Source organism: Janthinobacterium kochi, from assembly GCF_051380715.1.
In the GTDB taxonomy this organism is placed as follows: domain Bacteria; phylum Pseudomonadota; class Gammaproteobacteria; order Burkholderiales; family Burkholderiaceae_D; genus Janthinobacterium.
This window is the reverse complement of record NZ_JBNYXO010000003.1, coordinates 575,441-632,514: the sequence shown is the minus strand read 5'-3', so window position 1 is coordinate 632,514 and position 57,074 is coordinate 575,441. Positions and strand designations below refer to the sequence as shown.

50 protein-coding genes and 3 tRNA genes (2 of these 53 running past the window's edge) are annotated in these 57,074 nt (G+C 61.5%); 23 read left to right on the top strand and 30 right to left on the bottom strand.

Annotation, left to right across the window (positions count from 1 at the left end):
• Positions 1–999 carry the 3' portion of an NAD(P)H-hydrate dehydratase gene (locus ACQ4WL_RS10365; protein WP_436509625.1) on the top strand. 540 nt of this gene lie to the left of the window's left edge, so the window shows 999 of its 1,539 coding nt (coding positions 541–1,539); its start codon lies beyond the left edge, outside the window; its stop codon occupies positions 997–999.
• A 120-nt stretch (positions 1,000–1,119) separates the two neighbouring features.
• Here the strand turns inward: ACQ4WL_RS10365 and ACQ4WL_RS10360 are convergent, their stop codons facing one another.
• A complete protein-coding gene (locus ACQ4WL_RS10360) occupies positions 1,120–1,872 on the bottom strand; it encodes an ABC transporter ATP-binding protein (RefSeq protein ID WP_436509624.1) in 753 nt (250 codons plus the stop codon).
• Between ACQ4WL_RS10360 and ACQ4WL_RS10355 the strand changes: the two genes are divergently transcribed.
• The gene (locus ACQ4WL_RS10355) at positions 1,871–2,560 is read left to right on the top strand and encodes an arylesterase (RefSeq protein ID WP_436509623.1); all 690 of its coding nucleotides are present in this window, start codon (positions 1,871–1,873) and stop codon (positions 2,558–2,560) included. The two genes, ACQ4WL_RS10360 and ACQ4WL_RS10355, sit on opposite strands and share 2 nt — an antisense overlap.
• A 206-nt stretch (positions 2,561–2,766) precedes the next feature.
• Here the strand turns inward: ACQ4WL_RS10355 and ACQ4WL_RS10350 are convergent, their stop codons facing one another.
• The 11 genes from ACQ4WL_RS10350 to ACQ4WL_RS10300 all read right to left on the bottom strand — a co-directional run bounded on the left by ACQ4WL_RS10350 (position 2,767) and on the right by ACQ4WL_RS10300 (position 17,313).
• The gene (locus tag ACQ4WL_RS10350) at positions 2,767–4,689 is read right to left on the bottom strand and encodes a SurA N-terminal domain-containing protein (protein WP_436509622.1); all 1,923 of its coding nucleotides are present in this window, start codon (positions 4,687–4,689) and stop codon (positions 2,767–2,769) included.
• Between the two features lie 422 nt (positions 4,690–5,111).
• A tRNA-Asp gene (locus ACQ4WL_RS10345) sits at positions 5,112–5,188 on the bottom strand.
• Between the two features lie 17 nt (positions 5,189–5,205).
• Positions 5,206–5,282: transfer RNA gene (locus tag ACQ4WL_RS10340), tRNA-Asp, on the bottom strand.
• Between the two features lie 125 nt (positions 5,283–5,407).
• Positions 5,408–5,680, bottom strand: a complete 273-nt coding sequence (locus tag ACQ4WL_RS10335; protein WP_010398442.1) for an HU family DNA-binding protein — start codon at positions 5,678–5,680, stop codon at positions 5,408–5,410.
• Positions 5,681–5,884: 204 nt separating this feature from the next.
• Entirely contained in the window at positions 5,885–8,296 is a 2,412-nt protein-coding gene (lon, locus tag ACQ4WL_RS10330) for an endopeptidase La (RefSeq protein WP_436509621.1), read from the bottom strand.
• Between the two features lie 274 nt (positions 8,297–8,570).
• Positions 8,571–9,839, bottom strand: coding sequence for an ATP-dependent Clp protease ATP-binding subunit ClpX (clpX, locus tag ACQ4WL_RS10325; RefSeq protein ID WP_010398446.1), 1,269 nt, complete (start codon positions 9,837–9,839; stop codon positions 8,571–8,573).
• A gap of 198 nt (positions 9,840–10,037) precedes the next feature.
• Complete coding sequence (gene clpP / locus ACQ4WL_RS10320) at positions 10,038–10,655, bottom strand: ATP-dependent Clp endopeptidase proteolytic subunit ClpP (protein ID WP_373629889.1); 618 nt, start codon at positions 10,653–10,655, stop codon at positions 10,038–10,040.
• An 84-nt stretch (positions 10,656–10,739) separates the two neighbouring features.
• Positions 10,740–12,080: a trigger factor gene (gene tig, locus ACQ4WL_RS10315; protein WP_436509620.1), complete on the bottom strand. Its 1,341-nt coding sequence runs from the start codon at positions 12,078–12,080 to the stop codon at positions 10,740–10,742.
• Positions 12,081–12,805: 725 nt separating this feature from the next.
• Positions 12,806–12,888: transfer RNA gene (locus ACQ4WL_RS10310), tRNA-Leu, on the bottom strand.
• A 175-nt stretch (positions 12,889–13,063) separates the two neighbouring features.
• Complete coding sequence (locus ACQ4WL_RS10305; protein ID WP_436509619.1) at positions 13,064–16,162, bottom strand: efflux RND transporter permease subunit; 3,099 nt, start codon at positions 16,160–16,162, stop codon at positions 13,064–13,066.
• Positions 16,159–17,313 (bottom strand): efflux RND transporter periplasmic adaptor subunit, encoded by a 1,155-nt coding sequence (locus ACQ4WL_RS10300; RefSeq protein WP_436509618.1) that lies wholly within the window; start codon positions 17,311–17,313, stop codon positions 16,159–16,161. The genes ACQ4WL_RS10305 and ACQ4WL_RS10300 overlap by 4 nt, the downstream gene beginning before the upstream one ends.
• A gap of 292 nt (positions 17,314–17,605) precedes the next feature.
• On the opposite strand from ACQ4WL_RS10300, the gene hpnC reads away from it, so the two are divergent.
• The 6 genes from hpnC (at position 17,606) to ACQ4WL_RS10270 (ending at position 22,644) form a co-directional block, all read left to right on the top strand.
• On the top strand, positions 17,606–18,487 hold the full coding sequence (gene hpnC, locus ACQ4WL_RS10295; protein ID WP_436509617.1) for a squalene synthase HpnC: 882 nt from the start codon (positions 17,606–17,608) through the stop codon (positions 18,485–18,487).
• 46 nt (positions 18,488–18,533) lie between these two features.
• Positions 18,534–19,367, top strand: coding sequence for a presqualene diphosphate synthase HpnD (hpnD, locus tag ACQ4WL_RS10290; RefSeq protein WP_436509616.1), 834 nt, complete (start codon positions 18,534–18,536; stop codon positions 19,365–19,367).
• Positions 19,360–20,736: a hydroxysqualene dehydroxylase HpnE gene (gene hpnE / locus ACQ4WL_RS10285; RefSeq protein WP_436509615.1), complete on the top strand. Its 1,377-nt coding sequence runs from the start codon at positions 19,360–19,362 to the stop codon at positions 20,734–20,736. Before hpnD ends, hpnE begins: the two co-directional genes overlap by 8 nt.
• Positions 20,737–20,860: 124 nt before the next feature.
• Positions 20,861–21,016 (top strand): hypothetical protein, encoded by a 156-nt coding sequence (locus tag ACQ4WL_RS10280; RefSeq protein WP_436509614.1) that lies wholly within the window; start codon positions 20,861–20,863, stop codon positions 21,014–21,016.
• A 19-nt stretch (positions 21,017–21,035) separates the two neighbouring features.
• Positions 21,036–21,827, top strand: a complete 792-nt coding sequence (locus ACQ4WL_RS10275) for a DUF1700 domain-containing protein (RefSeq protein ID WP_436509613.1) — start codon at positions 21,036–21,038, stop codon at positions 21,825–21,827.
• Positions 21,828–21,837: 10 nt separating this feature from the next.
• Complete coding sequence (locus ACQ4WL_RS10270; protein ID WP_436509612.1) at positions 21,838–22,644, top strand: GIN domain-containing protein; 807 nt, start codon at positions 21,838–21,840, stop codon at positions 22,642–22,644.
• On the opposite strand, the gene ACQ4WL_RS10265 is transcribed toward ACQ4WL_RS10270, so the two are convergent.
• A complete protein-coding gene (locus ACQ4WL_RS10265; RefSeq protein WP_436509611.1) occupies positions 22,641–23,894 on the bottom strand; it encodes a TIGR03862 family flavoprotein in 1,254 nt (417 codons plus the stop codon). The genes ACQ4WL_RS10270 and ACQ4WL_RS10265 overlap by 4 nt on opposite strands.
• Before the next feature lie 165 nt (positions 23,895–24,059).
• Between ACQ4WL_RS10265 and ACQ4WL_RS10260 the strand changes: the two genes are divergently transcribed.
• Entirely contained in the window at positions 24,060–24,293 is a 234-nt protein-coding gene (locus ACQ4WL_RS10260; RefSeq protein WP_436509610.1) for a hypothetical protein, read from the top strand.
• Between the two features lie 46 nt (positions 24,294–24,339).
• Here the strand turns inward: ACQ4WL_RS10260 and moaD are convergent, their stop codons facing one another.
• The 3 genes from moaD to thrC are packed head-to-tail and all read right to left on the bottom strand — an operon-like array spanning position 24,340 to position 27,324.
• Positions 24,340–24,597 carry a molybdopterin converting factor subunit 1 gene (moaD, locus tag ACQ4WL_RS10255; RefSeq protein ID WP_436509609.1) on the bottom strand — a complete coding sequence of 86 codons (258 nt, stop codon included), beginning with the start codon at positions 24,595–24,597 and terminating at the stop codon, positions 24,340–24,342.
• A 10-nt stretch (positions 24,598–24,607) separates the two neighbouring features.
• Positions 24,608–25,804 (bottom strand): molybdopterin molybdotransferase MoeA, encoded by a 1,197-nt coding sequence (locus ACQ4WL_RS10250; protein ID WP_436509657.1) that lies wholly within the window; start codon positions 25,802–25,804, stop codon positions 24,608–24,610.
• A 38-nt stretch (positions 25,805–25,842) separates the two neighbouring features.
• Positions 25,843–27,324 carry a threonine synthase gene (gene thrC / locus ACQ4WL_RS10245; protein ID WP_436509608.1) on the bottom strand — a complete coding sequence of 494 codons (1,482 nt, stop codon included), beginning with the start codon at positions 27,322–27,324 and terminating at the stop codon, positions 25,843–25,845.
• 288 nt (positions 27,325–27,612) lie between these two features.
• Between thrC and ACQ4WL_RS10240 the strand changes: the two genes are divergently transcribed.
• Entirely contained in the window at positions 27,613–28,353 is a 741-nt protein-coding gene (locus ACQ4WL_RS10240; protein ID WP_436509607.1) for an AAA family ATPase, read from the top strand.
• 105 nt (positions 28,354–28,458) lie between these two features.
• Here ACQ4WL_RS10240 and ACQ4WL_RS10235 read toward each other — a convergent pair whose 3' ends face one another.
• The 3 genes from ACQ4WL_RS10235 to kbl are packed head-to-tail and all read right to left on the bottom strand — an operon-like array spanning position 28,459 to position 32,121.
• Positions 28,459–29,859 (bottom strand): L-serine ammonia-lyase, encoded by a 1,401-nt coding sequence (locus tag ACQ4WL_RS10235; RefSeq protein WP_436509606.1) that lies wholly within the window; start codon positions 29,857–29,859, stop codon positions 28,459–28,461.
• A gap of 52 nt (positions 29,860–29,911) precedes the next feature.
• Positions 29,912–30,877, bottom strand: a complete 966-nt coding sequence (locus tag ACQ4WL_RS10230) for an NAD-dependent epimerase/dehydratase family protein (protein WP_436509605.1) — start codon at positions 30,875–30,877, stop codon at positions 29,912–29,914.
• Positions 30,878–30,897: 20 nt separating this feature from the next.
• Positions 30,898–32,121 (bottom strand): glycine C-acetyltransferase, encoded by a 1,224-nt coding sequence (kbl, locus tag ACQ4WL_RS10225; protein WP_436509604.1) that lies wholly within the window; start codon positions 32,119–32,121, stop codon positions 30,898–30,900.
• Between the two features lie 220 nt (positions 32,122–32,341).
• Between kbl and ACQ4WL_RS10220 the strand changes: the two genes are divergently transcribed.
• The 6 genes from ACQ4WL_RS10220 (at position 32,342) to ACQ4WL_RS10195 (ending at position 38,226) form a co-directional block, all read left to right on the top strand.
• The gene (locus ACQ4WL_RS10220) at positions 32,342–32,917 is read left to right on the top strand and encodes a helix-turn-helix domain-containing protein (protein WP_230538158.1); all 576 of its coding nucleotides are present in this window, start codon (positions 32,342–32,344) and stop codon (positions 32,915–32,917) included.
• A gap of 172 nt (positions 32,918–33,089) precedes the next feature.
• Positions 33,090–34,016 carry an STM4015 family protein gene (locus ACQ4WL_RS10215; protein ID WP_436509603.1) on the top strand — a complete coding sequence of 309 codons (927 nt, stop codon included), beginning with the start codon at positions 33,090–33,092 and terminating at the stop codon, positions 34,014–34,016.
• A gap of 14 nt (positions 34,017–34,030) precedes the next feature.
• Entirely contained in the window at positions 34,031–35,119 is a 1,089-nt protein-coding gene (locus tag ACQ4WL_RS10210) for an STM4014 family protein (protein ID WP_436509602.1), read from the top strand.
• Positions 35,112–35,960, top strand: coding sequence for an STM4013/SEN3800 family hydrolase (locus ACQ4WL_RS10205; protein WP_436509601.1), 849 nt, complete (start codon positions 35,112–35,114; stop codon positions 35,958–35,960). Before ACQ4WL_RS10210 ends, ACQ4WL_RS10205 begins: the two co-directional genes overlap by 8 nt.
• A complete protein-coding gene (locus ACQ4WL_RS10200; RefSeq protein ID WP_436509600.1) occupies positions 35,957–37,336 on the top strand; it encodes an STM4012 family radical SAM protein in 1,380 nt (459 codons plus the stop codon). The genes ACQ4WL_RS10205 and ACQ4WL_RS10200 overlap by 4 nt, the downstream gene beginning before the upstream one ends.
• Complete coding sequence (locus tag ACQ4WL_RS10195; protein ID WP_436509599.1) at positions 37,330–38,226, top strand: STM4011 family radical SAM protein; 897 nt, start codon at positions 37,330–37,332, stop codon at positions 38,224–38,226. The genes ACQ4WL_RS10200 and ACQ4WL_RS10195 overlap by 7 nt, the downstream gene beginning before the upstream one ends.
• Positions 38,227–38,316: 90 nt before the next feature.
• Here ACQ4WL_RS10195 and ACQ4WL_RS10190 read toward each other — a convergent pair whose 3' ends face one another.
• Positions 38,317–40,506 carry a prolyl oligopeptidase family serine peptidase gene (locus ACQ4WL_RS10190; protein WP_436509598.1) on the bottom strand — a complete coding sequence of 730 codons (2,190 nt, stop codon included), beginning with the start codon at positions 40,504–40,506 and terminating at the stop codon, positions 38,317–38,319.
• Between the two features lie 416 nt (positions 40,507–40,922).
• Here ACQ4WL_RS10190 and ACQ4WL_RS10185 point away from each other — a divergent pair, with 416 nt between their 5' ends.
• Positions 40,923–42,710, top strand: coding sequence for a GGDEF domain-containing protein (locus ACQ4WL_RS10185; RefSeq protein ID WP_436509656.1), 1,788 nt, complete (start codon positions 40,923–40,925; stop codon positions 42,708–42,710).
• A 44-nt stretch (positions 42,711–42,754) separates the two neighbouring features.
• On the opposite strand, the gene ACQ4WL_RS10180 is transcribed toward ACQ4WL_RS10185, so the two are convergent.
• The 5 genes from ACQ4WL_RS10180 to ACQ4WL_RS10160 form a co-directional block, all read right to left on the bottom strand.
• The gene (locus ACQ4WL_RS10180) at positions 42,755–43,180 is read right to left on the bottom strand and encodes a DUF6386 family protein (RefSeq protein WP_436509597.1); all 426 of its coding nucleotides are present in this window, start codon (positions 43,178–43,180) and stop codon (positions 42,755–42,757) included.
• Between the two features lie 14 nt (positions 43,181–43,194).
• Positions 43,195–43,671, bottom strand: a complete 477-nt coding sequence (locus ACQ4WL_RS10175; RefSeq protein ID WP_436509596.1) for a DUF4262 domain-containing protein — start codon at positions 43,669–43,671, stop codon at positions 43,195–43,197.
• 120 nt (positions 43,672–43,791) lie between these two features.
• Positions 43,792–45,180: a tetratricopeptide repeat protein gene (locus ACQ4WL_RS10170; protein WP_436509595.1), complete on the bottom strand. Its 1,389-nt coding sequence runs from the start codon at positions 45,178–45,180 to the stop codon at positions 43,792–43,794.
• A gap of 207 nt (positions 45,181–45,387) precedes the next feature.
• Entirely contained in the window at positions 45,388–46,017 is a 630-nt protein-coding gene (locus tag ACQ4WL_RS10165) for a 3'-5' exonuclease (RefSeq protein ID WP_436509594.1), read from the bottom strand.
• Between the two features lie 38 nt (positions 46,018–46,055).
• The gene (locus ACQ4WL_RS10160; protein WP_436509593.1) at positions 46,056–47,306 is read right to left on the bottom strand and encodes an Hsp70 family protein; all 1,251 of its coding nucleotides are present in this window, start codon (positions 47,304–47,306) and stop codon (positions 46,056–46,058) included.
• 177 nt (positions 47,307–47,483) lie between these two features.
• Between ACQ4WL_RS10160 and ACQ4WL_RS10155 the strand changes: the two genes are divergently transcribed.
• Together ACQ4WL_RS10155 and ACQ4WL_RS10150 are read left to right on the top strand one after the other, a co-directional pair.
• The gene (locus ACQ4WL_RS10155; RefSeq protein WP_436509592.1) at positions 47,484–49,553 is read left to right on the top strand and encodes an Ig-like domain-containing protein; all 2,070 of its coding nucleotides are present in this window, start codon (positions 47,484–47,486) and stop codon (positions 49,551–49,553) included.
• A gap of 249 nt (positions 49,554–49,802) precedes the next feature.
• Positions 49,803–50,828, top strand: coding sequence for a LacI family DNA-binding transcriptional regulator (locus ACQ4WL_RS10150; RefSeq protein WP_436509591.1), 1,026 nt, complete (start codon positions 49,803–49,805; stop codon positions 50,826–50,828).
• A 53-nt stretch (positions 50,829–50,881) separates the two neighbouring features.
• On the opposite strand, the gene ACQ4WL_RS10145 is transcribed toward ACQ4WL_RS10150, so the two are convergent.
• Positions 50,882–51,301: a YidB family protein gene (locus ACQ4WL_RS10145; RefSeq protein WP_436509590.1), complete on the bottom strand. Its 420-nt coding sequence runs from the start codon at positions 51,299–51,301 to the stop codon at positions 50,882–50,884.
• A 259-nt stretch (positions 51,302–51,560) separates the two neighbouring features.
• On the opposite strand from ACQ4WL_RS10145, the gene ACQ4WL_RS10140 reads away from it, so the two are divergent.
• The 4 genes from ACQ4WL_RS10140 to ACQ4WL_RS10125 all read left to right on the top strand — a co-directional run bounded on the left by ACQ4WL_RS10140 (position 51,561) and on the right by ACQ4WL_RS10125 (position 54,271).
• Entirely contained in the window at positions 51,561–51,773 is a 213-nt protein-coding gene (locus tag ACQ4WL_RS10140; RefSeq protein ID WP_034751103.1) for a hypothetical protein, read from the top strand.
• Between the two features lie 144 nt (positions 51,774–51,917).
• Positions 51,918–52,130 (top strand): hypothetical protein, encoded by a 213-nt coding sequence (locus ACQ4WL_RS10135; RefSeq protein ID WP_436509589.1) that lies wholly within the window; start codon positions 51,918–51,920, stop codon positions 52,128–52,130.
• 73 nt (positions 52,131–52,203) lie between these two features.
• Entirely contained in the window at positions 52,204–52,677 is a 474-nt protein-coding gene (locus tag ACQ4WL_RS10130) for a DUF6328 family protein (RefSeq protein ID WP_436509588.1), read from the top strand.
• Between the two features lie 376 nt (positions 52,678–53,053).
• Positions 53,054–54,271, top strand: coding sequence for an MFS transporter (locus ACQ4WL_RS10125; protein ID WP_100872860.1), 1,218 nt, complete (start codon positions 53,054–53,056; stop codon positions 54,269–54,271).
• A gap of 50 nt (positions 54,272–54,321) precedes the next feature.
• Here the strand turns inward: ACQ4WL_RS10125 and ACQ4WL_RS10120 are convergent, their stop codons facing one another.
• The 4 genes from ACQ4WL_RS10120 to ACQ4WL_RS10105 all read right to left on the bottom strand — a co-directional run.
• Positions 54,322–55,020 (bottom strand): aspartate/glutamate racemase family protein, encoded by a 699-nt coding sequence (locus tag ACQ4WL_RS10120; RefSeq protein ID WP_436509587.1) that lies wholly within the window; start codon positions 55,018–55,020, stop codon positions 54,322–54,324.
• 68 nt (positions 55,021–55,088) lie between these two features.
• Positions 55,089–56,048, bottom strand: coding sequence for a hypothetical protein (locus ACQ4WL_RS10115; protein WP_436509586.1), 960 nt, complete (start codon positions 56,046–56,048; stop codon positions 55,089–55,091).
• 4 nt (positions 56,049–56,052) lie between these two features.
• Positions 56,053–56,559: a hypothetical protein gene (locus ACQ4WL_RS10110; RefSeq protein ID WP_436509585.1), complete on the bottom strand. Its 507-nt coding sequence runs from the start codon at positions 56,557–56,559 to the stop codon at positions 56,053–56,055.
• A 308-nt stretch (positions 56,560–56,867) separates the two neighbouring features.
• Positions 56,868–57,074 carry the 3' portion of a DUF8788 domain-containing protein gene (locus ACQ4WL_RS10105; RefSeq protein ID WP_436509584.1) on the bottom strand. Its footprint extends 192 nt past the window's final position, so the window shows 207 of its 399 coding nt (coding positions 193–399); its start codon lies beyond the right edge, outside the window — the gene reads right to left on this strand; its stop codon occupies positions 56,868–56,870.

Below are 57,074 nucleotides of genomic sequence, written 5' to 3'. Positions count from 1 at the left end.
GGCGCCATCGACGGCGTCGCCATCCGCGCCACGCATACGCTTACCTTCATCGGCGACAAGCCGGGCCTGCACACGGCGAATGGCCGCGACCATGCGGGGGAAGTGGAAGTGGCGGCGCTGGCCATCGACCCAGCTCTGCTGCCGCCAACCAAAGCCCAGCTGAGCGGCATGCACCTGTTCGCCCGCCAGTTGCAGCCGCGCCGCCAAAACACGCACAAGGGCAGCTACGGCAGCGTGGCCATCATCGGCGGCGCGCAAGGCATGGCGGGCGCACCCATCCTGGCGGCGCGCACGGCCCTGCACGCGGGCGCGGGACGCGTGTATATCGCCTTTCCCGACGCACCGCCCGCGTTTGACAGCGGCCAGCCGGAACTGATGTGCCGGCACGCCAGGGACGTGGATTTCTCGGGCCTGCATTTTGCCGCGCTGGTGGCCGGTCCGGGCCTCGGCGACGACGTTGATACGGTGGAGCTGCTGCAACGGACGTTCGAGAGCGACAGTCCGCTGCTGCTTGACGCGGACGCACTGAACCTGATGGCGGCCGAGCCGGAACTGCAATCGGCATTGGCCGTGCGCGCGGGCCCGGGCGCGACGATCTTGACGCCGCATCCGCTGGAAGCGGCGCGCCTGCTTGACATGACGGTGGCCGAGGTGCAAGCCGACCGCCTGGGCGCGGCGCGCCAACTGGCCACGCAGCTGGGCGTCATCGTGGTATTGAAAGGGTCGGGCACGGTGATCGCCGCGCCCGATGGTGGCATCGTCATCAACAACACGGGCGGCCCCGCGCTGGCGACGGCTGGCACGGGCGACGTCTTGTCCGGTCTGTGCGGCAGCCTGCTGGCGCAGGGCTGGCCGGAATGGGAAGCGGCGATTGGCGCCGTATGGCTGCACGGCGCGGCAGCCGACGCACTGGTGGCCTCGGGCGAGGGTCCCATTGGCCTGACGGCGGGGGAATTGATCCCGGCGATACGCAAGTTGATCAATGCCTTGTCGGCATAAGCGTATGGCGTTGGGGGTGTTGGATTACGCTGCGCTAATCCAACCTGCACCCCGGAGGTCGGGTAGGTCGGGTAGGTCGGATTAGCGCGCAGCGCGTAATCCGACAATCACCACCAGCAATCACACCAACCTGCCCGCCGAAATCGTAATCGTCCGCCCGCAGCGCGCCGCGATCGAACTGTCGTGCGTGACCAGCACCAGGGTTGAGCCCCGTTCACGGTTCAGCTCAAACATCAGCTGGATCACGGCCTCCCCGGTGGCGGCGTCGAGGCTGCCCGTCGGCTCGTCGGCGAACAGCAGCGGCGGTTCCGTGACGAAGGCGCGCGCCAGGGCCACGCGCTGCTGTTCGCCGCCGGACAGGTATTTCGGATAATGCTTGAGGCGGCTGCCCAGGTTGACTCTGCCCAGCATGGCTTGCGCCTTCTCTTTCGCGTCCGGGTCGCCGCGCAACTCCAGCGGCAACATGACGTTTTCCAGCGCCGTCAGGTGGGCCAGCAGCTGGAAGGACTGGAACACGAAACCGAGCTTTTCCTTGCGGAAACCGGCGCGGCCGTCTTCGTCGAGGGCGAAGATATCGGTGCCGTCGAGGATGACCTTGCCCTCGCTGGGCGTATCCAGGCCGGCCAGCAAACCCAGCAAGGTGGACTTGCCTGAACCGGAGGCGCCGACGATGGCCAGCGTCTCCGCCGTTTGCACGGTAAAATCGACTTGATGCAGGATGGTCAGCTCACCATCGGCATCGGGTACGCGCTTGGCCAGCTGGACCACTTCGATGGCCGGCTGGGCATTTTGGCTGTTGGGTGCGGTGGGCCGCTGGGCCGCTGCTTCTGACGGGAGAAAACTGGTGGAAGTCGCTTTAGGGAATTCGGGCATGCTGATCTATCTTAAAAAATTTCGTGAACAAATAAGTGTCAAGGGCAGCAGCCGCATGCGGCGGCGCACGCTGTCCCTGCTTCCTGCGGCAGCCCTGCTGCTGGTATCCGGCATGACGAACGCCTATTCTGCACCAAAAACGCTGCTGGTGCTCGGCGACAGTCTCTCGGCCGAGTATGGCCTGGCGCGGGGCACGGGTTGGGTAGCGCTGCTGGAACAGCGCCTGGCAGCGCAAAAGAACGATACGCGCATCGTCAACGCCAGCATCAGCGGCGAGACCACCAGCGGCGGCCGCGCGCGCCTGCCTGCCCTGCTGACGAAGCACCAGCCCGACGTCGTGCTGATCGAACTGGGCGCCAACGATGGTTTGCGCGGCTTGCCCGTGGCGGCCACCGAAGCGAATCTGCGCGCCATGGGGGACGCTGCCAGGAAAACGGGCGCGCAGGTGGTGCTGGTGGGCATGCGCATGCCGCCCAATTATGGCCGCGCCTATGGCGAGCAGTTTTATGGCGTGTATGGCAAGCTGGCCAAGGAATGGAAGGCGCCGCTGGTGCCCTTCATGTTCGAAGGCATCGCCGACCAGCCACAGCTGTTCCAGGCCGACCGCATGCACCCGAATGCGCAGGCGCATCCGACGATTTTAAGGAATATCTGGCCGCGGCTAGCGCCGTTACTGAACGCGAAGTAAGCCAGTTGTTGACGTTACCTCTAGGCCGAGGCAAAAATCCGGGGTCAGACCCGCCGGGGGAATACGCTCCAATGGAGCGTATTCCAATCACGAAGTGACTGACCCCAGCTTTACGCTGGGGCCTAGCAAATTGCACAACATGCACATTTTCAAGACAAAAAAATAGCCGCTACGAAGCGGCTATTTTTATGCGTGGAAACTAAATCTTACGGTGCTGGCACTGCGGCGGCTGGGGCGGTGACCGGCTTGACGATCTTCACCTTGGCCTTGGATTTCAGGTACTCGACGTAATCGAACATTTCCTGTTGTGCCAGGATACCGCTGATCTGGTCTTTCTCTTGCTGGCGGCGCGCTGCGTCCACTTGCGCCGGCTGTTGCACCTTGGCGATGCGGTAGATACCGTAGCCCAGGGCTGGCAAGTCCGCGCCCACATAGGCTGGCAGCTTGCTCGTGTCGGCTTTCATGACTTGCGCGATAGCGGCACGGTTGATGCCGTCAAGCTTGCTGCGCGAGACCCATTGCGCTGCACCGAAACCGGTTGCGTCACCCGAGGCTTTCAAGGCGGCCAGCTTGGTCTCGCCCGCTTTTTTCGCCAGCTTTTCCGCTTCTTCCAGGGTCACGCGCTGACGGATCATCGCTTCGACTTCGGCCAGCGGACGCTTGCTGGCTGGCTTGAATTCCACCACGCGGCCGGCGATCAGCACGTTTGGCGCGACAGTGACGGCTTCCGTGTTGCGCTTGTCCTTCAAGGAATCGTTCGAGAAGATGGCGGTCAGGAACTTGGCATTGTTGAACGGTGCCTTGCCCAGTGCTGGCGACGGCGTGCGCGACAGGTTGGCGACGGTTTCCACTTTCAGCTTCAGCTTGTCAGCCACCGGTTTCAGGCTGTCCGATTGCTCGTAGACCGTGTTGGTGAAGGTTTCGGCCATTTCCGAATACTTCTTGGCAGCAAATTGCTTGCGCAGATCGGCTGTGATTTCGCCGCGCACTTCATCGAGTGCCTTGACGTGCTGTGGCTTGAGCGAGGTGACGGTCAGGATGTGGAAGCCGAAATCGGAAGCGACGATATCGCTGATTTCGCCTTGCTTGAGCTTGCTTACCGCGCTCAGCAGTGGTGCTGGCAGGCCATCCTTGCCGATCACGCCCAGGTCGCCGCCCTGTTCGGCGGAGGCAGGGTCTTCCGACTTGGCCTTGGCCACGGCGGCAAAGCTGGCAGGCGTTTTGCGCACGTCAGCCAGGATGGCTTCAGCCTTGGCCTTGGCGGCTGCCTTGTCGGCGGCCGGGGCGTCTTTCTTGACGGCTACGAGAATGTGGCTGGCCTGGCGCGCTTCTTCCGTCGTGTAGGCTTTCTGGTTCTTCGCGTAGTAGCCGGTCACGTCAGCGTCGGTGACGTCGACTTGCTCGCCGGCAGCGCTGTCGTCCAACACGACGTATTCGATCTTGGCTTGTTCCGGGATCTCGAAGAACTTGCTGTTCTTATCATAGAAAGCCTTGATCATGGCGTCCGTCACTTTGACTTCCGGCACGTACTGGGCGATCGGCAACAGCAGTTCCTGCACTTCACGCTCTTCCGAGGTGATGTCGGACAGACGCTTGGAAACGGTGTTTGGAGCGAAGGCGGTGCCTTGCACGGCACCAGCCAGTTGCTGCAGGGCCATATCGCTGCGGCGGCGCGCATCGTACATCTGCGGCGTCATGCCTTGCGCGGCCAGCATGGACTTGTAGCGTTCCAGGTCGAATTTACCGTCCGGCAACGTCAAGCCTGGGATTTCCAGCACTTCCTTTTGCAGCACGGCATCGCTGATGACCAGGTGGCTACGGCCCACTTCGGCGGCCACGGCGCGCTCGGCGATCAGGTTGTCGAGGATGCTCTGGCGCGCTTCCGGCGTGTCAAACATTTTCTGGTCGAACTGCTCGCCCATCATCTGGCGGTAGCGGTCGATCTGCTGGCGTTGCGCTTCTTCATATTGCTGCTGCGTGACCACCTGGTCGCCGACCTTGGCGATGGTGTTTGCGCCGTCGCCGAAGCTTTGGTAGCCGCTGATACCGACCAGTGCAAAAGACGGGACGATGACCAGCATCAAGAGAAACTGCATCAAGCGTCGATGGGTACGAATAAATTCAAACATGGTCAGCCAATTCGGGATGAGTGGATCACTATAAAAAAAGGCGAACATGCGTTCGCCTTGATTTCTTCGGCGGAATGGACGGGACAGATGTCCACTTCCCCTTTAGATTCAACAACTTGGCGCTGGAACTAAAGCAGGATTCTGACGCCCAAGCCATTATCTCCTGATTCTACAATGCCCATAGCGCTATAGCAAGAGTAAATCAGGGCGCGCGCCCTGCCCCGGTGCCGCGCGCCGCGCAGCCATGCCGGCAAGGCGCCAGCCTCGGCATTAAACCCGGTGAAGCTTAAAGCGGATTTAAATGGCCATGCGCTTGATTCAAAACGGCATGCGGGATTTTCAAAATGGAAGCGCGTAGAGATAATCGGGCGCATAAAAGAAAAACCCGCGCTACTTATTCAGCAGCGCGGGTTTCTATATTCTGGCGGAGCGGACGGGACTCGAACCCGCGACCCCCGACGTGACAGGCCGGTATTCTAACCAACTGAACTACCACTCCTTAAGAGCGTATTTTTTTGGCGGAGCGGACGGGACTCGAACCCGCGACCTCCGACGTGACAGGCCGGCATTCTAACCAACTGAACTACCACTCCGAAAAATACACAGTACTACTTGCATTTGCATCCAGGCTTGCGATTCGAAGAACTTCAACCCTGAAATCGCGGCCCCCGAAGGCGCCGCCAAATGTTTCCGGTGATTGTCACCTCACCGAAGTCCGTTAGTTTACAGCATCCTTCAAAGCTTTACCAGCTTTAAATTTTGGTACTTTTGCAGCTTCGATCGTGATCGCTTCTTTGGTACGCGGATTGCGGCCGGTACGCTCAGCGCGTTCGCTGACCGAGAAAGTGCCAAAACCAACCAGCGTCACGCTGTCGTTGTTTTTCAAAGTTTCCGTCACGCCGCCAATAACAGCGTCGAGTGCGCGCGCAGCGGCGGCTTTGGAAATGTCAGCTTTTTCAGCAATGTGGTCGATCAATTCAGTCTTGTTCACTAGCATCCCCAATTACAAAGGTATAAAACGTTTACCGTATCGTTGCGGCACTTTTGGCACCACAGCTGTCCGGCGAAAAAAATGTGCAGGCGTATTAAACAAGCCACACTGTATATGTGTCAAGCGCTTTGGGGGCGCAATTCACGTTTCAATATAAAACAAGCGCTCTAAAAGCGCTTGTTTGGGGGAAACAGGGGTAAAACGTTAGTGTTTTACTACCTCGCCAGCCGCGTCAGGCTTGGCCGCAGCGGCCGTGACAGCCTCCACGGCAGCGACTTCCACCAACGGTTCAGGCATGCGCTCGAGGGCGATTTCCAGCACTTTATCGATCCAGCGCACCGGTACGATCTCCAGCTTGTTCTTGACGTTGTCCGGAATTTCGGCCAGGTCTTTCACATTCTGCTCTGGAATCAGGACCGTCTTGATACCGCCGCGATGGGCCGCCAGCAGCTTCTCTTTCAGGCCGCCAATCGGCAACACTTCGCCGCGCAAGGTGATTTCGCCCGTCATCGCCACATCGGCACGCACGGGGATGCCCGTGAAGACCGATACCATCGCCACCGTCATGGCTGCGCCAGCCGAAGGACCGTCCTTCGGTGTCGCGCCTTCCGGCACGTGGATGTGGATGTCGCTCTTCTCGAACACGTCCGCCTTGATGCCCAGGCGCTGTGCCCGGCTGCGCACCACCGTGCGGGCTGCCTCGATCGACTCTTTCATGACGTCACCCAGGGTACCCGTGCGGATGATGCCGCCCTTGCCCGGCATCGACACGGCTTCGATGGTCAGCAAATCGCCGCCCACTTCCGTCCATGCCAGACCGACCACCTGGCCCACCTGGTTTTCTTTCTCTGCAACACCGAAATCGTAGCGGCGCACGCCGAGGAATTTATCCAGGTTCTTCGAGTTGACGATGACTTTCTTGTCGGATTTCTTCAGCAACAGCATCTTCACCACCTTGCGGCAGATCTTCGACACTTCACGCTCGAGCGAACGCACACCGGCTTCCCGCGTGTAGTAGCGGATGATGTCGCGCAAAGCCGACTCGGCCACCGAGATTTCCTCTTCCTTCAAGCCATTGTTCTTGATCTGCTTCGGCAGCAAATAACGCTGCGCGATGCTGGTCTTTTCATCTTCCGTGTAACCGGACAGACGGATCACTTCCATGCGGTCAAGCAAGGCTGGCGGAATGTTGTACGAGTTCGACGTGGCCACGAACATGACATCGGAGAGGTCGAAATCGACTTCGATGTAATGGTCGGAGAACGTGTGGTTCTGTTCCGGATCGAGCACTTCCAGCAGGGCCGACGAAGGATCGCCACGGAAATCGGCGCCCATCTTGTCGACTTCATCGAGCAGGAACAGCGGATTGCGCACGCCGACTTTCGCCAGCGATTGCAGAATCTTGCCCGGCATCGAACCGATGTAGGTACGGCGATGGCCGCGAATCTCGGCTTCGTCGCGCACGCCGCCCAGGGCCATGCGCACGAACTTGCGGTTCGTGGCGCGGGCGATGGACTGGCCCAGCGAGGTCTTGCCGACGCCCGGAGGACCGACGAAGCACAGGATAGGCGCTTTGAGCTTGTCGACGCGCTGTTGCACTGCGAGGTATTCCAGGATGCGTTCCTTGACCTTGTCGAGGCCATAGTGGTCGCCCTCGAGCACTTTTTCCGCATTCGCCAGGTCGTTATTGACCTTGGATTTCTTTTTCCAAGGCAAGTTGACCAGGGTGTCGATGTAATTGCGCACGACGGTGGCTTCGGCCGACATCGGCGACATCAGCTTGAGCTTTTTCAACTCGTTGGTGGCCTTGTCGAGCGCTTCCTTTGGCATCTTGGCGGACGCGACTTTCTTCTCCAGCTCGTCGAGGTCGGCTCCATCTTCGCCCTCGCCCAGTTCTTTCTGGATCGCCTTGACTTGCTCGTTCAGGTAGTACTCGCGCTGCGACTTTTCCATCTGGCGCTTGACGCGACCACGGATGCGCTTTTCCACCTGCAGAATGTCGAGCTCGCCTTCGAGCTGGCCCAGCAGGTGTTCGAGGCGCTTGGCCACGCTGAAAATTTCCAGGATGACTTGTTTTTGCTCCAGCTTCAGCGGCAGATGCGCAGCCACCGTGTCGGCCAGGCGGCCGGCATCGTCGATGCCCGACAGGGATGCGAGGATTTCCGGTGGAATCTTTTTGTTCAGTTTGACGTACTGGTCGAACTGCTGCACGATCGCGCGGCGCATGGCTTCGACTTCCGACTCGTCGCCCGGCTCGGACTCGAGCGGCGTCAGGTCGGCGATGAAGTGCGTCGGCGCATCGCTGATGTGGTTGATACGGGCACGCTGCGCGCCTTCGACCAGCACCTTGACGGTGCCATCGGGCAGCTTCAGCATTTGCAGAATATTGGCGACACAGCCAATTTCATAGATATCCGAAGGGGACGGCTCGTCCTTCGCGGCTGCTTTTTGAGCGGCAAGCATGATGCTCTTGCCCTGCTCCATCGCAGCTTCCAGGGCCTTGATCGACTTTGGACGGCCAACGAACAGCGGTATCACCATATGCGGGAAAACGACGACATCCCGCAACGGCAATAACGGCAGTTGAGTTTGCTCAGTTAATTTGGAAGTTGTCATGGCGTACCTTATAGAAAGCGTGTTTACGATGTTGGCGCTCGCTGCCAAAACACAAGACCGGCGAGAATAAATAATTCTGTGAAACAAACATAGAGTCTATTTCGCAAAACACACCCGCATGACTGTAACAAATGCAGTTTTAACAGTAAAAAAAGCCACGCGCAGCTAAGTGCCGCGAGTGGCTTTACGATTGAAGCCTGCACTCATTGATTTAAATTGTACTGCCATGCATTAAGGAATCAAAACGCTTTTTATGCATTTGTCTCGGCAGTTTTCAATTTTCTCCGGAGGCCTTGGCGGTCTCTTGATAAATCAACAAAGGTTTGGCGCCACTGGTGATGGTATTTTCGTCGATGACGACTTTCACCACATTTTGTTCGCTCGGCAGTTCGTACATGACGTCCAGCAAAGCATGTTCCAGGATGGAACGCAGGCCACGGGCACCGGTCTTGCGCGCCAGCGCCTTCTTGGCGATCGCATGCAGGGCGGCCGGACGAATCTCCAGTTCCGCGCCTTCCATCTCGAGCAGCTTCGAATACTGCTTGATCAGCGCATTCTTCGGCTCGACCAGGATCTGGATCAGCGCCTCTTCCGTCAATTCCGCCAGGGTGGCGATGACGGGCAGACGGCCCACCAGTTCCGGGATCAGGCCGAACTTGACCAGATCTTCCGGTTCCGCTTGCAGCATCAGTTCGCTAGCCGAGCTTTGCGACTTGCTGCGCACCGTGGCCGAGAAGCCGATACCGCTCTTTTCGGAACGGTTGGCGATCACTTTCGACAGGCCGTCAAAGGCACCGCCACAGATGAACATGATGTTGGTCGTGTCGATCTGCACGAAATCCTGGTTCGGATGCTTGCGGCCGCCTTGTGGCGGCACGGAAGCCATCGTGCCTTCGATGAGTTTCAGCAAGGCTTGTTGCACGCCCTCGCCCGACACGTCGCGCGTGATGGACGGATTGTCGGACTTGCGCGAAATCTTGTCGATTTCATCGATGTAGACGATGCCGCGCTGGGCTTTCTCGACGTCGTAGTTGCAACTTTGCAGCAGCTTCTGGATGATGTTTTCCACGTCTTCACCCACGTAACCGGCTTCGGTCAGGGTGGTGGCGTCGGCGATCACGAACGGCACGTTGAGCATGCGCGCCAGGGTCTGCGCCAGCAGAGTCTTGCCCGAGCCGGTAGGACCGACCAGCAAGATATTGCTCTTGGCCAGTTCGATGTCGTCTTTCTTGCCCAGGTGCTTGAGGCGCTTGTAATGGTTGTACACCGCCACCGACAGGATGCGCTTGGCAGTCTGCTGGCCGATCACGTATTGATCGAGCAAGGCGGCAATTTCTTGCGGTGTCGGCAGGTCGGATTTGGTACCGGTCACCGTCTCGATGCTCGACGTTTCATCACGGATGATGTCGTTGCACAGGTCGATGCACTCGTCGCAAATGAACACGGACGGGCCGGCGATGAGTTTCTTCACCTCGTGCTGGCTTTTGCCGCAGAACGAGCAATACAGTAATTTTTCGCCGCTAGAGGATTTTTTGTCTGACATAAGGCATTTTGGTTGGAACTGCATTAACAATATTGCAAAATCGCAAGCCGGAGTGCGGTAGTTGCCCGAAAGGCAGCCACCCATGGCGCAAGTCAACACCTGCACAAGCTCCATGCTACCCGAAATAAAAGCGAAACGCCCGAACGTTTGATCGCCCGGGCGTTAACTTACGTACTTAGCAATACCGGTAGGGGCTCATCAAGCGCGGCTGGTCAACACTTTGTCGATCAAACCATACTCAACGGCCTCGTCGGCGGACATGAAACGGTCGCGGTCGGTGTCCTTGGCGATCTGCTCGATCGACTGGCCCGTGCGCTCGGCCATGATGCCGTTCAAGCGGGTACGCAGGTAAAGGATTTCCCTTGCCTGGATCTCGATATCGGACGCCATGCCTTGCGAACCACCGGACGGCTGGTGAATCATGATGCGCGAGTTTGGCAACGAGAAACGCTTGCCCTTGGCGCCAGCGGCCAGCAGGAAAGCGCCCATCGAAGCAGCCATGCCCGTGCACAGGGTCGACACATCCGGCTTGATGAACTGCATGGTGTCGTAGATGGCCATGCCGGCCGAAACCGAACCACCTGGCGAGTTGATGTAGAGCGAGATTTCCTTTTCCGGATTTTCGCTTTCCAGAAACAGCAACTGGGCGACAACCAGGTTGGCCATCTGGTCATTGACCGGGCCGACCATGAAAATCAAGCGTTCCTTCAGCAGGCGCGAGTAAATATCATACGAGCGCTCGCCGCGACCGCTTTGTTCCACCACCATCGGCACCAGGCCGAGCATCTCTGTGTCCAGCGCTGGATTACGGTTCATACCTGTCATTTCATTTCCTTGTGAAGCAGTTAGAGGAAGCCATCAGTACTTTTCAGCAATCATGGCATCCGGATACCAACTGGTTTACGCTTGTGCGTTGCTTCCCATCAGTTCGTCGAAAGCAACTGCTTTCGACGTGACTTTCGACAGGCCCAACACGTAAGTGACGACGTTTTCTTCCAATACAAGGGCTTCGATCTCACCCAGACGACGACGGTCGCTGTAGTAGTACTTCAGCACTTCGCGTGGATCTTCGTAGCTTTGGGCGAAATCTTCGATTTGCGCCTTGACTTGCTCAGGCGTTGCCTGCAGCTTGTTGTCGCCTACCAGTTGCGACAGGATCAGGCCCAGGCGTACGCGACGCTCGGCTTTGTCTGCGAACAGTTCTGCTGGGAAAGGCACGTCCTTGACGTTCATGCCGCGCTGCGCCATGTCTTGACGGGTCATTTCGGCCAGGCGCTCGGAATCTTGAGCGATCAGCGTTTTTGGCACGTCCAGCTCAGCAACTTTGATCAGCGCGTCCATGACGGCTTCCTTGTTGCGTGCTTTCACGCGGCCAGCGACTTCACGTTGCAGGTTGACTTTGATGTCTTCGCGCATTTTGACCAGGTCGCCATCGGCAACGCCCAAGGACTTGGCAAATTCAGCATCGACTTCCGGCAGGTGCGCCCATTCCAGCTTTTGCAGCGTGATGGTAAACGATGCGGTTTTGCCGGCTACATCCTTGCCATGGTAGTCCTCAGGGAACGACAATGGGAACGTCTTCGACTCGCCCACTTTCAGGCCCAGGGTCGCTGCTTCGAATTCTGGCAGCATGCGGCCTTCGCCCAGCACGAAAGCGTAGCCTTCAGCTTTGCCGCCTGGGAATTCAACGCCGTCGATAGCACCGACGAAGTCGACCGTCACGCGGTCGCCGTTGGCAGCGATCGGCTCACCGCCGTCGCCGTGTTCGCCAGCTTCGCCCTTGGTATGGAAGTGCACGCGCTGCTTGCGCAGGATGTCGATGGTCTTGTCGATTTCGGCTTCCGACACGTCGGCTTGCACGGTTTCGATTTCAACGGCCGCCAGGTCGCCGATGGCGACTTCCGGATACACTTCGAACGTTGCGTCAAAAGCCAGCTGGCCTTCGGCTGCTTCTTCTTTCGGCACGATGTTCGGGAAACCGGCCACGCGCAGATTGTTTTCGTTGGCGGCGTCGTTGAACGCGCGGCCGACTTTATCATTCAGCACTTCGGATTCAATTTGGTAGCCGTATTGTGCTGCGACCATTTTCAACGGCACTTTGCCCGGACGGAAGCCCGGTGCCTTAGCCGTACGGGCTTGCACTTTCAGGCGCTTCTCAACTTCCGTGCGGACGTCCGTCAGCGGGAAGGAGATCGTGATACGACGTTCGAGTTTGCCCAAGGTTTCGACTGCAGTTGCCATGTAAAAAATCGTCCAAAAAATAAACACTGTTGGTGCGAGAAAAGAAGACCCGACCCCTTGCGCCATCACTGGCGGCAAGACATGGGTCCAGCTTCACTCGCTCGCATATTCATCTGTAAAAGCACTGGAAAACAGGACCATGGACCTGGTCTACCCGGCTGAGGGAAAACCCGCACCAGGCACCAAACAATCCGCCGCTTCCAGTACTGCGACAGGGCTCCGAGCGTCCAGCCTTGCTTCCAAGTAAATGCAAGGCCGGCCATCATTCGGTAAAGCGTGGCATTATAACAAAGGACTTCGGGAAAGTGGCTGGCTTTACAGCCCGGCCACAGAGGATGCCAGCGGCGGCGAACGAATCGCTACAGCCTGGGTTGCCCTGTCTTTACTCTTGCCCCGGCATTCTTTATTTCGCCAGAGACAGGCTTTCCAGCCTGCTTCGTTCATTAGTATATGCGAACTGTCGCTCCGTCCGAAACAAAGAAATGCGCTCTTGGCGAAGATTTCAGCCAAAAAACCTTTGATTTACCTCAATTTGGCCATTTTTCAGCAAAATCTCTGCCCGGGCCCTGCCCTGCCGTCCTATCTCTGGCGAAAAAAATGCGCAAACAAAGGCATACCGAACGACGGAAATGCAGGAAAGGCAACAGGAAAACAGAAAAGACGCCTGCAACGAGGCTGAAGGACAACTTGATGGTGCTGCACCTCCGGGCTGGGACAACCCGGATTGGTGCGGATGGGGAGACTCGAACTCCCAAGCCGAAGCACTGGCTTCTAAGACCAGCGTGTCTACCAATTCCACCACATCCGCATTTTGTACTACTTTGTACTACTTGCTCCCTGATTTTAACAACTCGGGAACGATCTGGCTACCGCGGACTTATAGAGCAAGCCCGGAGCAAGCCCTCGGTAAAGCAAAGGCGGCATTCTACTGGATTTCCCAGAGGAATGCCGCCTTTTTTATATCAGCTTGCTAGCGCTGATTCTCACGTCCCTTCCTTGTCCAGCGCCACCGGCTTCTTGACCCGGAACCAGGCCGCATACAGGGCTGGCAGGAACAGTAAAGTTAAAGCCGTCGCCAGGATCAGGCCGCCCATGATGGCGACCGCCATCGGGCCCCAAAACACGGAGCGCGACAATGGAATCATGGCCAGTGCGGCGGCGGCGGCCGTCAGTACGATGGGGCGGCAGCGGCGCACGGCCGAGTCGATGATGGCATCCCATGGTGCCGAACCATCCTTGATGTCTTGCTCGATCTGGTCGACCAGGATCACCGAGTTACGGATGATCATGCCGAACAGCGCGATGATGCCCAGGTTGGCCACAAAACCAAGTGGCCGGCCCAGCGCCAGCAAGGCAAACGCAGCGCCCGCCACGCCCAGGGGCCCCGTCAGGAACACCAGCAAGGAACGCGAGAAACTGTGCAGCTGCAGCATCAGCAAGGTGAAGATGATGAAGATGGCCAGCGGCAAGTTGGTCGCGATCGACGCTTCTGCCTCGCCGCTGTCGGCCGCCACGCCCTTCACGGTGATGCGGTAGCCATCCGGCAGCTTGGCGCGTAAAGCATCGAGCTGCGGCGCCAGCTGCGTCGAGACTGTCGCGCCCTGGATGCCGTCGATCACGTCCGATTGCACGGTGATGGCCCATTCACGCTTGTCGCGCCAGACCACGCCCGGTTCCCACACGAAATGCGCACGGGCCAGCTGCGAGATCGGCACGGACTTGCCCGTTCCCGTCGGAATATTCGTGTCATTCAGCACGGAAATCGTCGCCCGTTCGGCCAAAGGCTGGCGCACCTGGATATCGATCAGCTTGTTGTCTTCGCGGAACTGGCCGATGACCGTGCCCGACAGAATCGTATTGGCCGCCTGCATCACGGTCTTCGAGGTGACGCCCAGCGCGCGCATCTTGTCCTGGTCCAGGTCCAGGCGCAGCACCTTCACCGACTCATTCCAGTTGTCATTGACGCCCAGGGTGTTCGGATTGGCGCGCAGGATATCCTTGACCTGGTCGGCAATGGTGCGCACGCCCGCCACTTCCGGCCCCGTGACACGGAATTGCACGGGATACGGCACCGGCGGCCCGTTCGGCAACAGTTTTACCCTGCCCCGCACTTCCGGAAAATCCTTCTTGAAGACATCGATGATCTTCTGGCGCAGTTGCTCGCGGTCCGCCAGGCTCTTGGGCAGGATCACCACTTGCGACACGTTGGTCTGCGGGAAGATCTGGTCCAGCGGCAGGTAGAAACGGGGGCTGCCCGTACCCACATAGCTGGTCACGCTATCCACGCCGTCGAGCTTGCCGACGAAGGCTTCGAATTTCTTCACCTGCTTTTCATTCGCGGCAAAGGTCGTGCCTTCGGGCGACCACAGCTCCACCATCAGTTCAGGACGGCTGGAATCGGGGAAAAATTGTTTCTCGATAAAGTTGAAGCCATAAATGCCCAGCGCAAAGATGGCCAGGGTGGCGGCGATCGTCGTCTTGCGCCATTCCACGCACCAGGTGACGGCGCGGCGGAAGCGGCGGAAATTCGGCGTATCGAACAATTCATGGTCGTTATGCGCGTGCGGTTTCACTTTCAGCAAGACGTAGCCGATGTAGGGCGTGAAGACGACGGCCACCACCCACGAGATGATCAGGGCCAGCGCATTCACGGAGAACAGGGAGAACGTGTATTCGCCGGCGGCCGACTTGGCCAGGCCGATGGGCAAGAAACCGGCCACCGTGATCAGCGTGCCCGTCAGCATCGGCATGGCCGTCGACGTGTAGGCAAACGTCGCCGCGTCGAAACGCGACATGCCCTCTTCCATCTTGCGCACCATCATTTCAACGGCAATGATGGCGTCATCGACCAGCAAGCCCAGCGCGATGATCAGGGCACCGAGCGAGATCTTGTGCAAGTCGATGTCGAGCAGGCGCATGAACAGGAAGGTGACGGCCAGCACCAGGGGGATGGTCAGCGCCACCACCAGGCCGGGCCGCACGTCGATGCGCAGCGGTTTTGTGTGCAAGCCCAGTGCGACAAAGCTGACAGCCAGCACGATCAGAATGGCTTCGATCAGGGTATGCACGAACTCGCCCACGGAAGCGGACACGGCTTCCGGCTGGTTCGACACGCGCTGCAGCTCTATACCCACCGGCAATTCGCCCTTCATGCGCGTCACCGTCGCTTGCAAGGCCTTGCCCATGTCGATGATATTACCGCCCTTTTCCATCGACACGCCCAGGCCGATCACTTCCTTGCCATTGAAACGCATCTTGTCCTTGGGCGGATCGACGAATTCGCGTTTCACGGCGGCAAAGTCGCCGAGGCGGAAGGTGGTGCCGTTGGCGCGCAGTTCCAGGTTTTCCAGGTCCTTGACGGTCAGCATGGCACCCGTCACGCGTACTTGCAGGTTGTCCGTGGGCGTCACCAGCACGCCCGTGGCGTTGATGCTGTTTTGCGCAGACAGTTGCTGCACGATGGCGTCGAATGGAATGCCTAACTGGGCAAATTTCTTGTGCGAAAAGATGACATTGATCTTTTCATCTTGCACGCCGAACAGTTCCACCTTCGATACCTGTCCCACGGCAAGTAATTCCTGACGCACCTTGTCCGCGTAATCCTTCATTTCTGCGTAGGTAAATCCGTCGCCGGACAGGGCGAAGATGGAGCCATACGTGTCGCCGAACTCGTCATTGAAGAACGGGCCCACCACGCCGGCCGGCAAGGTGCCCTGGATGTCCCCGATCTTCTTGCGCACCTGGTACCAGGCAGCCGCCGTTTCCTTGGGCGGCGCCGATTCGCGCAGCTCCAGCAAGATCAATGTTTCGCCCGGCTTCGAATAGCTGGTGATCTCGTCGATGTACGGCGTTTCCTGCAGTTTCTTTTCCAGCTTGTCCGTCACCTGCTCGGCCATCTGCAGCGCCGTGGCGCCAGGCCAGTATGCCTGCAGCACCATGGCGCGGAAGGTAAACGGGGGATCTTCATCCTGGCCCAGGCTGGCGTAGCTGAGCATGCCGCCGATCAGCAGCACGGCCATCAGGTAGCGCGTCAGCGGGATGTGTTCGAGCGCCCAGCGCGACAGATTGAAGCCGCCCTTCATTTGACGGCCCCCATGCTGACTGCGGCGGCAGGCTTGCTGGCCAGCTCGGCGCCGAGGATGGTCACTTTCTGACCCGGCTTGAGCAGGTTGACACCGGCCGTGACCACCGTCTGCCCCGCTTTCACGCCCGAGGTCAGCAGCAACTCATTGCCCGCCACGCCGCCCACCGTCACCGGCACGAGCTTCACGGCGCCGTTTTCCACCACCCACACGGAGCTTTGCGACTTTTCATTGAACAGGGCCGTCAGCGGCACCTTGATCTGCGGCGTGGCCGTCTTCGAGGCGAACTGCACCACGGCCGTCATGCCCAGGCGTGCTTGCGGCGCGTCCGGGATGCTGACCTTGGCCAGGTAGGTGCGCGTGGCGGCATCAGCCACGGGCGACACTTCGCGTATCTTGCCCGGCAAGCCCTGCTTCGGGTCGGCCCACAGGCGCACCACCACATCCTTGACGCCGCGCAAGGTCTCCACCTTGTCTTCGGGAATGCCGATCACGACTTCCTTCTCGCCACTTTTCGCCACTTGCACCACGGGCGTGCCGGGCGCCACCACCTGCCCCACTTCAGCCTCGATGCGCGTGACGACGCCATCGACGTCGGCCAGCAAGCTGGCATAACCGGACTGGTTCGCCTGGCCCCGGTACAGGGCCTGGGCTGCTTCCACATTCGCCTGCGCCGCCTTGTAGGCGGCATCCTTGCCATCGAGCACGGCCTGGCTGACGAAATTTTTCTCGCGCAAATCCTGGTAGCGCTTCAGTTCGGCGCGCGCCAGGTCGCGGCTCGTTTCCGCGCTGACCAGCGAGGCCTTGGCCTGCGCCTGCGACAGCTGCAAGTCGGCCGGATCGAGCTGCATCAGCACTTGTCCCTTCTTGACGCTGGCGCCCACATCGACCTTGCGCGCGACGATCTTGCCGCCCACGCGGAAACCCAGCTGCGATACCACGCGGGGCACGACCTCGCCTGCCAGTTCGGCACTCACGTCAACATTACTGCTAGACAACACCATCGCGCGCACGGGGCGCACGTCTTCCACTTTGACAGCGGGCTTGGAACAGGCCGCCAGGGTCAGCGCCAGGGCGGCGGCGGCGATCAGCCGCAGTGCGGGCAGTGCGGGTGCGCCGGTCTCGCGGCGCAGGGTTTTCAGGGCAAACAAGGTATTTTCCTTTACTATGCGGGCTGTTAGATTTTTGCGTGAGGAAACTTTTCGCTTGCTATGTGATGCTAGCCAAACTTTTTCGCACACGATATCCTTAAATTTGTGACAATATCAGCTGGATCATGACAAGGAGTGACTTCCCCTAATGACTTTCTGGTTATTAATTATAATCGTGCGTAAAAGCATTTAGTGACTTTTGCGTCATTAATCTTGAGACATACAACGTTCGGCAATCCTCCTGCGCTGGCAGGGTGCCGGACAAAACTGCAAGACTAAAGAAGCGTGTTCAATGCCTGTAGACCATTACGAAAATTTTCCTGTTGCATCATTCCTGCTGCCGCGCCGCCTGGTGCCCGCCGTCGAAGCCATCTATGCCTTCGCCCGCAGCGCCGACGACCTGGCCGATGAAGGTGATGCCACGCCGGCCGAACGCCTGGCCGCGCTGCACGCCTATGAAGAGGCGCTGGGCCGCATAGCCCGCCACGAAGGCCATGCTGGCGAGAACGCCGCCATGTTCGAACGCCTGGCCGCCGTCATCGCCAAACACCAGCTGCCGCTCAAACCGTTTTACGACTTATTGTCGGCCTTCAAGCAGGATGTGCAAACGACGCGCTACGCCAGCTACGACGACCTGCTCGACTACTGCGCCCGTTCCGCCAACCCCGTGGGGCTGCTGATGCTGCACCTGTACGGCGCGGCTGATGAACAGAATGTACGCGATTCCGATGCGATATGTTCAGCTTTGCAACTAATTAATTTCCTGCAAGACGTCGCCATCGACCAGCAAAAAGAGCGCATCTACCTGCCGATGGAAGACTTGAGCCGCTTTGCCGTCTCCGCCGCCGCCTTCGAGCGGCCCGAGGCGCACGGCAAGTGGAGCGCCTTGATGCGCTTTGAAGTGACCCGCACGCGCGCCCTGATGCTGTCCGGCGCGCCGCTGGCCCTGCGCCTGCGCGGGCGCATCGGCTGGGAACTGCGCCTGGTGGTGCAAGGCGGCTTGCGCATCCTCGACGCCATCGAAGCCGTCAATTACGACGTGTTCCGGCGCCGGCCCAAGCTGGAGAAACGCGACTGGCTGATCATTTTCTGGCGCGCCCTGCGCATGTCACGCAAAAGCCTGCATCAAGAGACACAAGTAAAAACGGCTTTTCCCCCGTCGCCCACTCTGTAAGACGATAGAATAGCGGCTTCGATCTGCAACCCTTGCTCTTTTGACTATGTCTCCCGACGAATACTGCCAACAAAAGGCCGCCCAGAGCGGCTCCAGCTTCTACTACAGCTTCCTGTTCCTGCCTGCCGAACGCCGCAAGGCCATCACGGCCCTGTACGCCTTCTGCCGCGAAGTCGATGACACGGTCGACGAATGCACGGACGAAGCCGTGGCACGCACCAAGCTCGTCTGGTGGCGCAAGGAAGTCAAGGCCATGTACGAGGGCAACCCCACGCATCCCGTGATGCGCGCGCTGCAGCCACACCTGGGCGTGTATCAACTGGAAGAAAAGCATTTGCAGGCCATCATCGACGGCATGGAGATGGACTTGAACCAGACCCGCTACCTCGATTACCAGGCCATGAGCCGCTATTGCTGGCATGTGGCCAGCGTGGTGGGCATCTTGTCGGCCAGCATCTTTGGCGCAACGCGCCCGGAAACCCTGCTGTACGCGGAAAAGCTGGGCCATGCCTTCCAGCTGACCAACATCATCCGCGACGTGGGCGAAGATGCGCGCAAGGGGCGCATCTACCTGCCGATCAGCGAATTGCAGCAATTCAATGTGACGGCGGCCGACCTGCTGAACGCACGCCACAGCGAAAACTTTGAAAACCTCATGCGTTTCCAGGTGGCGCGCGCGCAAAAGGCGTATGACGAAGCGTTCGCCCTGCTGCCTGCAGAAGACCGCCGCGCCCAGCGCCCGGGTCTGATCATGGCCGCCATCTACCGCACGGTGCTCAATGAAGTCGAGCGCGACGGCTACCACGTGCTGAAACAACGCATCTCGCTCACGCCGATCCGCAAACTGTGGCTGGCCTGGAAGACCTGGGTTCGTGGTTGAGAGTAGTGTGAAGCAGCGCTACGCCGTCATCGGCGCCGGCTGGGCCGGTTGCGCGGCGGCCATGGAACTGGCACGCGCCGGTCACTCGGTGAGCGTGTTCGAAGCGGCGCGCACCCTGGGCGGACGCGCGCGGCGTGTCGAAAGAGAAAATACGGTGCTCGACAACGGCCAGCACATCTTGCTGGGCGCCTACACGGAAACCTTGCGCCTGATCAAACTGGCAGGACAAGACCCTGCCGAACTGATCCTCACCCTGCCCCTGCAGATGCGCTACCCGCCCGGCACTAAAGGCATGGATTTCATCGCGCCGCGCCTGCCCGCGCCGCTGCACCTGGCGTGGGCCCTGCTGCGCGCCAAAGGATTATTACGCGCCGACAAGCTGGCCCTGATGCGCTTTTCCACCGCCATGCGATGGATGGGCTGGCAACTATATAACGATTGCACGGTCAGCGAATTGCTGCAGCGCTTCGACCAGACGGACCGCTTGAACCGGCTGATGTGGCACCCGCTGTGCCTGGCCGCGCTGAATACCCCGCCCGAGCGGGCCTCGGCCCGCGTCTTCCTCAACGTGCTGCGCGACAGCCTGGGGGCGAGCCGCCGGCGCGCCTCCGACATGCTGATTCCGAAAGCGAACCTGAGTGCCCTGTTGCCCGAGGCCGCCGCCCGATATCTGGCCCAGCATGGCGGCGCAGTGCGCATGGGCGCCAAGGTGGCCGCCTTGCGGACCTTGCCCGATGGCCGGTGGCAGCTCGATGACGGGGAAAGCTTTGATGGCGTGATCGTGGCCACCTCGTCCGTACAGGCGGCCAGCCTGTTGCAAGGTTTGCATGACCCGCGCCTGGACGATGCTATTGGCCGAATGCAAGCCTTCACGCCGGAAGCCATCAGTACCTGCTACCTGCAATACGACGCTTCGGTACGCCTGGACTTGCCGTTTTACGCCCTCGTCGATGCACCACAGCAGCAGCACTGGGGCCAGTTCGTCTTCGACCGGGGCCAGCTCGACAGCAACCAGGCGGGCTTGCTGGCCGTCGTCATCAGCGCGTCCGGCCCTGCCGCCGAGCAAGGCCACGCACCGCTGGCGCAAGCCATCGCCGCCCAGTTGGCGCAGGTGTTGCAGCGTCCGGAGCTGGCGCAGCCCGTCTGGACCCAGCTGATCACGGAAAAGCGCGCCACCTTTGCCTGCACGCCGGACCTGGCGCGTCCCGGCAACGCCAGCGGCGTGCCGGGCCTGCTGCTGGCGGGCGACTATACGGCCAATGCTGATGACCGGACGCAGGACTATCCGGCCACCATCGAGTCGGCCGTGCGCAGCGGCGTGGCGGCGGCCAGGGTCGTCACCACGGGCAAGATGGCAAAACAGACTTGACGCTGCATCCTGCCCTGGTGTCGCTCGCCCCCGCGAAATTGCATTCTGTCGCACCGCGCTGGTGCAGCTGCGTGCGCTTGGGTACAGTCTGATCATCGACAACGGCCATGCCACGGGGAATACCATGCACACCACCTTGCACTTGAAAAACAGCTTGAAAGCCCTGGCGCTGCTGGCTTGTGTGGTGCTGGCCACCCTGACCATCATTCACGGACAGCAAACGCCACAAGCACCGTTGCTGCTGAGCCAGGCAAGCATGCTGCTGCCGGCCATGGGCTGAAGCGGCGGACAGGAAGAATATGATGAACAAACAAGATTATCTCGACGCGCTGCGGCGCGCGCTGGCAGGCTTGCCACCGGACCTGGTGGCCAAGACGCTGGACTATTACGAACAAACCTTCATTGAAGGCGCTGCAGCCGGCCGCAGCGAGCACGAGATCGCCGACGACCTGGGCGAGCCGAAAAAAATCGCCCTGACCTTGCGCAGCAGCACACACCGCCAGGCTTTCGAACAGAAGAAAACCCCCGTCAACCTGCTGCGCCTGCTCGTCTCGCTGCTGGGCCTGGGCATCTTCAACCTGTTCATGGTCGTGCCTGCCGCCGTGTACACGGCCCTGCTGGCCACCCTGTATGCCGTCGGCCTGAGCTTTTACCTGGCCGGCATCGCCATCACGGCCAGCGGCTTGTCCGGCGCCAATGAACTGGTGCTCGATGGCCCGCTGCGCCATGTCTTCATCCATGACGATGACGGCGGCGAAGGCGGCGAGCGGCGCGAAACGCGCATCACCATCGGCGACACGGGCATCGAAGTCGATCACCTGCCCGGCCCCTCGCAGCGTGAACCGGCCGACCCCGAGGCGCCAGGCGCTTCGTCGCGCATGATGGAGCGCGCCGAAGCGCTGGCCGGCGGCGGCATCCGCATCTCCACCGACATGGACCGCGATGCGCGCACCACGCAAACCGTCTTCGGCGTGGGCATGCTGCTCGGCGGTATCGCCATATTCCTGCTCAGTCTGGTGGTCACGCGCTATACCTTGATCGGCATCAAGCGCTACATCGCCATGAATGTCTCCCTGCTCAAAGGTCACTAGAAAGGCTGCCATGAAACGCTTGCTCAAAGTTGGCCTGTCCATGCTCCTGCTGGCACTGGTCCTGATCGCCATGTCGTATGCGGCGCTGCGCGCCAAGGGAATCAGCAATCCCAGCAGCGCTGCCGGCCGCGCCGTGCGCAGCGAAACGCGCCCGATTTCCGCCGATATCAACAGCATCTACCTGGCTGGCCCCATCGACCTGGTGCTGCGCCGCGGCGTCACACCATCGATGAAAGTGAGCGGCGAGCAGCGTCTGCTGTCGAACGTTGACACGACGCAGGATGGCACGAGCCTGCATATCGGCCCGAAAGGCATGCTGTTCCACCATCGCCAGCCGCTACAGGTGGAACTGGTGCTGCCATCGCTCGTGCGCATGGAAGTGCACGGCAATGGCGACAGCAAGATCACGGGATTTTCGGGCGACAGTTTCATCCTGGAATTGACGGGTTCGGGCGACGTCAGCTTCACGGGACGCTACAAGCAAGTACAAGCCACCGTCAACGGCAGTGGCGACCTCGACATCAACGGCGGCAACAGCGACAGCGTGGTGCTGGAAATGGTGGGCTCCGGGCGCCTCGCCGCCAGCGGCAACACGAAATTCCTGCGCGCCGACCTGAGCGGTTCGGGCGACATCGATGCCGAGCACCTGGCGGCCGACAAGGCCAGCGTCAGCCTGCAAGGTTCGGGCCAAAGCACCGTCTTCGTACGCGACGCCACCAACCTGACCCTGCGCGGCAGCGGCGACATCCACGTCCACGGCAACCCACGCCAGCGCGATATCCAGAAAAGCGGCTCAGGCGAAATTACTTGGCATTAACTTTCGGCATTCACTTTCTCTTCCAGCCACGCCACCGCCTGCTCGCCGGCCGCCTTGCCTTGCGCCAGGCAGGCCGTCAGCAGGTAGCCACCCGTGGGCGCTTCCCAGTCCAGCATTTCGCCCGCCACGAAGACGCCAGGCATGGCGCGCAGCATGCTGCCGTCGATACCGTCGAAGGCCACGCCGCCGGCGCTGCTGATGGCTTCATCGATGGGGCGCGGACGCTGCAAGGTGACGGGCAGCAACTTGATGGCGCGCGCCAGCCTGGCTTCGTCGGCGAAGTCGGCAGCGCTCAGGCATTCGCGCAGCAAGCCCGATTTCACGCCTTTTAGCCCCAAGCGGCTTTGCAGGTGGCTGGACATGGAACGGGCGCCACGCGGACGCGTGACTTCCTCGAACACGCGTGCATGACTGTGGTCAGGCGCCAGGTCCAGCCAGATAGTGGTGCTGCCGTCACGCGCGATCTGCTCGCGCAGCGCGGCCGACAGCGCATAAATCAGGCCGCCTTCGACGCCGCCCGCCGTGATGACGCACTGCCCCTGGCGCTTGACCGTCAAGCCGTCGATGTCATGCGCCTTGATGGCCAGCGTGGCCAGATGTTCGCCCGCGTAACGGCTGCTGAAATGCGCGCTCCAGTCCACGTCGAAGCCGCAATTGGCCGGCGCCAGCGCTGCCACGGCCACGCCCTGCTCTTGCAGCAGCGGCACCCAGGCGCCGTCCGACCCGAGGCGCGCCCAGCTACCGCCACCGAGCGCCAGGATCACGGCATCAAAAGTGAAGCGGCGTTCGCCGTCCGGCGTGGCAAAGGCCAGCTGGCCTTCTTGCCAGCCCGTCCAGCGGTAGCGCATGTGAAATTGCACACCCGCTTCGCGCAGGCGGTGCAGCCAGGCGCGCAGCAAAGGCGCGGCCTTCATATCGGTCGGAAAGACGCGGTTCGAGGAACCGACGAAGGTCTCCACGCCCAGGCCATGCACCCAGTCGCGCACCTTCTGCGGCCCAAACTGGTCCAGCGCCGGTTTCAGGCGGTTGGCCTGCCTGGCGTAGCGCGAGACAAACGCCTGGTAGCCTTCCGCGTGCGTGATGTTCATGCCGCCGCGTCCGGCCAGCAGAAATTTGCGGCCGACGGAAGGCATGGCGTCGAACAATTCCACCTGTGCCCCCTGGTCAGCGGCCGCCTGGGCGGCCATCAGGCCGGCGGGACCGCCGCCGATGACGGCGATGTGAAACGGAGGGGAGCTGGAATTGGTCATGGCAAGCTGGGAAGACGGTGAAAACCCCGGCATTTTAGTCGAGATTGGCCCGGATATGGCCCGTCGATGGCGATCGCGCCCAAAAATGAGGCATACTGCGCCAGGCATGCTGTAACGATGAGCAGTTTCATATCACTTGACGACGCGACACGAGAGGAGAAACACATGGGCGCAGGATTCTGGATTTCCCGCTATTTGCTGGCCAGTTCGATTTTATTCATCATCCTGACAGTGGTCGAGTACAGCAAGGGCACCACCAGCCAGGCCGATATCCTCAGCGCGCTGGCCTGGTCGCTGGTGGCATCAGCCATCTTCATCGGCTCGAAATACTGGCGCTACAAGAAAGCCATCGCCTGCGCCACGTGCAGCGGGGACAAAGCAAAAACCAAATCGTCATAAAAAAACGGCCACTTCGATGAAGTGGCCGTCTCACTGGGAAGCGGGATCAGCCGCCCGTCACGGGTGGAAAGAATGCCACCTCGTCGCCTTCCGCAATCACGGTATCGGCATCGCACATCACCTGATTATGCGCCATGCGCAGCGCGCGGCCCTGCGCCAGCGCATATTCCCAGTTGCCGCCGCGGGCGATCAGCAGGGCTCTCACCTCGCCCACCGTCAGCTGCGGCGCGGCCACTTCCAGTACTTCCTGGGCCGTGCCCACCAGCTCGCGCACGCTGGCGAAAAAACGCAGATTGATCTTCATCGATACTTCCTTAGTACAGCAATTCGTTAAACGGGATAAAGCGCAGCATGTCGCCGCGCGCGATCGACAGCCCCGGCGGGCAATCGATCAAGCCGTCGCCCCACACGGTGGACGTCAGCACGCCCGAACTCTGGTTGGCGAACAGTTCCAGCTCGCCATCATCATTGACCTTGGCGCGCAAAAACTCGTTGCGCTTGTCCGCCTTCAGGCGCTCAAAACTGGCCGGCAGCTTGTAGCTGCGCGGTGCCAGACTCCCCGCCACGCCCTGCAGGCGCAAAATGAACGGGCGCACGAACAGTAAAAAAGTGACAAAGCTGGACACGGGATTGCCGGGCAAGCCGACAAAGAACGCATCCTGCACTTCACCAAAGGCCAGCGGTTTGCCCGGCTTGACGGCGATCTGCCACATGTTCAGCCGCCCTTCCGCTTCCACGGCCGGCTTGATATGGTCTTCCTCGCCCACGGACACGCCGCCCGAGGTGATGATCAAGTCATTGCCCTGGGCCGCCTGGCGCAGCACGGCTTTTGTCGCTTCCAGGCTGTCGGGCACGATGCCCAGGTCCGTGATGTCGCAGCCGAGGTTTTCCAGCAAGCCGCGCAGGGTAAAACGGTTTGAGTTGTAGACGGCGCCCGGCGCCAGAGGTTCACCGGGCATGGCCAGCTCGTCACCCGTGAAAAACACGGCGACGCGCAGCTTGCGCAGCACCGGTACTTGCGCCAGGCCCACCGAGGCGGCCAAGCCCATTTCCTGGCTGCGCAAACGCCTGCCCGCACCGAGGATCTCGCCACCGGCGCGGATATCCTCGCCCTGCCGCCGCACCCATTCGCCCGCGTGCGGCACGTGATTGACCGTCACCACACCGTCCGCCACGGTGCACTGCTCCTGCATCACCACGCAGTCGGCGCCGTCCGGGAGCAAGGCGCCGGTAAAGATGCGCGCCGCCGTCCCCGGCTGCAAGGGCTGGCCCACGTGGCCGGCCGCGATGCGCTGCGATACGGGCAAGCTGGCCGCGCCGCTGGCACAATCCTGCGCGCGCACGCAATAACCATCCATCTGCGTGTTGTCGCGCTCGGGCACGTTCAGGGTCGACGTCTGCGCCGTGGCCAGCACGCGGCCGTTGGCGCGCATGGTGTCGACCAGTTCGACTTCGGCCACCGGGCGCGCCGCGTCCAGCATGAAGGCTTGCGCCTCGGCCACCGACAGCATGCGTTGTGCGGCCGGATCGCTCATCACAGTCCCGCTCATTACAACCCCGTGGCGGCGCTAATAAACGCCTTCATTTTCTCGACATCCGCATCCATCACGACGAACTTTTGCGGCAAGTCTTCAATGTTTTCGAAGCCGGCCGGGCGCTCGGCGTCCACACCCAGCGCTTCCAGGATGGTTTCGTTGAATTTGGCCGCCAGCGCCGTTTCCAGCACGATCATTGGCACGTTCGGCTCCAGGTGCTCGCGCGCCACCTTGATGCCGTCGGCCGTGTGCGTGTCGATGGTGATGCCGTAGTCGTCGGCCACATCGCGGATGGTGTCGAGGCGGTCCTGGTGCGTGGACTTGCCCGACTTGAAGCCATATTTGGCCACCAGCTTGAACTCGTCGCCATCGCTGCCTGGCTTGCCGGACAGGTCAAAACCGCCGTGCGTTTCCACTTTCGTGAACAAGGCACGTACGCGCTCGCTGTCGCGGCCCACCAAATCGTAGACGAAGCGCTCGAAATTCGACGCTTTCGAGATATCCATCGACGGGCTGCTCGTGTGGTACGTTTCGGCCGACTTGCGCACGCGGTAGACGCCCGTGCGGAAGAATTCGTCGAGCACGTCGTTTTCATTGGTGGCCGCCACCAGTTTCGAGATGGGTAGCCCCATCATGCGGGCGATATGGCCGGCGCAGATATTGCCAAAATTGCCAGACGGCACCGTGAACGACACTTTTTGCTCATTGCTGGTGGTGGCCGCCAGGTAGCCGCGGAAGTAGTACACGACTTGCGCCACGACACGCGCCCAGTTGATGGAATTGACGGTGCCGATCTTTTGCTTTGCCTTGAACGGCAGGTCGTTCGACACGGCCTTGACCATGTCCTGGCAATCGTCGAACACGCCTTCGACGGCGATGTTAACAATGTTCGGGTCTTGCAGGCTGAACATCTGCGCCGTCTGGAAAGCGCTCATTTTCTTGTGCGGCGACAGCATGAAGACGCGGATGCCCTTCTTGCCGCGCATCGCGTATTCGGCCGCGCTGCCCGTGTCGCCCGACGTGGCGCCAAAGATATTGAGTTCGGCGCCCGTCTTGGCCAGGGTGTATTCGAACAGGTTGCCCAGCAACTGCATGGCCATGTCCTTGAAGGCCAGGGTCGGGCCGTTCGACAGCGCTTGCAGCATCAGGGTGGTCGATCCGCCCTTGACGATGTTTTCTTCGAGAACGCGCAGCGGCGTGATGTCGGCCGCGTTTTCGCCGGCGCGGGCATTCTTGTAGACAGCTTTGGTATAGGTTTTCGCCGTCAATGCCTTCAGGTCCGCGGCCGGGATATCGGTGGCGAACTTCTTCAGGATTTCGAATGCCAGGTCGGCATACGATAATGTGCGCCAGGCGTTGAGCTCGGCACCAGTGACTTGCGGGTAGTGTTCTGGGAGATACAGTCCGCCATCGGGGGCCAGGCCGCCCAGGAGGATGTCGGAGAATTGCTGCAGATTCGATGGCGCTTTATCAGCGCGGGTAGACACGTAGTGCATAAATTTGAAGAGTCCAGTTGAGCTGAGTGCGGTTGATCATGAATGGCAGCGGATATTATAGTGCCAGCCGCCGCCCAAGGCGAATCGCATGCGCACGCAGCCGTCCTGGCCCCTGCCCCTGTTGTCAAACAGCAGCGCCTGGCAGAGGCCAAAGCATTGTATTTTGGAAATTTCTTATGGCGAGATCAACGCCTCGCATAAAGATGGGGCCACGTACTGGCATATGCGCCTGATTTGCGCCACACTCGTACTTGTCGGCCCGCTTGCGGGCCATTCATGGAACCGGCCATGTCGCTGAGTAAAAAACCGTATCTGCAAAGCGCCACGCTGCGCCATGACGCCGTCGTCGACCTGGACCACTATCCGTTCACCATCCCCGCCATCCGCGACTTCGTGCACATGGACTTCCATCGCGACGTGACGTTTTTCGTGGGCGAGAATGGCAGCGGCAAGTCGACCATGCTCGAAGCACTGGCCGTGGGACTGGGCTTCGGCAAGGATGGCGGCACGCGCAATGTGCGCATCGCCCTGCCATCGGACGAGGAATCGGGCTTGCACGCGCACTTGCGTCTGAGCAAGAGCTACAAGAAACCCGATGACAGCTATTTCCTGCGCGCCGAGAGCTTTTTCAATGTCGCCACCTACATGGACGATATGCCCGAGTACCTGGGCAGCTACGGCGGCAAGTCGCTGCACGCGCAATCGCACGGCGAAGCGTTCATGGCGACCTTGATCAACAAGCTGCGGGGCAAAGGTTTGTATCTGCTGGACGAGCCCGAGGCGGCCCTGTCGCCCAGCCGCCAGATGGCTGCGCTATCCGTGATCCACCAGCTGGTGCAGGACGACTCGCAACTGATCATCGCCACCCACTCGCCCATCCTGTTGGCCTACCCGAACGCGAAAATCCTCAGTTTTACAGGCGGCGGCATCCACGAAGTGGCGTATGAAGACACGGAACACTTCGCCGTGACGCGCGATTTCCTGAATAATTATCCAAGAAGGCTGGAGCAGCTGTTTGAGGAGGAGTGAAACTGTCGGCTTACGCGCGTTGCGCTAAGCCGACCTACGCCATACCGGATCTGCTGCAGTTGTAGGTCGGCTTAGCCCACAGGGCATAAGCCGACAATACCGCCATCAGCAAGCCGCATGGTTGACGGTGATGACGTGCACGGCCAGCCCACCCAGCGACGTTTCCTTGTACTTGTCCTGCATGTCCGCACCCGTCTGGCGCATGGTTTCAATGACTTCGTCGAGGCTGACGAAATGCGTGCCATCGCCCTTCAGCGCCAGCGAGGCGGCCGTAATCGCTTTCACGGCGCCCATGCCATTGCGCTCGATGCAGGGGATCTGCACCAGGCCGCCGATGGGGTCGCACGTCATGCCCAGGTGGTGTTCGATGCCGATTTCGGCCGCGTTTTCGATCTGCTCGTTCGTGCCGCCCAATGCCGCCACCAGGCCGGCCGCCGCCATGGCGCACGCCACGCCCACTTCGCCCTGGCAGCCCACTTCGGCGCCCGAGATCGAGGCATTGCGCTTGCACAGCATGCCGATGGCGGCCGCCGTCAGCATGAAGCGGCGTATGCCGCCGACAGGGTCGCTGGGTCGGCAATCCTGTGCGTAGTAGCGCAGCACGGCCGGGATAATGCCAGCGGCGCCGTTGGTCGGCGCCGTCACCACGCGCCCGCCGGCCGCGTTTTCTTCGTTGACGGCCATCGCGTACAGGCTGACCAGGTGCACGGCGTCGTGCGGCAAGTCGTTGGCGCGGTTGTCCGACGCCTTCGCCTCCTGCGCCAAACGCCATAATTTGGCGGCGCGGCGCTTGACGTTCAAGCCGCCCGGCAGGTTGCCCGTCGTTTCCAGGCCGTGCGCGATGCAGTCGCGCATGACGTGCCAGATGCGGTCCAGGCCTGCATTGAGTTCGCTATCGCTGCGTTTGACGCATTCGTTCGCGCGCAGCATTTCCGGGATCGACAGGCCGCTTTCCACGCCATGCGCCAGCAACTGCTCCATGGTGTCGAAGGGGAAGACGACGCGCGCGCTGGCTGCCGATTCCACCGCCGCTTCGGCCTGTGCCTCGCCTGCCTCGCGGATAAAACCGCCGCCGATCGAGTAATACACCTTGTCGACCCGGCTGCCGTCCGCCAGTTTCAGCGTGAAGCGCATGCCGTTCGGATGCTCGGGCAAGGATTCGCTCTTGTGCCAGATCAGGCCCGTGGCCGCCGTAAACGGCACCACGTGCGCGCCCAGCAGCGCGATTTCGCCGGCCGCCTCGATGGCGGCCAGCTTGCTGTCGACCGCATCGGGCGCCACGTCTTGCGGCGTTTCGCCCATCAAGCCCAGAATGACGGCCTTGTCCGTGGCATGGCCCACGCCCGTCAGCGCCAGCGAGCCATACAAGGCCGCCTCGACGCCCACTACCTGGTCCAGCGAACCGTATTCGACCAGAAAACGCCGCGCCGCCGCCATCGGCCCCACCGTGTGGGAACTCGACGGCCCGATGCCGATCTTGAACAGGTCAAATACGCTCATATCCATGTAGTGTCTCTTTATATTAGTATGTTTTTATGAATGCTTGTGTGGGTGGGACTCAGGCTGCCTTGGCAGCCTGGCCCACGTCGACATTGGCCAGCATGTCGGTGACCATCTGCCCGACGCCGATCTGCGCCTTCCAGCCCCAGTCCGCGCTGGCCTTGCTGTCGTCCAGGCTTTGCGGCCAGCTCTCGGCGATGGCCTGGCGGCTGTCCGGTTTGTAGCTGATCTTGAAGTCCGGCACCATGTGCACGATGGCTTTCGCCAGTTGCTCGGGGTTGAACGACACGCCGGCCACGTTATAGGCTGAACGGATCTTGATCGATGCAGCCGGCGCATCCATCAGTTCGATGGTGGCGCGGATGGCGTCGGGCATGTAAATCATCGGCAAGGTGGTGTTCGCATCGAGGAAGCAGTCATAGCGCTCGCCGCGCAAGGCCGCATGGAAGATGGCGATGGCGTAATCGGTGGTGCCGCCGCCCGGAGGCGATTTATAACTGATGATGCCCGGGTAGCGGATGCTGCGCACGTCCACGCCATACTTGTTGAAGTAATACTCGCACAGGCGCTCGCCGGCCAGCTTGCTGATGCCGTACATCGACGTCGGGTCCATCACCGTCATTTGCGGCGTGTTCACTTGCGGCGTGTTCGGGCCGAAGGCGGCGATCGACGATGGCCAGAAGATGCGCAAAGGTTTGCCTGCTACACCCCGTTCGCGCGCCAGTTCCAGGATATTGAGCAAGCCATCCATGTTCAGGCTCCACGCCTTCAAGGGCGCCGCCTCGCCCGTGGCCGACAGCATGGCCGCCAGCTGGTACACCTGAGTGATGTTTTCATCGGCGATGATGGTCGCCAGGCCGTCCTTGTCCAGCACATTGAGCTGGGCATAGCGCTTGGCCTGGTACAGGTTATTCGTGCCGATATCGCTGGCGATGACGTTGTCCGCGCCGTGCTGCTGCGCCAGTGCGCCCACCAACTCACTACCGATTTGGCCGTTTGCGCCTATGACTAAGATGCGTTCCATGCTATTTTCCTGAATTCTTGTTAGTTAGTGGTGGTAGTGGTCAGCAGACCGAGTTCCTTGCCGGCCTGCTCGAAGGCGGCCAGCACTTTCACCAGCTGTTCGCGGGTATGCGCGGCCGACAACTGCACGCGAACGCGCGCCTGGCCCATCGGCACGACCGGATAGAAGAAACCCGTCACCAGCACGCCCAGTTCATACAGGCGGGCGGCGAATTGTTGCGCCACGGGGGCGTCGAACAGCATCACGGGAACCACCGGATGGGTGCCCGGCTTGATGGTGAAGCCGATGCGCTCGATCTCGCTGCGGAAGAAAGCCGTGTTTTCGTGCAGGCGGTCGCGCAGTTCCGTCGACTTGGCCAGGCGCTCGAGCACCGACAGCGAAGCGCCGGCAATCGATGGCGCCAGGGTGTTGGAGAACAGATAAGGACGCGATTTCTGGCGCAGGGTGTCGATGACTTCCTTGCGCGCCGAGGTAAAGCCGCCCATGGCGCCGCCCAGGGCCTTGCCCAGGGTGCCCGTGATGATGTCGATGCGGCCCATCACATTGTGATGTTCGTGCGTGCCGCGGCCCGTCGCGCCCATGAAGCCGGAAGCGTGGCATTCGTCGATCATCACCAGCGCGCCGTACTTGTCGGCCAGGTCGCAGATCTTGTCGAGTTGCGCTATCGTGCCATCCATCGAGAACACGCCATCCGTGACGATGACTTTATGGCGCTTGCCGGCGGCAATCGCCGCTTGCAGCTGCACTTCCAGGTCGGCCATGTCGTTGTGCGCATAGCGGTAGCGCCCAGCCTTGCACAGGCGGATGCCATCGATGATGGAGGCGTGGTTCAGCGCGTCCGAGATGATGGCGTCGTTTTCATCGAACAGGGGCTCGAACACACCGCCGTTGGCGTCGAATGCGGCCGCGTACAAAATCGTGTCTTCGGTGCCCAGAAAAGCGGAAATGGCCTGTTCCAGTTCTTTATGTACGGTTTGCGTGCCGCAGATGAAGCGCACGGACGACAGGCCGTAGCCGTATTTTTGCGTGGCGGCAATGGAGGCTTCCTGCGTCTGCAGGTCGCCGGACAGGCCCAGGTAATTGTTCGCACACATATTGATCAGGGTACGGCCATCGTCGCACACCACTTCGGCGCCCTGGCGCGAGGCGATCACGCGCTCGGGCTTGTACAAGCCCTGCTGGCGCAGTTGATCGAGATTCTGTTGCAGACTGCTGAAAAAGGTGTTCTTCGCTTGCTCGCTCATGATGATCCTTGTGTGTCCCTGTTGTATGGGTGCTATCCGGGTGACCTCAGCCGCCATAGGGGGAGCGGTCGCTTGACCGGTGCGCGCAGTATGCTGTACCGTGAAGCGCTGTTTGAAGTCTACACGTTTCCGTGTTTTTCCTCAAAATCCACTATGTCGAACTTAAATTCAATATAGTGGATATTACCCAAGCCTATTGAACTTTGCAAGCCACCTGCCGATGAAAACCAGCGTTTCGACCAATTCTCCCCCTGAAGTGGGTGCCACCCTGCAACGGCTGCGCCTGGCGCGCGGCCTGACACTCGAGGATTTGTCGCGCATCGCGGGCGTCTCGAAGTCCATGCTGTCGCAAATCGAGCGCGAAAAAGCCAATCCCACCATCGCCATCACGTGGCGCCTGGCCAACGCCCTGGGCGTGCAGATAGGCGAATTGCTCTCCAGCGCAGAAAAAGCCGTGGAAACCATCCGCATCACGGACGCCCACGAAACCCCCACCCTGCCCGGCGACCACGCGGGCTACGTGCTGCGCATCCTGGGGCCGATGGAATTGGCCGGCAAATACGAATGGTATGAAGTGACCCTGGCGCCGGGCGGCGAACTGGCGTCGCAGCCGCACGATCCGGGCACCACCGAGCATTTGACGGTGATCCACGGCAATCTGGAGCTGGAAGTGGGCACGGCGAAGAAAAAGGTCAAGAATGGCGGCACGGCGCGCTATCCGGCGGACCAGCCGCATATCATCCGGAATTTGGGTAAGACCGAAGGAAAAGCCTTACTCGTGGTGATACACAGATAAACGCCTCCACCAGTGCGCAATATGCCTGAATGTCTATGCTAAGATTTTAGAATAGACAAGATTTCCAGGCCTGGATGTCTTCGCAGAGCGTCGCGGCACATCCCGGCTCGTCCCAGCTCCGCCACACCGCGCGCGGCATCCAGGCATCCACTGTTTTTACGGAGCCCACGCGATGACCATTTCCGACAGCACCACCACCTTCCACAATAAAAAAGTCGTCCAGTACGACCCCGACCTGCCGTTCGACCCGTCGCAGGAGATCGTCTACCGCCTGTCGCTTGAATACGACGACGAGCGCAAGATGGACGAACTGATCGCAGGCTTCCTCGGCAAAGCCGACAGGAACGCGCTCGAAGCGCTGATCATCGGCATGTGGGGCGACCCGTACGAATCAGGCGCAGACGAAGTGATGGCCGCGCTGATCGCCCACGCCGCTGAACTACCCAACTTGCGCGCCCTGTTCATCGGCGACATGACGTACGAGGAATGCGAAATCTCCTGGATCGTGCAAGGCAGCTACAAGCCCCTGCTGGACGCCTTCCCGCTGCTGCAGGAATTGCGCATCCGCGGCGGCAATGAGCTCGTCATCGAACCGTTCGCGCACCAGCACCTGCGCCGGTTCACCATCGAAGCGGGCGGACTCGATCAAAAGATCGCCGAGGCGCTGGCGCAATCGAGCATGCCGCAGCTGGAACACCTGGAACTGTGGCTGGGCACGGACGACTATGGCTTCTCGGGCGACGTCGACCTGTACCGCAAGGTGCTGGCGCAGCTGACCGTGCCGACCCTGCGCTACCTGGGCTTGCGCGACGCGGAAATCGCCGACGACCTGGCCATCTGGCTGGCGGAAGAGCCGCTGGTGGCGCAGCTTGACACCCTGGACCTGTCGCTGGGCACCATCGGCGACCTGGGCGCCGTGGCCGTGCTCAATCACACGCAGCTGGGCAAGTTGAAACGCCTGGACCTGTCGCACCATTACATCTCGGAAGAAAACCAGGCCAAGCTGAAGGCGCTGCCCTTCGAGGTGGTGCTGGACGACCCGCAGGAAGCCGATGAAGACGACGGCGAAAGCTACCGCTACGTGGCTGTCGGCGAATAGGCGGGTTTTATCCTTTGCTGATACCTCTCACCCTGCTGGCCACCGCCGGCAGCAAGCGCGTGCGCCTGATGCAGGCGGCGCGCGCGCAACTGCGCCTGCCGCCCGCGCAAGTACTGGAATGGCGCGACTGGCTGGCGCAGCCGGCGCTACTGGATGAGGCATTGCGCCAACCCTGCCTGTTGAAGATCGAGCCGCCCGGCGACGATCCTGCCGCCCACCTGCTGTTGCTCGATGCGGGCTGCCGTTTGCTGGACCGTCCGCTGATCGATGCGCCCGCGCATGGCGAACTGCTGGCCATGGATGCCTGGTTTGCCGGTTTTGCGGCGTCCATGCAGTCACTGGCCTCCCAACTGGCGGCCCTGCCGCAGGCACGCGTGCTCAATGCGCCGGCCGAGATCAGCCTCATGACGGACAAGCTGGCGTGCCAGCGCCACCTGGCCGTGCATGGCGTGCCTATTCCTGCCCTGCTTGGACCCGTGCATGGCTACGAACATTTGCAGTCGCTGCTACACCAGCATGACGTCGACCGCGTATACCTGAAACCGCGCTACGGCTCGTCCGCGTCCGGTGTCGTCGCCTACCGCAGGAACAAAACCGGGCGCCAGCAAGCCACCACCTCGGCCACCTTATCGCGGGCAGAGGGCCAGACACGTTTGTTCAACGTCAAGCACATGGCGCGCTACGAGACGCAGCACGACATCGCCACCCTCGTCGACGCGCTGGCCGCCCAGGAACTGTACGCGGAAGCGTGGCTGAACAAGCCGCGCTGCGGCGACAGCCATTACGATCTGCGCGTCGTGACCCTGGCGGGCCAGCCTGCGCACCGGGTGGCGCGCATCGGCGACCAGATGATGACCAATCTGCACCTCGACAACCGGCGCGGCGACGCGGCCGGCCTCCTGAACACTGCCGACATGCAGGCACTGGAGAAAACCGCCGTCCTGGCCGCGCGCGCCTTCCCCCACAGCCACGTGACGGGCTACGACCTCGTGGTACGCCAGGGCCAGGCGCATGTGCTGGAAGCGAATGCCTTCGGCGACCTGCTGCCCGGCTTGTTATGGCAAGGCGCAGGCACTTACGCAGCACAACTGACCCATGTTTAAAGACACACCGGCCATCCCCGACATGCGCGCCATCGTGGGCAGCCACGACATCGTCTTCATCACGCTCGACACCCTGCGCTATGACGTGGCGCAAGCGCTGTACGAGGCAGGCGAACTGCCCGTGCTGGGGCGCTTCCTGCCGCCCGGTGGCTGGGAACGGCGCCACTCGCCCGCCACGTTTACGTATGCGGCGCACCAGGCTTTCTTTGCCGGATTTTTGCCCACGCCAGCCGCGCCGGGCCGCCATCCGCGCCTGTTCGCTTCCGCCTTCGCCGGCAGCGAAACGACTTCAAAGCACACGTTTGCGTTCGAGCAAGCGGACCTTCCCGCCGCGCTGGCCGCACGTGGCTACCGCACCCTCTGCATCGGCGGCGTGGGCTTCTTCAACAAGCAAACCGCGCTGGGCTGCGTGCTGCCTTCGCTGTTCCAGGAAAGCCACTGGAGCGCGGGCATGGGCGTGGCCAGCCGCCATTCGACGCAACAGCAGGTGGCGCTGGCCATAGCCCGCCTGGCAGACGGCGACCAGCGCACCTTTTTGTTCATCAACGTGGCCGCCCTGCACACGCCGAACCGCGCCTACCTGCCCGGCTGCCGCGCCGACTGTCTGGACAGCCATGCGGCGGCCCTGCGCTATGTGGATGGCGCACTGGCGCCGCTGTTTGAAGTCTGCGCCGCGCGCGCGCCCACGTTTGCCATCGTCTGCTCGGATCACGGCAGCGCATATGGCGAAGACGGCTACCGCGGCCATAGAGTCGCCCACGACAGCGTGTGGAACGTGCCGTATGCGCACTTTTTTATCGCCCCCGATACCGATACACCTCCCAAGGAGTCCCCACCGTGAATCCAGCCGAACAACCAGGCACCCTGGCGCAGCGCATGCGCCACACGCCCTACCAGGCGTACTCCTACTCGTACCCGCACAAAGCGGCCTACCGCGCCTTGCCGCAGGCGGCGCCGCTGGCCCCCCTGTGGGCGCAGCAAGACCGCTCCGCCCTGTTCGCGTATATCCATATTCCGTTTTGCGAAATGCGCTGCGGCTTTTGCAACCTGTTCGCCATGGCCCGTCCCAGTGCGGACATGGTCGAGCGCTATGTGCAGCAAGTGCTGGTACAGATGCGCGCCCTGGCCGGCGCGCTGGGCGAACGGCACTTCGCCCGCTTCGCGCTGGGCGGCGGCACGCCCACCTATCTGTCGCCCGCGCAGCTCGATACCTTGCTGTGCGGCGCGCGCGATATCCTCGGCATCGACCTGCAACAAACGCCGGCCGGCATCGAAGCGTCGCCCGAAACCATCACGTTTGAGCGCCTGGCCGTGTGCCGCGCGCACGGCATCGACCGGGTCAGCCTGGGCATCCAGAGCTTTGCCGCCGGTGAGATGCGCGCGCTGGCACGCCCCCAGCAAAACGCCACCGTGCAGCACGCCATCGGCCTGATACGCGCAGCCGGCTTTCCCACCCTGAACCTGGACCTGATCTACGGCATCGCGGGGCAAACCATCGCCAGCCTGCTGGCCTCCATCGACAGCGCGCTAGCTTTCCGGCCCGAGGAAATCTACCTGTATCCGCTGTACGTGCGCGAACAGACGGGTCTTGGCAAGGTGGCGCGCCGCCAGGGCGCGCAATCACTCAACCCCATCATGCTGGCGCAGGGCGGCGACAGCCGTTTGGCCCTGTACGCGGCCGCGCGCGACCACTTGCGCGCCCAGGGTTACGAGCAGGTGTCGATGCGCATGTTCCGCGCGCCCCATGCGCCTGAGCAGAACGGACCTTCGTACTGCTGCCAGAACGACGGCATGCTGGGCCTGGGCGCGGGCGCCCGCTCCTACACTTCGCGCCTGCACTATTCGAGCGAGTATGCGGTGGCGAGAACTGAGACCATCGGCATCATCGACAACTACCTTGCACTGGATGAAGCACGCTTTGCGCAGGCCGAACATGGGTATGTGCTCGACGATGCAGAACAGCGCCGCCGCTACGTGATCCAGTCGCTGCTGACCGAACCTGGCCTGGACCGCGACGCCTACACGGCACGCTTCGGCACGCGCTGCGAAGCAGACTTGCCGCAGCTGGCCGAGCTGCATGCGCTGGAATTGGTGCAGGAGGATGGCGCGCTGCTGCGCCTGAACGACCGGGGCTACAGCTACGCCGACACCATCGGCCCGTGGCTGGCCTCCGATACGGTGCGTGCGCTGATGGCCGAAGGCGGCCAGGCGTGCTGACAACGCCGACAAACACGCTGTCCCTGCTGTACCGCGGTACGCTCTCGAGCTGCAATTACGCCTGCGGCTACTGCCCGTTTGCCAAGAAGCGCGACAGCCGCGCCGCACTGGCCCGCGACGCGCGCGAAGTGGCGCGTTTTACCGGCTGGGTGGCGGCGCAGGACCGGGCCATCAGCGTCCTGTTTACGCCCTGGGGCGAAGCGCTGGTGCGGCGCCACTACCGCGCGGCCATGCAAACCCTGGCCAGCCTGCCCCACGTGCGCCAGGTGGCGCTGCAAACGAATCTGTCCGGCCCCTTGGGCTGGCTGGATAACATGGACGGGCTGGAAAAAATCGGCTTGTGGTGCACCTACCACCCGGACCAGACGACACTGGCGCGTTTTCTCGAACGCTGCGCGCGCCTGGACGCCATGGGCGTGCGCTATTCCATCGGCGTCGTCGCCATGACCGAGCACTTGGAGGCGATCCGCGCCCTGCGCGCGGCCCTGCCGGCGCACGTCTACCTGTGGCTGAATGCCTACGACCGCCGTGGCCCCCACTACTACAGCGAGCAAGACCTGACCTGGCTCGACGCCATCGACCCGTGGTTCGCGCAAAACCGCCGCCCATCGCCCTCACGCGGCAAACCGTGCCTGGCGGGCGAAGCGTCGCTGTCTGTCGATGGCGATGGCGAATTGGCGCGCTGCCATTTCGTGCCCGAGCGGCTGGGCAACCTGTACGTGGATACACTGGAAGACATGCTGCAGGAACGCCGCTGCCCGCGCTTCAAGTGCGATTGTTACATCGGCTATGCGCAGCGCAAGGATTTGCCATTTCAGGCGGTATTTGGGGAGGGGGTGCTGGCGAGGATTGTGACTGTAGGTCGAATTAGTCGGAGTAGGTCGGATTAGCGGCGGCACGCCGCGTAATCCGACACATTGTTTGCGCAGGCGGTGTCGGATTACGCGCGGCGATGCCGCGCTAATCCGACCTACCGCGCTTTACTGCGCCGCCACCTTGGCCGGCTCCGCCACTATCGGCGTCATCTTCAAGGAACGGCTGAGGAAACCCCAGCGGTCGGCCACTTCTTCGATCTGCTTGGTCGTCGGCTTGCCGGCGCCATGGCCCGCCTTGCTGTCGATGCGGATCAGCACGGGGGCCGCGCCGCCTTGCGCTGCCTGCGCGGCGGCGGCGAACTTGAAGCTGTGGGCAGGCACGACGCGGTCGTCGTGGTCGGCCGTCGTGATCATGGTGGCCGGATAGCAGCCGCCCGCCTTCAGGTTGTGCAGTGGCGAGTATTTCACCAGCGCCTTGAACTGCTCGGCGTCGTCCGACGAGCCGTAGTCAGGTACCCAGCCCCAGCCCACGGTGAACTTGTGGAAGCGCAACATGTCGAGCACGCCCACTTGCGGAATCGCTGCGGCGAACAGGTCGGGACGCTGCGTCATGGCCGCGCCCACCAGCAGGCCGCCATTGCTGCCGCCGCCGATCGCCAGTTTCGATGGCGAGGTGACCTTGTTGTCCACCAGCCATTGCGCCGCGCCGATAAAGTCGTCGAACACGTTTTGCTTGTTCAGCTTGGTACCAGCCTGGTGCCAGGCTTCACCGTATTCGCCGCCGCCGCGCAGGTTGGCCATCACGTAGACGCCGCCCATTTCCACCCAGGCAAGATTGGCCACGGAGAAGCTCGGCGTCAGCGAAATATTGAAGCCGCCATAGCCGTACAGATAGGTCGGGTTCGTGCCATCGAGCTTCATGCCTTTTTTCGAGACGATGAACATCGGCACCTTGGTGCCGTCGCGGCTGGTGAAGAATTGCTGGCGCGTTTCAAAGGCATTCGGGTCGAAATCGACCTTCGGCTGGCGGTACACGCTGCTCTTGCCCGATTTCATGTCGTAGCGGTAGATGGTCGCTGGCGTCGTAAAACTGGTAAACGAATAGAACGTTTCGGTGTCGCCACGCTTGCCGGCAAAGCCGCCCGCCGAACCGATGCCCGGCAAGGCCACTTCGCGCACCAGTTTGCCGTTCAGGTCGACGATCTTGATTTGCGTTTGCGCATCTTTCAAGTAATCGAGCACCAACTGGTTGTTGATCAGGTTGACGGCAACCAGGGTTTCCGCGCTTTGCGGCACGATTTCCTTCCAGTCGGCAGGTGCCGGTTTGCGCGTATCGATGGCGATCACGCGCGATTTCGGCGCCTTGTTATCCGTCTTGAAGAAGAACACGGGGCCGTCATTATCGATGAAGGAGTACGAAGCATCGAACGCTTCCAGCAAGCCCACCACCTTGGCGTTCTTCTGGCGCAAGTCCTTGTAAAAGACGCGGTTCTTGCGTTCCGTGCCTTGCGAAGCGGTGATGATGAGGTAATTGCCGTCATCGCTGACGACGCTGCCGCCAAACGCCCATTCCTTCTGGTCGGGACGGTCGAAGACCAGCACGTCATCGCTTTGCGGCGTGCCGATTTTGTGGAAATACAATTTCTGGAAGTAATTGATATCGGCCAGCTTGGTCGCTTCATTCGGCGCGTCATAGCGGCTGTAGAAGAAACCCTTGTTGTCCTTGGCCCACGAGGCGCCCGAGAACTTGGCCCACTTGATGTGGTCCGTCAAATCCTTGCCCGATTCGATATCGCGCACTTTCCACTCGTTCCAGTCGGAACCGGAAGCAGACGTGGCATACGCCAGGTATTTGCCGTTCGGGCTGATCGAAGTGCCGGCCAGCGCCACCGTGCCATCGGTGGACAGGGTGTTCGGATCGAGCAGCAGACGTGGCTCGTCCGTCAGTTTCTTCACCGTGTACAGCACGGCCTGGTTCTGCAAGCCGTCGTTGCGGCTATAGAAGTAACGGCCGCCCTGCTTCGTTGGCGTAGAGAAACGCTCATAATTCCACAGCTTGGTCAGGCGCTGCTTGATCGCGGCGCGCTCGGGGATGGTGCCCAGGTACGACTGCGTCAGCTTGTTTTGCGCCACCACCCATTCGCCCGTTTCCGCGCTGTTGGCGTCTTCCAGCCAGCGGTACGGATCGGCGATGGTGGTGCCGAAATAGCTGTCTTGCTGATCGACTTTTTTGCTGAGCGGATACGTCATGGGAGCGCCGTCGCCCGCCGGGCAGGCTGGTGCGGACTGTGCCATGGCATTGCCACCGAAAGCGGCCAGCAAGCTGAATATGAGGGTTGCACTACGTAATTGCATGGGTTGTTTGTCTCATTGTTGGATGTCGAGGAAAGCAGGCCGTTCAAACACGTGTCGCGGCTGCCCATGTTGACTTTCGCCAAGAGAAATCATAGCGCGGATTGCCACTTTTAAAGCACAGTTATCTGATGGATTTGCCGTCTTTTGTTTGGACAATCTACATGAATCACCGTGGTAAATCACGTTTTTGGCGAGGATCGGCAAACTGACGGGCAGGCAAGAAACATTATCAAAAGCTAATACGTTTCATCAAGCCGTCATAAATCTTCTTTACTATCGGCAACATGTTCATGGCCCGTCCAGAGGCCGTGCCGCCACATCCGCCTATGCACACTCTCGCCCTCCCTACCGCCACCGTCGCGCCGCCCGGCCCGATGCCATCGAATGTGGCTTACCTGAAGCCGCCATCGGCATCCATGGCCATCGAAGGGACGGATGCCTTGCACGACATCCTGGCAGGCCGCAAGCTCAGCGCGCTGTTCCAGCCCATCATCCACATGCACAGCGGCGACATCATCGGCTACGAAGGCTTGATACGGGGGCCGTCAGACAGCCCCCTGCACGCGCCGATGAATCTGTTCAAGGTGGCGCGCGCGCATGACCTGACCCTGGAAGTGGAGCACCTGTGCCGGCAAGTGGTGCTCGAGCGCTTTGCCGAACTGCAGCTGCCGGGCAAGCTGTTTCTCAACGTCAGCCCCGAATGCCTGCTGCTGCGCAATGCCCGCCATGGCGAAACCCTGGAATACATCGAACATATCGGCATCAACCCGGACCGTGTCATCATCGAGCTGACGGAAAACCAGCCCACCTACGATTACGAACTGATGCGCGAAGCGGTGCTGCATTACCGCAACATGGGTTTTCAAATCGCCATCGACGACCTGGGCGAAGGCTTTTCCAGCCTGCGCCTGTGGTCGGAATTGCGCCCAGAATACGTGAAAATCGACATGCATTTCATCCAGGGTATCAATAACGACCCTGTGAAACTGCAGTTCGTGCGCTCGATCCAGGAAATCGCGGAAAAATCGGGCACCCTGGTGATCGCCGAAGGCATCGAGGCGCAGACGGAATTGCTGGTCTTGCGCGACCTGGGCGTGGCCTTCGGACAAGGCTATCACCTGGGCCGGCCCAACGCGGTGCCGGCGCGCGCCCTGCCGGCCGAAGTGGTGCAAGCGCTGGGGCGCAACGGCGTGGCCGTGTATCCGCAGCGCAGCAGCCTGGAAAAGAATGGCGCCAGCATCCGCAAGCTGCTGCATCAGGTAGCGGCCGTTTCGCCGGAGAAAAACAATAACGAGGTGTACGACATCTTCCTGAAGGACCCGAAGCTGATGATCATCCCCGTCGTCGATGACGGCGTGCCGCTGGGCCTGATCAGCCGCTTCGAAATGATCGACCACTTCGCCCGCCCCTACCAGCGTGAACTGTATGGCAAGAAATCATGCAGCCTGTTCATGGATGCCACGCCCCTCATTGCCGACCACGAGACGAGCTTGCAGGAACTCAGCTACACCATGGTGCAGTCGGATGCCCACCACCTGTTCAACGGCTTCATCATTACCGAGCACGGGCGCTACCTGGGCATGGGCACGGGCCACGACCTGATGCGCGAAATCACGCAGATGCAGATCAATGCGGCCCGTTATGCCAACCCGCTCACGCAACTGCCCGGCAACGTGCCCATCAACGAGCATATCGACCGCCTGCTGCACAGCGGTAGCCGCTTCTGGGTCTGCTATTGCGACCTCGACCACTTCAAGCCCTTCAACGATGTATACGGCTACCGCAAGGGCGACGACGTGATCCAGTTGACGGGAGAAATCCTCAGCGGCCATTGCGACCCGAACCGCGACTTCATCGGCCACATCGGCGGCGACGATTTCATGATCCTGTTCCAGAGCGAAGACTGGGAAACGCGCTGCCAGGCCATGCTGGACGACTTCGCGGCCGCCATCCTCGCCTACTACAGCACGGGCGACTGCGAACGGGGCGGCTACATCAGCGAAGACCGGCAAGGCAAGAAAGTGTTTTATTCATTGATCAGCCTATCCTTGGGCGTCATCAAGGTCGAGGCGCACCAGTACTACACGCACCATCAAATTGCCACGCAGGCGGCCGAAGCGAAGAAGCAGGCGAAGAAAATCCACGGCAACAGCCTGTTCCTGGACCGGCGGCAAGGTACGGGCGTGGTGCGCATGGATGCCTAGCCAGGGTCGATAGCAAGAGACTGAATGGGATCAGCGGTGCACGATCAAATACGCACGAGGTCGCCAAATGCATTGCTGCTGAGCGCATCGGGCACGAATGCCAGGCTGATCAGGCCGCCATCGCGGCGCGCTAGCACGCGGCAGCCGCCCACGGGCGCATCCACGAACAGGCCGCCGTATGCCGTGTCCGGTTCCAGACCACCGCCCGTGACGTCTTCTCCGGCACCGATGAAGACGCGGCCCGAGACGACGGCCAGATGCACGCTCACGTGCGGCTCGGCAAGTTCTGCGTGCAATACCAGGTCATACGCGCCGTCGCCGCCCACGTTGAAAAACGCCACCTGCCCCGCATTCACGGCCGCCAGTTCCGCGCCGGGGATGCTCCACCAGTCGCAGTCATCGTCCAGCCTGTGACGCAAGAGCGCCGGGTCGAACATGCACAGGGTTGCCGTGCCCGTCACAATTCTCACGGACGTGTCTGCCATCATGCGGCCAGCGGCGCCGGCCCCAGCAGAGGCTGACTCTGCACGTACTGCGCACTGGCTTGCGCCTGCCACGGGAAATGGCCGTCGCGCGACGGCCAGACGATCTGGTACAGCGTAAAATCATCGCCCTGGTAATACCAGCGCGCATAGCCGACGTGGTTGCGGTATTGCTCGACGGGCACGCGCACGAAGGCGCACGGATGGCCTTCCAGCAAGGCGTCCGTGGTAGCCGTGAAATCCGTGATGGCGCCGCTGCGCACGGCGTCCAGCGCCACGTCGAGTATCTGGTGGGCCATGGCGCGCGGCAAGCCCATGATGAGAAATTCAGGTTGGCCAAAGCTGTGGCCAGCGCCTATCGTGAAGGCATAACCCGGTCCTTCTTCGTCAGCACTGATATGGACGCCATGCCAGCCATGCGTGGCGATGTCGTCGATGACTTTTTGCTCGGATGCATCCTCGCCTGCCTGCCTTACCATGTTCCACCTTTCACTGTGCCAAAAACTCGCGCTGCGCGCGCACGATGCGCGATATGCATTCCATGCCTGTAAGCAATTATCGCATGCAGCGCGCGTCCCTGCGCGCACGGTGCTGGTGCTTCAGTCTGGCAGCGGCAGCGGCGGGGAACGCCCCTGGTGCCATTGCCGCATGCGCTGCTGCGCCTCTTGCAGCTGTGCCGACTCCAGCCTGGCGGCAGCCGCTTCCCTGGCACGGGTGGCCCCGCTATCGCCGCCCTCGGCCGCCAGCGCCAGCCACATGTAGCCGCTGAGAAAATCCTTCTCCACGCCGCGCCCGCTGTTATACATGCCGCCCAGGTTGTACTGCGCCAGCGCATGGCCCTGGCCGGCCGCGCGCGCATACCATTGCACGGCCAGGTCATCGTCTTGCGGTACGCCATGGCCGTTCGCATACATGACGCCCAGATTGTTTTGCGCGCTGGCATCTCCCTGCTCTGCCGCCGTGCGGTACCAGCGCACGGCGCACACATCGTCGCGCGCCACGCCCTGGCCATTGGCATACATCACACCGAGGTTGAACTGCGCATTCGACGCGCCCTGCGCTGCCGCCCTGGCATACCAGTCCAGCGCCTGCTGCAAGTCGCGGGCGATGCCGCGCCCGCCCGCAAACATGCCGCCCAGATTGTATTGCGCCATGCAATGGCCCTGCAGGGCGGCGCGCCGGTACCAGGCCACGGCACGCGCCTCGTCCTGGTCCACGCCCTGGCCGCGCGCCAGCATCAGGCCCAGGTTGAACTGGGCGTCGGCGTCATCCTGCTCGGCCGCCCGCTGCAGCCAGGCATAGGCGCGCAACTGGTCGGGCACCACGCCCAGGCCTTCCGCATAGGCCACGCCAAGTTGCCGCTGCGCCACGGCCAAGCCCTGGGCAGCGGCCTGGCGGAACCAGGCCAGCGCCTGCGCATCGCTTTGCACCACGCCCTGGCCCCGCTTGTAGACGAGCCCCAGGTTCAGCTGCGCCTGCGCATCGCCCTGCAAGGCTGCCTTGCGGAACCAGGCCAGGGCCAGCGCATCGTTCTTTTTCGCTCCCAGCCCCTGGGCATACGCTACACCCAGCAGCGATTGCGCGCTGGCCACGCCCTGCTCTGAGGCGCGGTAAAACCACGCCAGGGCCAGCTCGTCGCTCTGCAGCACACCGCGCCCCTTGCGGTACATCTGCCCCAGGTTTTGCTGGGCCGAGGCATCGCCCTGAGCGGCCGCGCGGCGAAACCACAGCACGGCGTCTTCGTCGCTCTGCGCCACGCCCCGGCCGTGGTAATACAGGGCGCCCAGGTGGTTCTGCGCATAAGCGAGCCCTTGCAGCGCTGCCAGGCGTAGCCAGACAAAGGCGCGCGCATCGTCCTGCGCCACGCCTTCGCCCTTTTTGTACATCAATCCCAGGTTGAACTGGGCGTAGGCATTGCCCTGCTCGGCAGCCGTGCGGAACCAGATATACACCTGGTGGCTATCTCTGGCAGTATGGTGCTTGTCCATGTGCGCCCCCATCCACATTGCGCTTGCCGGCAGCACGCGCAAAACGGCGGACCAGGGCGGCGAAATCGTGTGTTGCTTAAATTTTAAATTCGATGCGGGGGAAGGACTTGAGCAGGCTCAAACGAAATAACATAATTATATCGTTTTGATGAGCCAGCTTCGATGTGAAGCGGGGTAGTGCACACCCAAACTGGCATGCGGCAGCAATTACCGGCGCGCCGGATGCTTTTGCAGGAATTGCGGCACTTTCGCGGCGGCCAGCTTGTTCAGCGACACCAGGAGGTCGGCGTCGACGTCGGCGATGCCGTAGTTGCTGCGCAGGTGGCGGCCGATATGTATCAGCACTTGCGCCGCCACTTCCGCATCCGACTCGGCCCTGTGGGCGGCGCTCTTGAAGGCGATGCCCAGCTGGCTCGACAGCAAGCCCAGCTTGTAGCTGGCCATACCGGGAAACACGCGGCGCGACAGTTTCAGGGAGCACACGAGCGACTGGTGTGCGGGCGTCAGGTTCAGCCTGGCGCTTTCCGCGCGCAGGAATTTTTCATCGAAGCTGGCATTGTGCGCCGACAAGGCATCGCTGCCGATGAAGTCCAGCAACTGCGGCACCACCTCGGCCACGGGCGGCGCCTTGTCCACCATCGCCTGCGTGATGCCCGTCAAGCCCGTGATGAACGAGGGAATGCGCGCATTGCAGTTGATCAGGGTCACATAGCGGTCCGTGATCTGCCCGCCCTCGATGCGCAAGGCAGCCACTTCCGTGATGCGGTCGCCCATGTCGGGTGACAGTCCGGTCGTCTCGAAGTCGATCATGACGATCGGTTTGTCAAACACATTCATGAAGTAAGGCTCTTTCTGCGATGCTGCGGTGGGTCAGCTTAGCCGAACTTGCGCACGGCGTCCAGCGCCAGGCCCGCACCGATACTGCCGAACAGGTCGCCTTCGACCTTGCGCGCGGCCGGCACCAGGGCGGCGATCTTTTCGCGCAGCAAGCGCACGCCGCTCGAGCCGCCGGTGAAGAACACGGTGTCGACGGCGTCCGGCGCCACGCCCGCGTCCCGCAGCAAACGCAGCACGGTTTCTTCCACGGAACCGCACAAATGGCCGATGGCTTCGTCGAATTGCGTACGTTTCAGCAACAGGCTGTGCGCGGGCGACAAACGGTCCAGTTCCAGCTGCACTTCGGCCGCGTCGGACAGGGCAATCTTGCCCTCTTCCACTTTCATCGCCAGCCAGTGGCCGGCGCGCTCGTCGATCAGCTTTTGCAGACGTTTCACTTTGTCTTGCTCACGCGCATCGCGGCACACGTCGGCCAGCTGCACCCAGATCTTCTTGGTGTAGGCCAGGTTGATCGTGTGCCAGGTCGCCAGGTTGAAATAATAGCTGGATGGCACTTCGCTATTGTTATGCAACCGGCTGCCATAGCCGAGCAGGGGCATGACGGATGACAGGCTCAGGTATTTATCGAAGTCCGTGCCACCGATGTGCACGCCGCCGGTGGCGAGGATATCGTCGCGCCGCTCGGCCTTTTTCGCCCGCGCCGGCGACAGGCGCACCAGCGAAAAGTCGGAGGTACCGCCGCCGATGTCGGCGATCAGCACCAGTTCTTCCTTGTCGATCTGCGACTCGTAGTCGAACGCAGCGGCGATCGGCTCGAACTGGAAGGCAACATGCTTGAAGCCGACGGAACGGGCCACTTCGGCCAGGGTGTCTTGCGCCAGCTGGTCGGCCTGCGCATTGTCGTCGATAAAGAAGACGGGACGGCCAAACACGGCGGACGAGAATTCGCGGCCGGCGGACTGCTCGGCGCGGCGTTTCACTTCGCCAATGAATTGCGCCAGCAACAGGCGGAATGGCAACGCACGGCCACCCACTTCCGTCTGGCCGTCGATGAGACTGGTGCCCAGCAAGCTTTTCAGCGAGCGCATCAAACGCCCTTCGTAGCCGGCCAGATAGCCGGCCAGCGCCGCGCGGCCAAAACTGACTTCCTCGTCTTCCGCATTGAAGAAGACAACGGACGGTAAGGTCGTCTTGCCATCTTCCAGGCCGAGCATGGTGCTCTGCCCGGGACGTGCCCAGCCTACCGTGGAATTTGACGTGCCGAAATCGACGCCGCAAGCATTGGCCATGTCGACCCTTCCCTGAATAAAGGGGCGTTATTTTATCAGAACGCACGCCATTGCACCAGAAAAATACTTCCGACACGACCAAGACAACAAGCTTGCTTTGCATCAAGTAGCGACGGCGTGCAAAAGCTACTCTTGGGATTGACGCCAAGCAACTCGGCAAGCCCCCGGAGACCCATCGTGCCCCTCGCCCTCCTGCGCCACCTGCCCGCTGCCTTGCTGGCTGTCTTCTTCGTTTCACTCGCCGGCTGCGGCGGCGGAGGCGGTACCGATACGCAGGTGTCCGGCGGCTGCTCGCTGCATAGCACGACAGGCTGCGGCGGCAGCCCGCTGCCGCCCATCGTGCCGCCAGTCATCCCGCCGGCGACGCCACCCGTGATTCCGCCCGTCACGCCGCCCGAGCCTGCCAGCCTGGCCGGCGCCGTCAACCTGGTCTTTTCCAGCACGGAACTGGCCTCGGTGGGCCTGGCCGGCAGCGAAGTGGCCGTCACGGCCCTCGTCAAGGATGGCGCCAACCGGGCCTTGCCAAACGCAACGATTTCCTTTGTCACCGATTCCGGCATCCTCGGCAGCGTCGATGCCGTGACGGACATGAACGGCCAGGCGCGCGCCCTGCTGGGCACGGGTGGCGCGAACAGTAACCGCAGCATCACCGTGACGGCCAATGTGGGCACGCGCAGCGGCAAGGGCACGGTAGCGGTCACGGGCAGTACCGTGGAACTGCTGGGACCGGCCGCAATGATGCTGGGCCAGGGCGCCGACCTCACCGTCACCGTGCGCGACTCGGCAAAGCGGCCCGTGGCCGGCGCCGCCATCGCCTACAGCACGGGCGCCGGCAATGGCGTGCGCATCAAAGATGGCGGCGCGGCGCAAAGCAATGCGCAAGGCCAGTTGGTGCTGCGCCTGACGGCAGGCAGCCTGGGTAAGGATGCCGTCTCCGTCAGCGCCCTGGGCGCCGCCGCCACGCAAGCGTATGCCGTGGCCGGCAGCGACCTGCGCCTGAGCCCGGCCGTGGGCCAGGACGCCAGTGGCGCGGACGTGCTGCCGGAAGTGGCCACCCTGGCGTGCCAACCCATCGATGCCCGCTACGACAAGGCGGGCATGGCGCAAACGGGCAGCGCCAGCCTGTCCACCTCGCGCGGCAGCCTGTTTGCAGACAGCGCCTGCAGCCAGGCCTTGCCCGCCAGCTTGATTTTCAGCAATGGCAACTTGCCGCGCAGCTATGTACAGTCGGCCAACGCGGGCGTGGCCACCATCACGGCCGCCGTGGCGGGCGGGCCCACGGCGCAGACGCGGCTGGAATTCGTCGCACCCCTGAGCGCTGCCAGCAAGCTGGCCGTGCAAGCGCAGCCGGCCGTGCTGCGCGCCAACACGAGCGCATCGGCCGACAACGACAGCACCAGTATCAGTATCAGCACCATCGGCGCCGTGGTGCGCGATGGTGCGGCGAACAACCTGGTCAAGAACGCGCCCGTACTGTTCAGCATCTTGAGCGACCCCAGCGGTGGTTACCTGCGGCAAGCGGGCCGGGTACTGACGGGTAGCGACGGTCTGGCCCGCGCCAGCTACGTGGCGGGGCCAGCCGATAGCGGCCGCGACGGCGTACTGATCCAGGCCCGCATCGAGGGCGCACCGCAAACGGCGGCCACAGCCCTCGTGCGCCTGACGGTGGCGCGGCAAGCGCTGTCGATCAAACTGGGCACGGGCAACCTGCTGCGGGAGTATTCGGCCAGCGTGCTGCAGAAGGACTTTGCCGTGTTCGTTTCCGACAGCGCCGGCAACGCCGTGCCTGGCGTCGCCATCACGGCCGCCGCCTGGCCCAGCCGCTATGCCAAGGGATATTACGTGTGGGAAGCGGACAAGCCCGAGTTTCCCGACACGGGCGTCTGGCGCCGGGCCCTGCCCCACTACAGCTGCGCCAACGAAGACGTCTTGCGCAACGGCATTTTTGACGCCGCCTACGACCGCAACGGCAATGGCGTGCTCGACCCGGGCATCCCTCTGACCGTCAGCGCCAGCGGCCTGAGCGACGCACTGGGCATGGCTACCGTCACCGTCAGTTATCCACGCAATATTGGTTCCTGGGTGCACGTGACCCTGACTGTGCGCGGCACCGTCAGTGGCACGGAAGCGAGCGCCACGGCGGAATTACCGTTGCCCACCCTGCCCAGCGATTTCAGCGTACGCCGCGTCGACCCGCCAGGACGCATCAGCCCCTATGGCAGCGGCCCCTGCGACAGCGCCGATTGAGGAGCTGGCATACCACTTGCCATTCAGTCCTATTTTTTGCGGCATAAGCAATAAACGTGAATAAACATGCAGTCTTGCCATGCGGCAATCTTTTACGCTATGCTCGTTCTGCCCGCCCAGGCCGCAACAAGCGGCCGGGCCTGCAGGAATGCTTTGAGACAGCTTGCTTGCCAGACCAATATGCGAAAAAAGAATGCGGTAGACCGGACAGCCAGCACCACCCACGCCGTTCCCGGTGCTGGACGGCGCGTGACCTCGTATGACGTGGCCCTGCTGGCCGGCGTGTCGCAATCGGCCGTGTCGCGCTGCTTCAAGCCCGGCGCCAGCATCTCGCCCGCCACCCACGCCAAGGTCCTGCAGGCGGCCATCAGCCTCGACTACATCCCTAACGCAGCCGCGCGCAGCCTGATCACGCGGCGCTCGAACCTGGTGGCCGTCATCATTTCCAACCTGGCCAATTTGTACTATCCACAAGTGTTGTCCGACCTGAGCCAGCAAATCGCCCGCCAGGGCAAGCGTTTATTGCTATTTACCCTGGAGCGCGAAGCGGACATCGGCAAAGTCTTGAGCGATGTGTGGCAATACCAGGTCGACGGTGCCATCGTGGCCGCCGGCCTGTCGGACGAGCAGATGGCCGAATTCGGCCGGCGCGACGTGCCACTGGTGCTGTTCAATCGCAGCCCCCGCGAGCATGCCGTGCATGCCGTGCTGTGCGACCAGGCCGAAGCGGCGCGCCTGCTCGTGTCGCGCCTGGCCGAGGCGGGCCACCGCCAGTTCGCCGTCATCGACGGCCCCGGCGACTCGGCCGTGGCGCAGGAACGCAAGGCCGGCGTACTCGACCGTTTGCTGATCCTGGGCTTGCCCGCGCCCATCGTCGTCAGCGGCAACTACGATTACGCCAGCGGCGGAAGGGGCTTGCGCAAGGTCATCGACCGCCTGGGCCGCGTGCCCGACGCCGTCATTTGCGGCAACGACATCATGGCCATCGGCTGCCTGGACACGGCGCGCCACCAGATGGGCATCCAGGTGCCGCTGCAAATGTCGGTGGCCGGTTTCGACGCGCTGGAAGCGTCCGGCTGGCTCAGCTACGACATCACCACCCTGCGCCAGCCCGTGCAAAAGATGGCCACCGACGCCGTCGCCATGCTGGGCGAACTGATGGAGCGGCGCGGCGGCATCGCCGAACGGCGCCGCTATTGCTCGTATCTGGTGGAAGGGAGCACGGCAAGGCTGACCAGCGAACCTCAGCGTTTCGGCATGATGGCTGCCGCCTGAAAGCAAAAAAACCTCGCATCGCTGCGAGGTTTTTTGTTGTTGCATCGGCTGTATCAACCGAAGATCTTACCCTTGAGCATATTCAAGCCCTGGCTGACGAGGTCATTGCCTTCTGGTACTTGACCGTTCGGCGTCAGCTTGTCGATCAGCTGGGGCAGCAAGGCTGCCAGGCCGCCCGAGGCCGCGTCCGGTGCGACGCCCGCTTTTTCAGCGATCTGGGTGATCGTGTCGGCGCCCAGCGCATCCTTGATCTGGTCGCCGGACACGGGCGCATTGGCGCCGGTACCGATCCAGCTGGCCACCTGGTCGCCCAGGCCGCTTTCCTGGAATTTCTGCAGCAGGCCAGGCAAGCCGCCATGCTGGTTGACCAGGTCCATCACACTGGCCATCAATCCCGAGGGCGCCTCCCCATCCGCACCCTTGTTGCCCAAAGCGCTCATCGCCTGTCCTGCAAGTTGGTCTAGCAAACTCATCGTATTCTCCTGAACGCTATCGATTCATGCCGCGTGACCGCGGCATCCGGCATGGCGCAGACCATTCCGCGCCATGGAAAACATTATCCTATGAATAATAGAAATGCTATAATTGCAATCTTGCGGCGTACGCGTGGACGGACTCACTGTCGAACCCCCACCTCCATCATATTTAGTTCAGCACAACATGCAAGCGTAGATTGACGGTGCGCAAAACCGTGTAAAATTTATTTTCCTACTTACTGAGGAGTATCAACACATGAACATCAATAAAGCGGTAGACAAAGCCTACGAAAAAAAGACATTCAAGGAAATCGCCGATGCGCCCGTCGATGCGCTGCAAGGTGTGAGCGAGAAGGATGCGGAGCTGCTCAAGCAAGCGTTCAATATCAAGACCGTGCGCGATCTGGCGAACCTGAAATACTCGAAGTGGGCGCGCGCCATCGTCACCCTGGCCGACACGGAAGAATAGACCGGGCCATGCCCTTGACAACCCCGCCGGCACAGCCCGCCCCAGTCGGCGGGTTTTTCACGCCGGCCGGCTAGCCACTGGCAAGCCGCCCTGCTGGCGCGCGGCGCGGCCGCGCTGGCCATCGTCTGCTGCGCCCTGCCCGTTGTGTTTCCTCCCGACGTCGTGCAGCTGAACATCACGCCGCCCGCCGCGCGAGCCTACGCCGCCTTGCAGGCCGGTACGCCGCTGGACTGCAGCGACTGCGCCCGCTGCGGCCACAGTTGCGGTCTGTGCGGCCCTGACACCTCGCACAGCGCCACGCCCATCGTCTCGCCACCCTTGCAGCGCTTGCGTCTACGCTACACGCAATGCTACTGAAGGTGCGCCGGGCCACAGTCGGCCTGGTCGCTTGTGCGTAGACTGGCCCCATCACCACCACAAGGACGGTCCCATGCCACACGCGCAATACCAGGATGAAGAGGGCCAGCCAGGCGACGAAGGCGATTTGTCCGACCTGCTCAGCGAATTGCGCATCCTCTTGCCGGGCGCGCAGATGCTCACCGCCTTCCTCATCATCCTGCCCTTCAACGGCGGCTTCGCGAAGATCGTGCAGGCGGAAAAAATCGTCTTCCTGCTGACATTTTTCCTCTCCATGACCAGCCTGGTGCTGCTCAGCGCGCCAGCCATCCAGCACCGCGTGATGCGCCCCCTGCAAGACCGTGAGCGCTTCAAGCGCGTGGCCGACCGCATCATGATGGCGGGGGCGCTATCGCTGGCGCTGGCGTTCATCCTCGGCACCAATCTGGTAATGTCGGAAGTGTTCGGCCACATCGCCGGCATCGTCGCCTGCGTGCTGATGGGTTCACTCATCATTTGCATGTGGTGGTGGCTGCCCTTGCATTTGAAGCACGCCAGAAAAATCTAGGCGGCTACGCTCGTCTGCTGCAGCAAGGTTTCGCGGAAAATCTCCAGCGGCGGGCGCAAATTCACCTTGTGCCACGCCAGCCATAGTCGGCTTTTCTTCGCTTGCCCCGTGGCGGACTCGCGCGCATTCCGTGTTATCGTTAACAACAAGGGCAAGCGCTGTCGTGTGCAGTGCAGCAGATTTTAGCCGCCTCCCGGCAGAACTTGCCCGAATCTTTTACAATGTTGGCTGTGGGCAGCTATTCCAGCCCGAAATGCCAGGGCTGCTACTCCGCCTTGCCTTTCTTCACTTCGCATCCGGTAGCGCATTGCTACCACTGCGGCTGAGCCACAGCACGCGTCTTCACCCTGTCATCCCTTACCCAACTAACAAGAACATGCACGCATCCGTAGATCCCCTGATTCCGCGCGTCACTGCGCCTTTTGGCGCTGGCTATGCCGACCTGGCCCTCGCCATCGGCGGCCTCGCCATCGGCACGGGCGAATTCGCGTCCATGAGCATCTTGCCCGTCGTGGCCGACGACCTGGGCACGACCTTGCCGCAGATGAGCCACATGATCAGCGCCTACGCGCTGGGCGTGGTCATCGGCGCGCCATTAATCACCATCTTCCTGGCGCGCATGCCGCGCCGTTTGATGCTGATCTGCCTGATGTTGATGTTCGCTGGCGGCAACTTGCTCAGCGCCATCGCCCCCAACTACGGCTTGCTGGTCGTCGCCCGCTTCGTCGCCGGCATCCCCCATGGCGCGTATTTTGGCGTGGCAGCCCTGGTGGCGGCCGCCCTGGCCGAACCGGACAAACGGGGACAAGCTGTCGCCCGTGTCCTGATGGGCTTGACCGTGGCCAACATCTTCGGCGTGCCGCTGGCCACGTATATCGGCCAGACTCTGGGCTGGCGCTCGGCCTTCTTGCTGGTCGCCGCGCTGGGCTTGCTGACCATGCTGATGGTACGGATCTTCGTGCCCATGGTCGCTGCCGGCGATTCGAGCCCGCGCCGTGAACTGGGTGTGTTCCGCCGCCTGCAAGTGTGGCTGACCCTGCTGATGGTGGCGATCGGCTTCGGCGGCATGTTCGCCGTCTACACGTTCATCACGCCCACCTTGCTGGAAATCACGAAAGTGTCACCGCTGGTCATCTCGATCTTGCTGGCCATCATCGGTGTCGGCATGACGTTGGGCAATCTGATCGGCGGCTGGCTGGCCGACCGCTCACGCCTGTGGACCATCTTTGGCGTGCTGCTGTGGAACGTGGCTGCGCTGGCCGCGTTTACTTATACCAGCAGCAATGTCTGGTTGACGGCGATCAACCTGTTCGCCATCGGCGCTGGCATCGCCGTCGCCCCCGCCGTGCAAACGCGTTTGATGGACGTGGCCGGCGACGCGCAAACCGTGGCTGCCGCCCTCAACCATTCTGCCTTCAACATCGCCAACGCCCTGGGCGCCTGGGCCGGTGGCATCGCCATCGCCATGGGCATGGGCTTGCGCTCGACCGGCTGGGTCGGCGCCATGCTGGCCTGCGGCGGCATCGTCGTGCTGGGCATTTCCGTGCTGGTGGAAAACCGCAGCCGTAATGTGGGCGGCGCGCAGCCGGCTTGATCGTGTAAGCGAGCGGCGGCCTGCTCAGGCGGCCGCTCATATGCCTGCGGCTACTCCGCAATGGCAAACGCCACCGCCGCCTCGCAATGAATCTCCGTGGTATTAAATAGCGGCAGATCCACATCGCCCTGCTGGATCAGCAGCGGTATCTCCGTGCAACCCAGGATCACGCCCTGCACACCTTGCAGCCGCAATTTCTCGATGATGGTCAGGAAGATCTTCCGGCTGGCGTCGGTAAAGATATTCTGCACCAGTTCCGTGTAGATAATCTCGTGGAGGATTTCCTGGTCGGCCGCGTCGGGCGTCACCGTCGCGATGCCGCACTGTTCCAGTGCCTGGTGATAAAAGCTGCCCGCCATCGTTTGCTTGACGCCCAGCAAACCGACCTTGCGCACGCCCGACTGCTGCACGCGTTTCGCTGTTTCCTCGACGATGCTGATAAAAGGCAAGCCGATCCGCGGCACGACGGCTGGTGCAAAACGGTGCGCGCCATTTGCGCACAGCAAAAAGAAATCCGCACCCATGCCTTGCAGGCGCTGCCCTTCCGCCACGAGGAATTGCTCGATCGCCTGCGAGCCAGGCTGCGCCGCGTGCGCGACGAAATCGGCCTGATCGATGCTGACCAGCATGATGCGCGCACTATGCGCCGGCCCGATGCGCGCTACCAGCATTTCATTGAGCAAGCGGTAGTATTCGAGGGTGGAAGCCCAGCCGATACCGCCGATCAAGCCTATTGTCTTGTGCTGCACGTCTATCCTAGCGAAAAGAATTGCACAAATTTTACGTTGAGGTCAGACAGGAGGATACGAGGATAGACTCATGCAACATCATTACTCTCGCCTTGGAGCGCACGCCGAGCATAACGCACAGCAGAGGCATCGTCGGACTTCTTGACAGACTGTGCTCCGGACGTCAGATTATCCTGTTCAAACTGGCGCAATTCCTGCAGCAGCGTGTCCAGCGCCGTGTCACGGCAGCGGCGCACCAGCCCTTCCATGGAATACAGGCCATACGCATCGACCAGCCGGTAAAAGCCATCCGTCATTGCCAGCAGTTGCGATTGCCTGTCCATGTCAAACACATATTGCCTGGCCTTGAATTCCCCTTGCGGATACATGCACAGTATGCCCGGCGCTTCGTGCAAGTTCTGAAATGCGCGCCTGTCCCGCAACATCGGCAGCAAGGCCGCGAACACTTGCGTCTTGTCCTCGATACCTTGCGCTTTTAACTGCGCAATGGCCGCCTTCAAAATGTCTTCCTGCGCATTCTCATAGGGATCAATATCGCGCACGTCCCCGGCTGCGTTCGAGACAAACACCTTGCAATCGCCGAGAGCATATATCTGTACAGCGGCGCCAGCGTCACCTTCAATAATACGTGCCCACGTCACGGCGGCAATGGGATAGGCATACGCAGGAATGTGCGCCAGATCAAGACGCGCCTGCACATCGCGCTGGAAACGCGCCAATGCCAGCTTGATGCTGTCGTGCTGGCTCAATCCGGGCGCGACCACCTCTTGCAACAAGGCGGCAAAAGTCGACACGAACCAGGCGGCATCGCCCGCCAGCGTATCGAAATAATTCTTTTCAGACACTGAACTTGCACCATCAAAAATCAGGATATCCACGATTCCCGCATTGTGCAGATAAACCGTTACCAGATCTTCATTATTCTTTGCGCCAGCTGCATCGGATACGTGAACAATTTTCATCAGTTGTATGGATTCTTCTCTAAGGATTGTTGGCAAGGCCGGTATGGCCATTCCATAGCCCGGCATGACATCATTGTCGGTTCGACGTCTCGCGGCTGTATTCACGTTCGAACGCAGCCAGACTCTCCGCCTGCGCCCACAAGCTGGCGATATAGTGAAATTCCTCCTCGAACGGCTGCTCGAAATTCGGCACATCCATCGCATACTCGCAATTGCGGCTCAGCATGACCAGCCAGTCGGGGTAGCCGAGGGCGGGATACAGACGGGTAAATTTGGCATCGAGCGACTGCACACTTTCACTGCCGGCCAGGTAGGCGGCGCGCAATTCGACGATATATTTGCCAGCGAGGAATTGTTCCTCCAGGCGCGCGTCGCCACGATAGCGTTCGATGATGGCTTCGGCCAGCGGCAACACCTCGTCAATGCCTCGGGCGCTGGCCAGCAGCACGATATCGAGGTCGCCGCCTTCCTGATCGAGGCGCAAGCGCTCCACGGCCCATTCCACGCAGCGGTCCGCCCGGCCATCGCCATGGCGCAGCTGGAAGCATTCCAGCTCAAGTTCTGTCAATTGTTCCATTGTTATTCTTCGCAAGCGCGTAGCTATAAACGGTGCCCGGCACCTGAAAGGATGCTTGTTGCGGGCATATTATACGACAGGCAGTGAAAGCCCACGCAGGGGATAAGGGCTGAAAAGAATGGGAGCACACTTCGAGATGGAAGAGAGGGAAACAAATAAGATTGCCGCGCAGCGCGGCATTTAATCAGAAAAAGGGAAACAATGAACCAATTAGAAATATAAACCCAAGGTTTATCGGGAAAGTATTCTTTTAAAAAACATCAAAAAAGGCCATGCGCGCGGCATGCCGAACATGGCCATCACATCGTTTACTGCGGATTCGACGCCACGATGAACGGATCGAAGGTCAGCAGCGTATTACCCGCCAGCAACAAGGTCATCGTATATTGCACATTGCTGCCTTTGGCATTCACGCGGCCACCCCATACGGTGTTGTCGTATTGCGGGTAAGGCGCCGGATTGACCATGCCGTTGTTGATGGCAGTGCCGCCGAAGCTGTGAATGGAAACCTGCTC

Excerpts from the sequence above, each read along its gene's own strand:
- ACQ4WL_RS10250 (WP_436509657.1), bottom strand. The coding sequence starts at position 25,804 with ATGCTGTCGGTGGCCGAGGCGCAAGCCTTCATGCTGGACGCGGCGCGC.
- moaD (WP_436509609.1), bottom strand. The coding sequence starts at position 24,597 with ATGAAGATCAATCTGCGTTTTTTCGCCAGCGTGCGCGAGCTGGTGGGC.
- ACQ4WL_RS10110 (WP_436509585.1), bottom strand. The coding sequence starts at position 56,559 with ATGGAACAATTGACAGAACTTGAGCTGGAATGCTTCCAGCTGCGCCAT.
- ACQ4WL_RS10190 (WP_436509598.1), bottom strand. The coding sequence starts at position 40,506 with ATGCAATTACGTAGTGCAACCCTCATATTCAGCTTGCTGGCCGCTTTC.
- ACQ4WL_RS10165 (WP_436509594.1), bottom strand. The coding sequence starts at position 46,017 with ATGAATGTGTTTGACAAACCGATCGTCATGATCGACTTCGAGACGACC.
- ACQ4WL_RS10125 (WP_100872860.1), top strand. The coding sequence starts at position 53,054 with ATGCACGCATCCGTAGATCCCCTGATTCCGCGCGTCACTGCGCCTTTT.
- ACQ4WL_RS10170 (WP_436509595.1), bottom strand. The coding sequence starts at position 45,180 with ATGGACAAGCACCATACTGCCAGAGATAGCCACCAGGTGTATATCTGG.
- ACQ4WL_RS10355 (WP_436509623.1), top strand. The coding sequence starts at position 1,871 with ATGCTGATCTATCTTAAAAAATTTCGTGAACAAATAAGTGTCAAGGGC.
- ACQ4WL_RS10140 (WP_034751103.1), top strand. The coding sequence starts at position 51,561 with ATGAACATCAATAAAGCGGTAGACAAAGCCTACGAAAAAAAGACATTC.
- tig (WP_436509620.1), bottom strand. The coding sequence starts at position 12,080 with ATGGCAACTGCAGTCGAAACCTTGGGCAAACTCGAACGTCGTATCACG.
- ACQ4WL_RS10175 (WP_436509596.1), bottom strand. The coding sequence starts at position 43,671 with ATGGTAAGGCAGGCAGGCGAGGATGCATCCGAGCAAAAAGTCATCGAC.
- ACQ4WL_RS10305 (WP_436509619.1), bottom strand. The coding sequence starts at position 16,162 with ATGAAGGGCGGCTTCAATCTGTCGCGCTGGGCGCTCGAACACATCCCG.
- ACQ4WL_RS10350 (WP_436509622.1), bottom strand. The coding sequence starts at position 4,689 with ATGTTTGAATTTATTCGTACCCATCGACGCTTGATGCAGTTTCTCTTG.
- ACQ4WL_RS10240 (WP_436509607.1), top strand. The coding sequence starts at position 27,613 with ATGTCGCTGAGTAAAAAACCGTATCTGCAAAGCGCCACGCTGCGCCAT.
- ACQ4WL_RS10260 (WP_436509610.1), top strand. The coding sequence starts at position 24,060 with ATGGGCGCAGGATTCTGGATTTCCCGCTATTTGCTGGCCAGTTCGATT.
- ACQ4WL_RS10230 (WP_436509605.1), bottom strand. The coding sequence starts at position 30,877 with ATGGAACGCATCTTAGTCATAGGCGCAAACGGCCAAATCGGTAGTGAG.
- ACQ4WL_RS10205 (WP_436509601.1), top strand. The coding sequence starts at position 35,112 with ATGTTTAAAGACACACCGGCCATCCCCGACATGCGCGCCATCGTGGGC.
- clpP (WP_373629889.1), bottom strand. The coding sequence starts at position 10,655 with ATGAACCGTAATCCAGCGCTGGACACAGAGATGCTCGGCCTGGTGCCG.
- ACQ4WL_RS10280 (WP_436509614.1), top strand. The coding sequence starts at position 20,861 with ATGCACACCACCTTGCACTTGAAAAACAGCTTGAAAGCCCTGGCGCTG.
- ACQ4WL_RS10360 (WP_436509624.1), bottom strand. The coding sequence starts at position 1,872 with ATGCCCGAATTCCCTAAAGCGACTTCCACCAGTTTTCTCCCGTCAGAA.
- kbl (WP_436509604.1), bottom strand. The coding sequence starts at position 32,121 with ATGAGCGAGCAAGCGAAGAACACCTTTTTCAGCAGTCTGCAACAGAAT.
- ACQ4WL_RS10130 (WP_436509588.1), top strand. The coding sequence starts at position 52,204 with ATGCCACACGCGCAATACCAGGATGAAGAGGGCCAGCCAGGCGACGAA.
- ACQ4WL_RS10215 (WP_436509603.1), top strand. The coding sequence starts at position 33,090 with ATGACCATTTCCGACAGCACCACCACCTTCCACAATAAAAAAGTCGTC.
- ACQ4WL_RS10235 (WP_436509606.1), bottom strand. The coding sequence starts at position 29,859 with ATGGATATGAGCGTATTTGACCTGTTCAAGATCGGCATCGGGCCGTCG.
- hpnD (WP_436509616.1), top strand. The coding sequence starts at position 18,534 with ATGTCTCCCGACGAATACTGCCAACAAAAGGCCGCCCAGAGCGGCTCC.
- thrC (WP_436509608.1), bottom strand. The coding sequence starts at position 27,324 with ATGCACTACGTGTCTACCCGCGCTGATAAAGCGCCATCGAATCTGCAG.
- ACQ4WL_RS10160 (WP_436509593.1), bottom strand. The coding sequence starts at position 47,306 with ATGGCCAATGCTTGCGGCGTCGATTTCGGCACGTCAAATTCCACGGTA.
- ACQ4WL_RS10275 (WP_436509613.1), top strand. The coding sequence starts at position 21,036 with ATGATGAACAAACAAGATTATCTCGACGCGCTGCGGCGCGCGCTGGCA.
- ACQ4WL_RS10145 (WP_436509590.1), bottom strand. The coding sequence starts at position 51,301 with ATGAGTTTGCTAGACCAACTTGCAGGACAGGCGATGAGCGCTTTGGGC.
- ACQ4WL_RS10115 (WP_436509586.1), bottom strand. The coding sequence starts at position 56,048 with ATGCCGGGCTATGGAATGGCCATACCGGCCTTGCCAACAATCCTTAGA.
- ACQ4WL_RS10270 (WP_436509612.1), top strand. The coding sequence starts at position 21,838 with ATGAAACGCTTGCTCAAAGTTGGCCTGTCCATGCTCCTGCTGGCACTG.
- ACQ4WL_RS10185 (WP_436509656.1), top strand. The coding sequence starts at position 40,923 with ATGGCCATCGAAGGGACGGATGCCTTGCACGACATCCTGGCAGGCCGC.
- ACQ4WL_RS10265 (WP_436509611.1), bottom strand. The coding sequence starts at position 23,894 with ATGACCAATTCCAGCTCCCCTCCGTTTCACATCGCCGTCATCGGCGGC.
- ACQ4WL_RS10220 (WP_230538158.1), top strand. The coding sequence starts at position 32,342 with ATGAAAACCAGCGTTTCGACCAATTCTCCCCCTGAAGTGGGTGCCACC.
- lon (WP_436509621.1), bottom strand. The coding sequence starts at position 8,296 with ATGACAACTTCCAAATTAACTGAGCAAACTCAACTGCCGTTATTGCCG.
- clpX (WP_010398446.1), bottom strand. The coding sequence starts at position 9,839 with ATGTCAGACAAAAAATCCTCTAGCGGCGAAAAATTACTGTATTGCTCG.
- hpnC (WP_436509617.1), top strand. The coding sequence starts at position 17,606 with ATGCCTGTAGACCATTACGAAAATTTTCCTGTTGCATCATTCCTGCTG.